This is a genomic window from Salegentibacter haimaensis (assembly GCF_054121495.1).
The window spans coordinates 1-47,926 of sequence record NZ_JBSYGH010000002.1 but is presented as its reverse complement, the minus strand read 5'-3'; the positions used below and the strand labels follow the sequence as shown (position 1 = coordinate 47,926).

43 protein-coding genes and 2 tRNA genes are annotated in these 47,926 nt (G+C 42.8%); 19 read left to right on the top strand and 26 right to left on the bottom strand.

Annotated features, from left to right (window positions below; genetic code table 11):
• Window positions 1–253: 253 nt before the first annotated feature.
• A complete protein-coding gene (locus ACW6QP_RS03520) occupies window positions 254–820 on the top strand; it encodes an RNA methyltransferase (RefSeq protein WP_457909463.1) in 567 nt (188 codons plus the stop codon).
• A 47-nt stretch (window positions 821–867) separates the two neighbouring features.
• Here the strand turns inward: ACW6QP_RS03520 and folK are convergent, their stop codons facing one another.
• On the bottom strand, window positions 868–2,019 hold the full coding sequence (gene folK / locus ACW6QP_RS03515; protein WP_457909462.1) for a 2-amino-4-hydroxy-6-hydroxymethyldihydropteridine diphosphokinase: 1,152 nt from the start codon (window positions 2,017–2,019) through the stop codon (window positions 868–870).
• A 107-nt stretch (window positions 2,020–2,126) separates the two neighbouring features.
• On the opposite strand from folK, the gene ACW6QP_RS03510 reads away from it, so the two are divergent.
• The 3 genes from ACW6QP_RS03510 to ACW6QP_RS03500 all read left to right on the top strand — a co-directional run bounded on the left by ACW6QP_RS03510 (window position 2,127) and on the right by ACW6QP_RS03500 (window position 5,969).
• Window positions 2,127–2,831 carry a queuosine precursor transporter gene (locus ACW6QP_RS03510; protein WP_457909461.1) on the top strand — a complete coding sequence of 235 codons (705 nt, stop codon included), beginning with the start codon at window positions 2,127–2,129 and terminating at the stop codon, window positions 2,829–2,831.
• A gap of 16 nt (window positions 2,832–2,847) precedes the next feature.
• A complete protein-coding gene (locus tag ACW6QP_RS03505) occupies window positions 2,848–5,526 on the top strand; it encodes an AsmA family protein (RefSeq protein ID WP_457909460.1) in 2,679 nt (892 codons plus the stop codon).
• Window positions 5,527–5,651: 125 nt separating this feature from the next.
• Window positions 5,652–5,969 (top strand): GIY-YIG nuclease family protein, encoded by a 318-nt coding sequence (locus tag ACW6QP_RS03500; RefSeq protein WP_457909459.1) that lies wholly within the window; start codon window positions 5,652–5,654, stop codon window positions 5,967–5,969.
• A gap of 240 nt (window positions 5,970–6,209) precedes the next feature.
• Here the strand turns inward: ACW6QP_RS03500 and ACW6QP_RS03495 are convergent, their stop codons facing one another.
• On the bottom strand, window positions 6,210–7,004 hold the full coding sequence (locus ACW6QP_RS03495; protein ID WP_457909458.1) for a DUF2797 domain-containing protein: 795 nt from the start codon (window positions 7,002–7,004) through the stop codon (window positions 6,210–6,212).
• A gap of 111 nt (window positions 7,005–7,115) precedes the next feature.
• On the opposite strand from ACW6QP_RS03495, the gene ACW6QP_RS03490 reads away from it, so the two are divergent.
• The gene (locus ACW6QP_RS03490) at window positions 7,116–8,651 is read left to right on the top strand and encodes a GH3 auxin-responsive promoter family protein (protein ID WP_457909457.1); all 1,536 of its coding nucleotides are present in this window, start codon (window positions 7,116–7,118) and stop codon (window positions 8,649–8,651) included.
• 21 nt (window positions 8,652–8,672) lie between these two features.
• Here ACW6QP_RS03490 and hemL read toward each other — a convergent pair whose 3' ends face one another.
• Genes hemL through ACW6QP_RS03470 form a run of 4 tightly spaced genes read right to left on the bottom strand, consistent with a single transcriptional unit; the run spans window position 8,673 to window position 12,097 of the window.
• The gene (hemL, locus tag ACW6QP_RS03485) at window positions 8,673–9,962 is read right to left on the bottom strand and encodes a glutamate-1-semialdehyde 2,1-aminomutase (protein WP_457909456.1); all 1,290 of its coding nucleotides are present in this window, start codon (window positions 9,960–9,962) and stop codon (window positions 8,673–8,675) included.
• Between the two features lie 13 nt (window positions 9,963–9,975).
• Window positions 9,976–10,791 (bottom strand): glucosaminidase domain-containing protein, encoded by an 816-nt coding sequence (locus ACW6QP_RS03480; protein WP_457909455.1) that lies wholly within the window; start codon window positions 10,789–10,791, stop codon window positions 9,976–9,978.
• 1 nt (window position 10,792) lies between these two features.
• The gene (locus ACW6QP_RS03475) at window positions 10,793–11,743 is read right to left on the bottom strand and encodes a 1-aminocyclopropane-1-carboxylate deaminase/D-cysteine desulfhydrase (protein ID WP_457909454.1); all 951 of its coding nucleotides are present in this window, start codon (window positions 11,741–11,743) and stop codon (window positions 10,793–10,795) included.
• A gap of 27 nt (window positions 11,744–11,770) precedes the next feature.
• Window positions 11,771–12,097 carry a hypothetical protein gene (locus ACW6QP_RS03470; protein ID WP_457909453.1) on the bottom strand — a complete coding sequence of 109 codons (327 nt, stop codon included), beginning with the start codon at window positions 12,095–12,097 and terminating at the stop codon, window positions 11,771–11,773.
• 32 nt (window positions 12,098–12,129) lie between these two features.
• Here ACW6QP_RS03470 and ACW6QP_RS03465 point away from each other — a divergent pair, with 32 nt between their 5' ends.
• From ACW6QP_RS03465 to ACW6QP_RS03450, 4 genes are all read left to right on the top strand, one after another.
• The gene (locus tag ACW6QP_RS03465) at window positions 12,130–12,300 is read left to right on the top strand and encodes a DUF5522 domain-containing protein (protein ID WP_457909452.1); all 171 of its coding nucleotides are present in this window, start codon (window positions 12,130–12,132) and stop codon (window positions 12,298–12,300) included.
• An 89-nt stretch (window positions 12,301–12,389) separates the two neighbouring features.
• Window positions 12,390–14,387, top strand: a complete 1,998-nt coding sequence (locus tag ACW6QP_RS03460) for a urocanate hydratase (protein WP_457909451.1) — start codon at window positions 12,390–12,392, stop codon at window positions 14,385–14,387.
• Window positions 14,388–14,399: 12 nt separating this feature from the next.
• On the top strand, window positions 14,400–14,942 hold the full coding sequence (locus tag ACW6QP_RS03455) for a DUF4136 domain-containing protein (RefSeq protein ID WP_457909450.1): 543 nt from the start codon (window positions 14,400–14,402) through the stop codon (window positions 14,940–14,942).
• A 129-nt stretch (window positions 14,943–15,071) separates the two neighbouring features.
• Window positions 15,072–16,826 (top strand): aromatic amino acid hydroxylase, encoded by a 1,755-nt coding sequence (locus ACW6QP_RS03450; protein ID WP_457909449.1) that lies wholly within the window; start codon window positions 15,072–15,074, stop codon window positions 16,824–16,826.
• Here the strand turns inward: ACW6QP_RS03450 and ACW6QP_RS03445 are convergent.
• The 3 genes from ACW6QP_RS03445 to alaS form a co-directional block, all read right to left on the bottom strand.
• Window positions 16,823–17,437 (bottom strand): DUF4230 domain-containing protein, encoded by a 615-nt coding sequence (locus tag ACW6QP_RS03445; RefSeq protein WP_457909448.1) that lies wholly within the window; start codon window positions 17,435–17,437, stop codon window positions 16,823–16,825. The genes ACW6QP_RS03450 and ACW6QP_RS03445 overlap by 4 nt on opposite strands.
• 272 nt (window positions 17,438–17,709) lie before the next feature.
• On the bottom strand, window positions 17,710–18,663 hold the full coding sequence (locus tag ACW6QP_RS03440) for a GSCFA domain-containing protein (protein WP_457909447.1): 954 nt from the start codon (window positions 18,661–18,663) through the stop codon (window positions 17,710–17,712).
• Between the two features lie 23 nt (window positions 18,664–18,686).
• Window positions 18,687–21,299 (bottom strand): alanine--tRNA ligase, encoded by a 2,613-nt coding sequence (gene alaS / locus ACW6QP_RS03435; protein ID WP_457909446.1) that lies wholly within the window; start codon window positions 21,297–21,299, stop codon window positions 18,687–18,689.
• A gap of 130 nt (window positions 21,300–21,429) precedes the next feature.
• On the opposite strand from alaS, the gene ACW6QP_RS03430 reads away from it, so the two are divergent.
• From ACW6QP_RS03430 to ACW6QP_RS03410, 5 genes are read left to right on the top strand one after another with little or no spacing between them, the layout of a single operon-like run.
• Complete coding sequence (locus ACW6QP_RS03430; RefSeq protein WP_457909445.1) at window positions 21,430–22,407, top strand: M23 family metallopeptidase; 978 nt, start codon at window positions 21,430–21,432, stop codon at window positions 22,405–22,407.
• Window positions 22,407–22,736 (top strand): MerR family transcriptional regulator, encoded by a 330-nt coding sequence (locus ACW6QP_RS03425; protein WP_457909444.1) that lies wholly within the window; start codon window positions 22,407–22,409, stop codon window positions 22,734–22,736. The genes ACW6QP_RS03430 and ACW6QP_RS03425 overlap by 1 nt, the downstream gene beginning before the upstream one ends.
• Before the next feature lies 1 nt (window position 22,737).
• Window positions 22,738–23,337, top strand: a complete 600-nt coding sequence (locus ACW6QP_RS03420) for a LemA family protein (protein ID WP_457909443.1) — start codon at window positions 22,738–22,740, stop codon at window positions 23,335–23,337.
• Window position 23,338: 1 nt separating this feature from the next.
• On the top strand, window positions 23,339–23,779 hold the full coding sequence (locus ACW6QP_RS03415; protein WP_457909442.1) for a TPM domain-containing protein: 441 nt from the start codon (window positions 23,339–23,341) through the stop codon (window positions 23,777–23,779).
• A gap of 1 nt (window position 23,780) precedes the next feature.
• Complete coding sequence (locus tag ACW6QP_RS03410; protein WP_457909441.1) at window positions 23,781–24,572, top strand: TPM domain-containing protein; 792 nt, start codon at window positions 23,781–23,783, stop codon at window positions 24,570–24,572.
• A gap of 121 nt (window positions 24,573–24,693) precedes the next feature.
• Here the strand turns inward: ACW6QP_RS03410 and ACW6QP_RS03405 are convergent, their stop codons facing one another.
• The 3 genes from ACW6QP_RS03405 to era form a co-directional block, all read right to left on the bottom strand.
• Window positions 24,694–27,459 carry an outer membrane beta-barrel protein gene (locus ACW6QP_RS03405; protein ID WP_457909440.1) on the bottom strand — a complete coding sequence of 922 codons (2,766 nt, stop codon included), beginning with the start codon at window positions 27,457–27,459 and terminating at the stop codon, window positions 24,694–24,696.
• Window positions 27,460–27,559: 100 nt separating this feature from the next.
• A complete protein-coding gene (gene der / locus ACW6QP_RS03400; protein WP_457909439.1) occupies window positions 27,560–28,867 on the bottom strand; it encodes a ribosome biogenesis GTPase Der in 1,308 nt (435 codons plus the stop codon).
• A gap of 131 nt (window positions 28,868–28,998) precedes the next feature.
• Window positions 28,999–29,880, bottom strand: a complete 882-nt coding sequence (gene era / locus ACW6QP_RS03395; RefSeq protein WP_457909438.1) for a GTPase Era — start codon at window positions 29,878–29,880, stop codon at window positions 28,999–29,001.
• 385 nt (window positions 29,881–30,265) lie between these two features.
• On the opposite strand from era, the gene ACW6QP_RS03390 reads away from it, so the two are divergent.
• Together ACW6QP_RS03390 and ACW6QP_RS03385 are read left to right on the top strand one after the other, a co-directional pair.
• Window positions 30,266–31,816, top strand: a complete 1,551-nt coding sequence (locus ACW6QP_RS03390) for a SulP family inorganic anion transporter (RefSeq protein WP_457909437.1) — start codon at window positions 30,266–30,268, stop codon at window positions 31,814–31,816.
• A gap of 44 nt (window positions 31,817–31,860) precedes the next feature.
• Window positions 31,861–33,285, top strand: a complete 1,425-nt coding sequence (locus ACW6QP_RS03385) for a TonB-dependent receptor (RefSeq protein ID WP_457909436.1) — start codon at window positions 31,861–31,863, stop codon at window positions 33,283–33,285.
• A gap of 78 nt (window positions 33,286–33,363) precedes the next feature.
• On the opposite strand, the gene ACW6QP_RS03380 is transcribed toward ACW6QP_RS03385, so the two are convergent.
• The 3 genes from ACW6QP_RS03380 to ACW6QP_RS03370 all read right to left on the bottom strand — a co-directional run bounded on the left by ACW6QP_RS03380 (window position 33,364) and on the right by ACW6QP_RS03370 (window position 37,451).
• Window positions 33,364–34,869 carry a carboxypeptidase-like regulatory domain-containing protein gene (locus ACW6QP_RS03380; RefSeq protein WP_457909435.1) on the bottom strand — a complete coding sequence of 502 codons (1,506 nt, stop codon included), beginning with the start codon at window positions 34,867–34,869 and terminating at the stop codon, window positions 33,364–33,366.
• 105 nt (window positions 34,870–34,974) lie between these two features.
• Window positions 34,975–36,921, bottom strand: coding sequence for a M1 family metallopeptidase (locus ACW6QP_RS03375; RefSeq protein WP_457909434.1), 1,947 nt, complete (start codon window positions 36,919–36,921; stop codon window positions 34,975–34,977).
• Window positions 36,922–36,986: 65 nt separating this feature from the next.
• Window positions 36,987–37,451, bottom strand: a complete 465-nt coding sequence (locus tag ACW6QP_RS03370) for an RNA methyltransferase (RefSeq protein ID WP_457909433.1) — start codon at window positions 37,449–37,451, stop codon at window positions 36,987–36,989.
• A gap of 200 nt (window positions 37,452–37,651) precedes the next feature.
• On the opposite strand from ACW6QP_RS03370, the gene ACW6QP_RS03365 reads away from it, so the two are divergent.
• Together ACW6QP_RS03365 and ACW6QP_RS03360 are read left to right on the top strand one after the other, a co-directional pair.
• Complete coding sequence (locus ACW6QP_RS03365; protein WP_457909432.1) at window positions 37,652–38,479, top strand: universal stress protein; 828 nt, start codon at window positions 37,652–37,654, stop codon at window positions 38,477–38,479.
• Window positions 38,480–38,565: 86 nt separating this feature from the next.
• Window positions 38,566–39,207, top strand: coding sequence for a c-type cytochrome (locus ACW6QP_RS03360; RefSeq protein WP_457909431.1), 642 nt, complete (start codon window positions 38,566–38,568; stop codon window positions 39,205–39,207).
• Window positions 39,208–39,396: 189 nt separating this feature from the next.
• On the opposite strand, the gene ACW6QP_RS03355 is transcribed toward ACW6QP_RS03360, so the two are convergent.
• The 11 genes from ACW6QP_RS03355 to ACW6QP_RS03305 form a co-directional block, all read right to left on the bottom strand.
• Window positions 39,397–39,606, bottom strand: coding sequence for a GIY-YIG nuclease family protein (locus tag ACW6QP_RS03355; protein WP_457909430.1), 210 nt, complete (start codon window positions 39,604–39,606; stop codon window positions 39,397–39,399).
• Between the two features lie 132 nt (window positions 39,607–39,738).
• The gene (locus tag ACW6QP_RS03350; RefSeq protein ID WP_457909429.1) at window positions 39,739–39,990 is read right to left on the bottom strand and encodes a GIY-YIG nuclease family protein; all 252 of its coding nucleotides are present in this window, start codon (window positions 39,988–39,990) and stop codon (window positions 39,739–39,741) included.
• Window positions 39,991–40,121: 131 nt separating this feature from the next.
• Window positions 40,122–40,373 (bottom strand): GIY-YIG nuclease family protein, encoded by a 252-nt coding sequence (locus ACW6QP_RS03345; protein WP_457909428.1) that lies wholly within the window; start codon window positions 40,371–40,373, stop codon window positions 40,122–40,124.
• Window positions 40,374–40,420: 47 nt separating this feature from the next.
• Window positions 40,421–40,495 (bottom strand) — tRNA-Val (locus ACW6QP_RS03340).
• 159 nt (window positions 40,496–40,654) lie between these two features.
• Window positions 40,655–40,729, bottom strand: a tRNA-Val gene (locus ACW6QP_RS03335).
• A 99-nt stretch (window positions 40,730–40,828) separates the two neighbouring features.
• Window positions 40,829–42,019 carry a bifunctional folylpolyglutamate synthase/dihydrofolate synthase gene (locus tag ACW6QP_RS03330; RefSeq protein WP_457909645.1) on the bottom strand — a complete coding sequence of 397 codons (1,191 nt, stop codon included), beginning with the start codon at window positions 42,017–42,019 and terminating at the stop codon, window positions 40,829–40,831.
• Between the two features lie 30 nt (window positions 42,020–42,049).
• Window positions 42,050–42,871, bottom strand: coding sequence for an energy transducer TonB (locus tag ACW6QP_RS03325; RefSeq protein ID WP_457909427.1), 822 nt, complete (start codon window positions 42,869–42,871; stop codon window positions 42,050–42,052).
• A gap of 1 nt (window position 42,872) precedes the next feature.
• Window positions 42,873–43,265 (bottom strand): ExbD/TolR family protein, encoded by a 393-nt coding sequence (locus ACW6QP_RS03320; RefSeq protein WP_457909426.1) that lies wholly within the window; start codon window positions 43,263–43,265, stop codon window positions 42,873–42,875.
• Window position 43,266: 1 nt separating this feature from the next.
• Window positions 43,267–43,968: a MotA/TolQ/ExbB proton channel family protein gene (locus tag ACW6QP_RS03315; protein ID WP_457909425.1), complete on the bottom strand. Its 702-nt coding sequence runs from the start codon at window positions 43,966–43,968 to the stop codon at window positions 43,267–43,269.
• 203 nt (window positions 43,969–44,171) lie between these two features.
• On the bottom strand, window positions 44,172–45,398 hold the full coding sequence (locus ACW6QP_RS03310) for a Glu/Leu/Phe/Val dehydrogenase dimerization domain-containing protein (protein ID WP_457909424.1): 1,227 nt from the start codon (window positions 45,396–45,398) through the stop codon (window positions 44,172–44,174).
• A 55-nt stretch (window positions 45,399–45,453) separates the two neighbouring features.
• Window positions 45,454–46,515, bottom strand: coding sequence for an anhydro-N-acetylmuramic acid kinase (locus ACW6QP_RS03305; RefSeq protein WP_457909423.1), 1,062 nt, complete (start codon window positions 46,513–46,515; stop codon window positions 45,454–45,456).
• A gap of 93 nt (window positions 46,516–46,608) precedes the next feature.
• Here ACW6QP_RS03305 and ACW6QP_RS03300 point away from each other — a divergent pair, with 93 nt between their 5' ends.
• On the top strand, window positions 46,609–47,751 hold the full coding sequence (locus ACW6QP_RS03300) for an acyl-CoA dehydrogenase (protein WP_457909422.1): 1,143 nt from the start codon (window positions 46,609–46,611) through the stop codon (window positions 47,749–47,751).
• The last annotated feature ends 175 nt before the right edge of the window (window positions 47,752–47,926 follow it).

The following is a 47,926-nucleotide window of genomic DNA, read 5'->3' as shown; positions in this document are numbered from 1 at the left end:
CTCCAGGACTACACAGCAGGCTGAAAGCCTGAGAGACCAAAACCTGGGGCAACGCCCCTGACACAAAAACCAACAAAAACAGGCTGAAAGCCTGAGACACCAAAACCAGGGGCAACAGCCCTGGCCATACTACCCCTCCCCAGGCTGCACAGGAGGCTGAAGGCCTGCAAGACCTTATAAGTAGGCTACGCCTTCTCCACCATAAGCCCTGATTTCCTTTATCTCCTTTACAAAAATCCTTAATTTTGCGGCTATGCAAAACCGAAAACTCAAAAACAGCGAACTGGACCGTAAATCGGTAGAAGAATTCAAAGAGGCCAAAAAAACACCTATTATCGTAATTCTTGACAATGTGCGCAGTCTCAATAATATTGGCTCGGTATTTCGCACCTCCGACGCTTTTTTGATCGAAAAGATATACCTCTGCGGTATCACTGCCCAACCCCCGCATAAAGACATTCAAAAAACTGCCCTGGGCGCTACCGAGACGGTAGCCTGGGAATATGCCGAAGATGTGCTGGAGGTGGTAGAAAAACTTCAGAAAGAAAAAACCAGGGTCTTTGCGATAGAGCAGGCCGAAGGAGCCGTGATGCTAAACGAGTTTCAAGCCCAGGCCCGGGAGAAAATCGCCGTGGTTTTTGGCAATGAAGTAAAAGGAGTGCAGCAAAAAATAGTTTCGGCCAGCGACGGGATTATAGAAATCCCGCAATTTGGCAGCAAACATTCTTTGAATATAGCGGTGAGCGTGGGTGTGGTTTTATGGGATTTATTCTCGAAAATCTCTACCAATACCCACGAACAATCTTATATGAGTCATTAGTAAGTTAACTTAAGAAAAAACCTACAAGGTATTTAAAACCTTGCAGTTTAGTTTCCTGAGGGGGCCAGGGGGCTTTTTCCGATCTCTTCCAGCAAATCCAGGTAATCCCTGCGATTTTTCACAAAATCCTTTTCTGAAATATCGATGATTTGCACCCTGAGCTTGTTTTGAGATTTGATGAAATTGAGATAACTCTTATTAATTTCTACAAGATATTCAGGTTTAATATCCTGTTCATAATCCCTGCCCCGGGTTTTGATATTTTCCAGAAGCCTTTCGGTGTTTTGATAAAGATACACGTATAAATCGGGTTTCACCAGCTCCTTATACATCAAATGAAACAGCTTGTGATACAAAGAATATTCATCTTCGTGCAGGGTGATTTTTGCGAAAATCAGCGATTTGAACACATCATAATCTGAGATCACAAAATCTGAAAACAGGTCGTATTGCGCCAGGTCATCGGCCAGCTGCTGGTAGCGGTCGGCCAGAAAAGACATTTCAAGAGGAAAGGCATATCGCTCCTGATTTTCATAAAATTTCGGTAAAAAGGGATTATCCTTGAAGCGTTCCAGGATGAGTTTTGCGTTAAAATCCTGCGAGATCATCGTGGAAAAACTGGTTTTCCCGGCACCGATATTCCCTTCAACCGCAATATAATTACAGCTGGTGAAGGCATAACTTCTCTTCGGAAGTTGGAGGTGGGCTGAAATTTGCTCAATTGGCGAATCATCCTCTAATTGCTTCAGCAACTCTTCAATTTTCACATTCAATACCGGGTGCACTTCTTTTGCAGCGATATCGGCCAGGGGCCGCAAAACAAAATTTCGTTTCTGCAGATGCGGATGCGGCAATTTTAATCTTTCATTCTGGATGACCTCCTCTTCCATTAGCAAAATATCCAGGTCGAGGCTTCGATTCTGATAAGTTCCCGGGGTAGATCGCAATCTCCCGGCTTCAGTTTCGATTTTCAGCAGTTTTTCCAGAACTGCTTCCGCAGAAAATCGCGTGGAAACAGCGACACAGGCATTCAAAAAAGCATTGCCCTCAAAACCCCAGGCCGGAGTTTCGTAGATGGGAGATACCTGCAAAATTTCACCAATTTCGAGGTAGATGCTTTCAACGGCGGCCTGCAGGGTTTTATAGCGGTCGCCAACATTGCTTCCCAGTGCTACGTATAAGATTTTTGGGGGTTTCAAACTGGATTACGAAAAATTAAAAAGGATTAAGCTGAAAATTTTCACAGCAAATTAAGCAAAACAAAATCACATACTCTTAATTTTGTTAGAAGACTTAATAACAAGATTTGGCTCCAAACCCCCTTCAAGACAGCCTGGCAGCACAGCGTATTTACCTGATCCTTGGCGGATTGTTCATCGCTTCGCTGGTGGTTTCGAATCTTATTTTTCAGAAGTTTTTTTCCTGGGATTTCTTCGGAATTTACACTTTTGAAATCTCTGTGGGAATTTTGCCATATCCGGTTACCTTTCTTATCACCGATATCATAAGCGAGGTTTACGGAAAACGCCGGGCCAATCGCGTGGTCACCACGGGGATTTTTGCTTCGTTCTTTTCATTATTGATCATATACAGCGCCAATGCGGTTCCCGCCACGAGCTGGTCTCCTATTGGAGATGCCTTGTTTACAGAGGTTTTCGGAGCCACTGCCATTGCAGTTTTCGCTTCGATGACGGCTTACCTGCTGGCGCAGTACGTAGATATACATTTGTTCCATTTTTGGAAGAAACTAACCCGGGGAAAGCATCTTTGGTTGCGAAACAACCTGTCTACCTTTAGCTCGCAGTTTGTAGACACATTTTCGGTCTTGTTTTTGCTTTGCAGTTTTGGCAAAATCGAATGGGAACTCTTTGGAGCTCTTTTGCTTAGCGGTTTTCTTTTTAAAGTGATCGTGGCCATATTGGATACCCCGCTTTTATATGCGTCGGTATTTTTAATCCGGAAGCGTTTCGGGCTTAAATGGGGAGAAGAATTCGGTGAGTTAAGGTTTTAGATTTAAATTCAGAATTATGAAAAAAGTTTTAAAAATAGTTGGGATTAGCCTTTTAGTGATTTTTGTTCTGCTCCTGGCAGCACCTTTCATCTTTGAGGCTCAAATCAAGGATTATGTGCGCAAAACCATCAATAACAATGTGAATGCACAGGTTGAATTCGCCGATATCAATCTAAGCTTATTGCGCTCTTTCCCACAGGCCACTGTGGTGATCGAAGATTTTAGCGTGATCAATAACGAACCTTTTGCCGGGGATACCCTGGCAATTGGAGAGGAGCTTCTGCTGGAAATGAGCATCAAAGAATTATTCAAAGGTGCCGGCGAGGCCAAGCGCCTGGATCAACTTAAACTTAACCGTGGGTATATTAATATCCTGGTAGATTCTCTGGGAAACAACAATTACGATATCGCCATTGAGGATACTACTTCTACGGCTTCTGAATCTCCCGGGTTTAGTTTTGACCTGAAGCACTATGAGATCAATAATAGCCGCATTAAATATTGGGATGCCGGGCAAAACCTCTTGCTCGATGTAGAAGACCTGAACCACGAGGGAACCGGGGATTTTTCACTTTCTGAAAGTGAGCTCGACACCTATTCTGAAGCTTTGGTCTCTCTTGATTATGACGGGGTGAATTACCTAAGACGCAACGGTGTAAGCCTTGATGCCGTGATACAAATGGACCTCGAAAACCTGCGATATACCTTTCTTGAAAATGAAGCCAGGATAAACCAGTTACCGCTCACTTTTGAAGGTTGGGTACAGGTGAATGAAGATAATAATGAGATTGACCTGAGCTTCCAGACCCCTTCCTCCGACTTTAAAAACTTCCTGGCGGTGATTCCCGAAACCTATGCGAAGAACATCGAAAATGTTGAGACTTCTGGAGATTTTATCGTAAATGGTCGTATTCAGGGAATCGTAGACGAGACCTATATTCCAAAAATGGATATTAAAATAAGTTCGAATAACGCGCGGTTTAAATATCCCGACCTGCCAAAAAGCGTGGAGGATATCAACCTGGATTTACAGGTGTTGAACGAATCGGGTATTATGGAAGACACTTATCTAACTTTCGATAATGTGAGCTTCCGCATAGACCAGGACAGGTTTACCACCAATGGTAGTGTGCGTAATTTGCTGGGAAATATGTTGGTAGATATGGCCTTGAAGGGAACTATTAATCTGGCCAAGCTGGAGCAGGCCTATCCGCTGGAGCTCGAACAGGAACTCAACGGGATTCTTACTGCCGATCTTACCACCCAATTCGACATGAATTCCATCGAAAAAGAACAATATCAAAACGTAAAAAGTCAGGGTACTGCAAGCATCCGGAATTTCAGGTATCAATCGCCAGAACTACCTAATGCGGTAGAAATTGCCAATGCCACGATGAATTTTAATCAGGGTAACGTAAGTGTGCCCGAGTTGAAGCTTACCAGTGGCAGCAGTGATATTACTGCTTCGGGTCAAATTCAGAATTTAATGGGCTTTCTGTTTACCGAGCAACAACTCAAAGGAAATTTCAGGGTGAATTCCAATCGTTTTGTGATTAATGATTTTGTAGTAGCTGAAACCGAAGAAGTAGAAACCACCGATCCTGAAACTTCGGGAACCAGGGTTCAAAAAGTACAAACCGGCAGGGAGGCAGTGAAAATTCCATCTTTTTTAGATACTGAATTGGCTTTTAACATCAACACCCTGGTTTACGATAACCTGGAACTTAAAAATGCAAAAGGAAATATCATTTTAAGGGATGAGACCGCAACTTTACAGAATATTTCTTCGGAAATTTTCGGCGGAAATATCGCTTTAAACGGAAATGTTTCTACCCGTACTGCCACGCCCACTTTTGAGATGGCCTTGGACCTAAACGCGCTGAATATTGCCGACTCCTTTAACAATCTTGAGATGTTGCAGGCGATGGCACCCATAGCACGTGCCCTGGAAGGAAAATTACAAACCAATCTGGAACTTCGCGGAAACCTTAACGATGACCTTACCCCGCAGCTTAACACCCTAATTGGAAACGCTCTGGCCCGGGTACTAACGGCCGATATCGACCCCGAAAAATTGCCGCTGCTGTCCAGGCTGGATCAGCAACTGGAATTTATCGACCTGGATAATATCGACCTGAGCAAGCTGCAAACCAGGCTAAGCTTTAATGATGGAAAGGTACAAATTGAGCCTTTCAATTTCGATGTGAAAGGTATTAATGTACGCGTAGCCGGCGGGCACGGATTTGATATGAGTATGGATTACAGCCTGAATCTTGATATCCCTGCACGTCTACTGGGCAACCAGATAGGTAATGCGCTTGGCCAGTTAAGTGGAGATGACATTAGAAGTATGAATGTTGTACTTCCGGTAGGATTGCGAGGCACGTTTCAAAATCCGCAAATCAACATCAATATGGAACAGGCTGTCAGCCAGCTAACGAATAAAATTGTGGAAAAACAAAAGGCTAATTTAAGACAGCGAGGGGAAGAAGCCATACGGGATGTTATAAACCGAAACACCGGACAAAATCGCCAACAACAGGATACCACAGCTACGCGCGACACCACTGCGACCCAAACCCCGCCGGTGAGTTCGCAACCTAAAAACCAGGAAGAGCAGGTGAAAGAAGCCGCAAGGAATATTTTGGGCGGAATTTTGAAGAAGAATCAAACCAAAAAGGATACGGCTCAGTAGGGAGGTCTGGTTCAGAGAGGTCTCGACTACGCTCGACCTGACAGTTTAGGTAAATTTTATAGTTATCGAGGGAATGTCACCCCGAGCGCAGTCGAGGGGTCGGTTATTTTCTGTAACTTTCTTCTATGAAACTCTATTTCGTTTATACCCTGGAATGTTCAGATGGGTTGTTGTATACTGGTATTACCAATGACCTTACACGCAGGTTAGAAGAACATAATTCCGATAAAAATTTTAATAGTTTCACATTTAAAAGAAGGCCAGTAACCTTAAAGTTTCATCAGGAGTTTAATGAGGTTAACCAGGCTATATATTTTGAAAAAAAGATTAAAAAATGGAGCGCACAGAAAAAGAAGGCTTTAATCAATGGAGATTTTGAAATACTACAAATTTTAGCAGAGTGTAGAAACGCAACTCATTCAAAATATAAGCCGGAAGATTAAGCTGGGATTTTGCTGTTGAATTCTGTTGCAAGTATCTGTTGACAAGAGGTCTCGACTGCGCTCGACCTGACAATAATGGCAAACTTTTACGGTTAAGAGGATTGTGAGCCCAAAAGCAGTTGCAGGGCAATGTTATTACCCCAGAGCGCAGTCGAGAGGAATGTCACACCGAGCGCAGTCGAAGGGTATGTCACCCCGAGCGCAGTCGAGGGGAATGTCACCCCGAGCGCAGTCGAGGGGTCATTTCACTTGTATCTCCACCACAAATCCCTCGTGGCCGCGCACGTTAAAAACAGTACCGTCTTCGAATAAGAGATACTGCCCTTTTATACCTTTTAATACTCCTTCATAAAAAGGAGCTTTACCCAGGTTTAGAGTTTTCACCTTTTTTGGAAATTCCAGCACCGGGAATTCGATTTCGGTTTCCTTGTTGCTGGCCAGGTAATATTCCCGGGCTTCTTCGGGGATATACTGTTTTAAATTTTCGCGAATTTCAGCTAAATCAAGATCCAGCACCTCATTGGTAAGCATTTTACGCCAATTGGTTTTATCTGAAACGTGATCTTTCAAAGCTACTTCAGTAATTCCGGCGAGATAGCGATTTGGCACCTCTACAATTTCAATGGCTTCGTGAGCCCCCTGGTCTATCCATCGCGTGGGGATTTGCGTACGGCGGGTTACCCCTACCTTCACATCGCTTGAATTGGCCAGATACACCACGTGCGGTTGTAACTGCACGCTTTTTTCGAATTCCAGATCGCGGTCTTCCTCATCGAGATGAGCCTTACTCAGCTCAGGGCTTATCACCCAATCCCCGGCCTGCGGAATACTGGTAAAACAATCATAACAATACCCCTGACGAAAAATCTTTTTTTCCAGGCCGCAATTAAGGCATTGAAACCTCAGGAAGTTAATGCTTAAAGTCTTGTTGAGCAACTGATTTAGATTGAGAAAATCGTTCTCAAAATTGAGGTAATACTGCACCTTATCGGTAATTTCAGTTCTCATTTTGGTAAGCACCCCTTCGTATCTCATATATTTTTCTGTATTTTTAACCAAACTGGAGTTGCAGGCTTCAGGCTTTCAGCTAAATTTAACCAACCAACCATCGCTGATGCATTGTTCAGCGTAAAGATAAAATAAATAATGCCAATTCCCTTAGTAAACTCCATCGCCTCCTGGTTTCTCAAGAAGCGCATTCATCAAATGGAGTTGTTTATTAAATACCCTCACGAAGTTCAAAATGAGCTGCTAAAGCATCTTATTTCCAAAGCTAAACATACCGAAATTGGCAAAAAATATGATTTTGGTAAAATAGGAACCTACGCCGAATTTGCCAGGCGCGTACCGGTGCAACAGTATGAAGACTATCAGGATTGTATTGAGCGCAGCCGCCAGGGCGAAACCAATATTTTCTGGCCCACACCCATAAAATGGTTTGCAAAATCCAGCGGAACTACCTCGGCCAAGAGCAAATTCATCCCGGTAAGTGAAGATTCTCTCGAGCTTTGTCATTATAATGCCGGTAAGGATTTGTTGTGCATGTACCTCAATAACAATCCGCAGTCGCAATTGTTTACCGGGAAAAGTCTTAGATTGGGAGGCAGCCAGGAGATCTATAAAAACAACGGCACTTCTTACGGGGATCTTTCGGCTATTCTTATAGACAATATGCCGTTTTGGGCCGAATTCAGTTCTACTCCCAGCAATGAAACCTCGCTTATGCACGACTGGGAAATTAAAATGCCGGCCATTGTAAGCGAAACCGTAAAGGAAAAAGTTACCAGCCTGGCCGGGGTCCCCAGCTGGATGTTGGTTTTGCTGAATAATATCCTCGAAAAAACAGGAAAAGAAAACATTTTTGAGGTTTGGCCCAGCCTGGAGGTTTACTTCCACGGCGGGGTGAGTTTTGAACCCTACGCGCTGCAGTACCAGAAGATTTTACCTAAAGAAGATTTCAGGTATTACGAGATTTACAATGCTTCTGAAGGTTTCTTCGCCTGCCAGGATCAAAACGATTCCAAGGAGTTATTGTTGATGCTGGACTACGGAATTTTCTATGAATTCATTCCAATGGATACCTACGGAAGTCCTTCAGAAAAAGTGATCCCGCTTTCTGAAGTGGAAACCGGCAAAAATTATGCAGTGGTCATCACCACCAATGCCGGACTTTGGCGCTATAAAATTGGCGATACGGTACGGTTCACCTCTACCAGTCCTTATCGCATTAAGGTTTCCGGAAGAACCAAACATCATATAAATGTTTTTGGCGAGGAGCTCATCATAGAAAATGCTGAAGAAGCTCTGAAAAATGCTTCGCTGGTCACCAATTGCGAAATTGTAGATTATACGGCCGCTCCCATTTTTATGGAAGGAAAGGAAAAAGGCGCTCACGAATGGATTATTGAATTTAAAAAACCACCCCGGGATTTTGAAAAATTCAGGCTTGAATTAGACAAAGCCTTGCAGCAGGTAAATAGCGATTATGAGGCCAAGCGCTATAATAATTTCACTCTGAATATGCCTCAAATTCATCAAGCCAGAGAAAAGCTTTTTTATGATTGGTTGAAGAAAAATGGAAAATTAGGCGGGCAGCATAAAGTACCCAGGCTCTGTAATAGCAGAGATTATGTGGAAGAATTGCTTAAAATGAACAAGTTAGAAGGCATTCCGGGGGATTGAATCCCAAGAATGCCTGAAATTTTACAGTTTTGCTGCAACTTTTTTTACCGCTGCAATAGTGGCATCTAAATCTTCATAACTCAGGGCCTCGCTAATGAACCAGGTTTCATAAGCGCTGGGCGCCAGGTAGATTCCTTCCTGCAGCATTCCGTGGAAGAATTTATTGAAAATTCCATTCCCCGCCGATTTTGAAGCAGAGTCAAAATCTACCACCGGATCTTTTCCAAAATGCACCGAAATCATCGAGCCTACACGATTAATAGTAAAATCGATTTTATTGGTATTCAGGGCCTGTTCTATTCCTTTGTGCAGGTATTCGGTTTTTTCATCTATGCTTTTAAAAATCCCGCGATTTGAATCCAGCTCGGTAAGCATCGCGAGCCCTGCAGCCATTGCCAGCGGGTTTCCGCTTAGAGTTCCGGCCTGGTAAACCGGGCCAACCGGTGCCAGGTAATCCATAATTTCATTTCTCGCGGCGAATGCTCCCACAGGCAGGCCACCTCCAATTACTTTTCCAAAGCAAACAATATCGGCTTTTACGCCAAGTCGCTCCTGCACGCCCCCGGCCGCAAGGCGAAATCCGCTCATCACCTCATCGAAAATCAACAAAATATCGTGAGCATCGCAAAGCTGTCTTAGGCCTTCCAAAAAACCTTCTTTAGGTGGAATACACCCCATATTACCGGGTACGGGTTCAATAATGATACAGGCAATCTCACCAGAGTTAGCTTCAATTAAAGACTTAACATTTTCCAGGTCGTTGTATCTGGCCAGCAAGGTATCTTTTGCGGTACCCTGGGTCACCCCGGGGCTGTTAGGAGTTCCAAAAGTCACTGCACCACTCCCCGCCTGAATGAGAAAGGAATCGCTATGCCCGTGATAACAACCGGCAAATTTTATAATTTTCTCCTTTGCAGTAAATCCACGAGCCAATCTAACGGCGCTCATACAGGCCTCGGTGCCTGAATTCACAAAACGAATTTTATCGATATTCGGCACCATTTTCACCGCCAGTTCGGCGATTTTGGTTTCGATTTCGGTGGGAGTACCAAAAGAAGTTCCTTTTCTGGCTTTTTCTACTACCGCCTCTACCACCGGTTTATGCGCGTGTCCCAGGATCATGGGACCCCAGGAATTGATATAGTCTATTAATTTATTTCCGTCTTCATCGTAGATATAGGCCCCTTCAGCTTTTTCAATAAAAATGGGCTCCCCGCCCACTGCTTTAAATGCCCTCACCGGAGAATTCACTCCCCCGGGAATCACTTTCTGTGCTGAAGCGAACAACTCGCTGCTTCTTTTATAAATCATATAATCTATTTACTTATTTAGATGAACCCAGGTACAGAATCTGGCCAATGGCCAGGTTAGTACCGTTCAAATTATTTTTTCGTTGAATTTCTTCCACGCTCATATTATACCGGCGTGAGATGGAATATAGAGTATCTCCCTGTTGAACCCGGTATTCTATATCGTTTTGGGAGTGGTTATTTTTAGCCAACACCGTTCCCGGCTGCCCTAAAACCTCGGCATCGTAGAGATAGAGTTGGTAGCGTTCAATTAAACTAATGAGCTTATCGGGGTATTTCCTGTCGGTAGCATAGCCCGCATTTCTAAGTCCGCGGGCCCAGGATTTGTAATCATCTGGTTTTAGGTCAAAAAGCGAGGCATATCGCTGCCGGTGGGCCAGGAATAGGGAATGATCTCTAAACGAATGGCTGGGATGCGCATATTTTCTGAAACATTCACCCCGGGCATCATCATCGTGGTAGACTTTTGCACCTTTCCAATCGTGACATTTTATTCCGAAGTGATTATTGGCGCGGCGGGTAAGGTCGCCATTGCCTGCACCCGATTCCAAAATACCCTGTGCCAGGGTTATACTGGCCGGAATTTTATACTCCCGCATCTCGTCCTGCGCCATTTTTGCGTAAGTAGCAATATACTCATCAACACTAATGCGATGTGAAGGCGCCGTAAAAGTTTGATCGGTGGAAGATGATGAACTTTCCCGGGTCTCTCCCTTAGGCTCGGCCCATTGGCGTTCCCGCTCCGGCCTCTGCTCTACCTCCTTTTTCCGGGTACCACAGGAAGCCACCAAAACACCCAAAATTGTAATTATAAGCAGACGTTTAATCATATCAGTTTCTAATTAAGGGCAAATTCTTTTTCTTCAAAACATTGTTCATCCCGGAAATGCCCTGAAGTCCACCCGTATGAATGGCCAGAATTTTTGAGCCGGGAGGAAAATAATCCTTCTTTATAAGGTCAAAAATACCAAAAACTAATTTGCCAGTATAGATGGGATCCAGCTGAATTTTAAAATTTTCCCTGAATTCGTTGATAAAAGCTATCAATTCCTCATTCACTTTCGCATAACCCCCAAAAGGATAATCTGTAATCAACTTCCAGTTTTTTTTATTACTGAATTTCTCAATTTCTGCGAAAAGAAAATCTCCTTTAAGAGCCGGAAAACCCAGGCATATTTGGTTTTCGGCTGAAGCGTTTATAATTCCGCCTATAGTACCCCCGGTTCCCACGGCACAGGCTATAAAATCAAAATCATTATCAACCGGGTTTAAGATTTCCTCGCAGCCCTTAACCGCCAGTGCATTGGTTCCACCTTCGGGAAGCAGGTAAAAATCGCCAAATTTCGACTTTAACTTTCCCAGGAATTCTTCAGAATTTTTCTCTCTATACTTCTCTCTATACTTCCCTCTACTTACGAAATGCAGCTGCATCCCGCAGGAATCGGCGAATTTTAAGCTTGAATTTTGCTGCAGCGTTTTTTGTAAGTCCCGGCCTAATTCTTCGCCCCTAATCACTCCAATCGTTTTAAATCCGGCAAGCCTGCCCGCAGCGGCAGTAGCGGTGATATGATTGGAATAGGCCCCTCCAAAAGTTAGCAGGCTGTTTTTTGCCAGTTTTTGGGCTTCAAGCAAATTGTATTTCAGTTTTCTGAATTTATTCCCCGAAACTTCAGCGTGTAAGCGGTCTTCCCGTTTTAGGAAAAGGGAGATTCCCCCGGGGAATTCGGCTATAAACTGATTTTCAGAAACTACAGCTTCAGCAAAAAAATTCTTTAGATTCATTCTGCAAATATCCAAAAAAGAAAGGGCTTACATAAACTGCAAAAAGGCCCAGAATTTGCGATCTTCAAGATAATCTTCTTTCATCTCCTGGGAATAGGCTTCCCGCTCAAAACTCAGGTTTTTATAGGCCAGCATCCGGTCTTTGTAATAGTAAAGTTTAATAAGGTATTCGGTGATATACCAGATATAAAAAGGCAGGATAAAGAGCTCAATCTGCTGCCGCAGGTGTATGCGCTCGTGATTGATAAAGGTTTTATCGGCTTTCAGGCTCTTATCTTTCAGGATCACAAAGGGCCAAAGGCTCATTCCTTTAAAATCCTTTCCCAGCAAATATTTGTTAACGATGAGAATCACGAATTGAAGATAAGAAATTGTACTTTTACGCTATGAGTTTTGTTAAAAAAAGAATCCCTCTTGAAGAAGGAGACTATTATTTAACCCCCGAAGGCTACCGTTGTTTTACTGAACAATATCATCTTAAACGAGGTTATTGTTGCGAAAGCGGCTGCCGGCACTGCCCCTATGGCTATGATCCCAAAACCAATAGCCAAAAATAAACTATCTCCCGCTTTTTAAGCTTAAGGAATTCGCAGGCTTTTCTATCTTTGTTTAGCAACTATCTATCAAACTACACAAAATAGACGCAATGGATTTCAAATCTCAAATATTACAGGGAATTCCCGATAAATTACCTGCTCCCAAAGCATACGATCCAAATGTAAATCACGCTCCAAAAAGAAAGGCGATCCTTAACGAGGAAGAAACCCAACTGGCCCTGGAAAATGCCCTGCGTTATTTTAAACCCGAACATCACGCTGAGCTTTTACCGGAATTTAGAGAAGAATTGGAGAAATACGGCAGAATTTATATGTATCGCTTTAAGCCCGGTTATGAGATTTTCGCCCGTAATATTGAAGATTATCCCGGGAAAAGCACCCAGGCAAAGGCCATTATGCTAATGATTCAGAATAACCTGGATCCCAGGGTCGCACAGCATCCTGACGAATTGATCACTTACGGTGGCAACGGGGCGGTATTCCAAAACTGGGCCCAATACCTGCTTACAATGCGCTACCTGGCCGAAATGGACGACGAGCAAAGCCTGGTGATGTATAGCGGGCATCCTATGGGCCTTTTCCCTTCACATAAAAATGCGCCCCGGGTTATAGTGACCAACGGGATGATGATTCCAAATTATTCCAAACCCGACGACTGGGAAAAATTTAATGCCCTTGGCGTAACCCAATACGGGCAAATGACAGCGGGAAGTTATATGTACATTGGTCCGCAGGGCATAGTACACGGCACTACCATTACTGTTTTAAATGCCGGAAGAAAAATCTCTAAAAACAATGAAGGTCTTGCCGGAAAACTATTTGTCACCTCGGGACTCGGCGGAATGAGCGGGGCCCAACCCAAAGCCGGGAATATTGCCGGCTGCATCACGGTTTGTGCCGAGGTGAACCCTAAAGCTATCAACACACGCCATAGCCAGGGCTGGGTAGACGAAGTTGTCGAAAATCTGGATGAACTTTGTACCAGAGTTACAAAGGCTAAAAATAATAAGGAGGTAGTTTCTATTGCCTACTCCGGAAATATCGTGGAGGTGTGGGAGAAATTTGCTGAAGAAAATATCTACGTAGATCTTGGCAGCGATCAAACCTCGCTTCACAATCCCTGGGCAGGCGGTTATTATCCCGTAGGTTTAGGATTTGATGAAGCCAACGAGATGATGGCCAATGACCCTGAAACTTTTAAACAGAGAGTTCAGGAGAGCTTGCGAAGACAAACCGCTGCGATAAATAAACATACCGCAGGAGGCACCTATTTCTTTGACTACGGAAACGCTTTCTTGCTGGAAGCCGGCCGCGCCGGGGCCGATATTTTTGCCGAAAATGGACGTGATTATAAATACCCCAGCTACGTGCAGGATATTATGGGGCCCATGTGCTTTGATTATGGCTTTGGACCCTTCAGATGGGTATGTGCTTCGGGGAAAGCTGAAGATCTGGAAATCACCGATGCCATAGCCACAGAAGTGCTTCAGAAGCTTAAGGAGGATTCGCCGGAAGAGATTCAGCAGCAAATGGCCGATAATATTCAATGGATTCAGGGCGCACAGGAAAACAAGCTCGTGGTGGGCTCGCAGGCCAGGATACTCTATGCCGATGCCCAGGGACGTATTGCCATCGCCAAAGCATTCAACGATGCTATTGGTGAAGGAAGGATAGGGCCCGTGGTTTTAGGCAGGGATCATCACGATGTCTCGGGAACCGATTCTCCTTACAGAGAAACCTCCAATATCTATGATGGTTCACGCTTTACGGCCGATATGGCGATTCAAAACGTAATTGGCGACAGTTTTAGAGGCGCTACCTGGGTTAGTATTCACAATGGCGGTGGCGTAGGTTGGGGAGAAGTAATAAACGGAGGATTTGGTATGGTTCTTGAAGGTAATAGGGAGTCTGAAGAGCGCTTAAAATCTATGCTTTTCTGGGATGTAAATAACGGAATTGCCCGTCGAAGTTGGGCCAGAAACAAAGAAGCTGTTTTTGCTGCCAAACGCGCGATGCAGCAGGAACCCCGTTTACAGCTTACACTTCCCAATCTTGTAGATAAAGCCCTGTTTGGGAAAATAACCTAAAACTAAGATCTTATGAAATTTCTAAAAATTACTCCGCTATTATTGCTGCTTGGCCTTCTTTTTACCTCCTGTAGCAGCGTAAGAGTAGCTTCCGATTATGACAGGGAAGCCAATTTTAACTCTTATCAAAGTTTCGCCTTTTTCAAACCCGGGATAGACAAGGCTGAAATTTCAGACCTTGATAAAAAAAGAATTCTAAGAGCCATAGAAACCGAGATGCAGGCCAAAGGTTTTACCAAGTCTGATAATCCCGATCTTTTGGTAAGCATTTTTACCAAGACCAACGAAAACATCAATATCTACCAGAACAATATGATGGGCTGGGGATACGGCTGGGGATGGCATCCCTGGTACTGGGGTTCGGGCTTTAATACCGTAAACCGTACCAGCGAAGGCACTTTATATATAGATTTGATCGATGCCGAAAAAAAGGAACTGGTTTGGCAGGGAATGGGAACCGCAGCTTTGGCCAGAGAAGTGAATAAAAAACAGGAACGTATCAACGAAATAGTGCGCAAGATCCTGGAAAAATATCCTCCCGGAATTGGGAAGTAGAAAAAGAAAAATTCAGTGAAAAGCTCCTTTTTTTAGGAGCTTTTTTATTTTACATCTCTAAATTTTAGGATTTTCATAATTCGGGGCTAAATGCGTATCTTTAGATTCCATTTTCTATAATACCAGATTATGTTAGAACAAATAGAATCGAATGAGATCCTGGACCGGTTACCGGCCCATCTTCAGCAATATATAAAACCGCAGAATTACGATGACTACACCCCTATTAATCAGGCGGTGTGGCGCTATGTGATGCGAAAAAATGTGGAATACCTTAGCAAGGTAGCTCACGAATCTTATCTCGAGGGTTTAAAGCAAACCGGAATTTCTATAGACAGCATTCCCAATATGTACGGGATGAACCGTATTTTAAAAGAAATTGGTTGGGCGGCTGTAGCCGTAGATGGTTTCATTCCCCCGGCGGCATTTATGGAATTCCAGGCTTATAATGTTTTGGTGATAGCCAGCGATATTAGGCAGCTCGAACATATCGAATATACTCCAGCCCCCGATATTATTCACGAAGGTGCCGGCCACGCCCCTATTATCGCCAATCCTGAATATGCCGAATACCTACGCCGTTTTGGGGAAATTGGGTGTAAAGCCATTTCCAGCGCCAGAGATTATGAAATTTATGAAGCCATAAGGCATTTGTCAATTATAAAAGAAGCCGAAGATACCCCCCAAGAAGAAATAGAGGCCGCCGAAAAAAAGGTAGATGAGCTTCAAAAGCAGGAAGCCGAGTTAAGCGAGATGGCCCAAATACGAAATTTACATTGGTGGACGGTGGAGTATGGCCTTATAGGCACTCCTGAAAATCCAAAAATATATGGAGCGGGACTGCTATCCTCCATCGGTGAAAGCGCCTGGTGTATGACAGATAAGGTTAAAAAATTAGCCTATAATCTGGAAGCCTGTAAACAGGATTTCGACATCACCAAGCCTCAACCTCAACTTTACGTAACTCCAGATTTTGCTCATCTAAGCCTGGTACTCGAAGAATTTGCCAATAAAATGGCATTAAGAAAAGGCGGATTAGAAGGATTGAATAAACTTATAGATTCAAAAAACCTTGGCAGCATAGAATTGAGTACAGGCTTACAGGTATCTGGTGATTTTAGCCGGGTTATAGCCCACGAAGGCAATGTGATTTACTTTCAGACGAATGGAAAAACAGCCCTGTCTTATCGTGAAAAAGAACTGGTAGGTCACGGTACACATAATCATCCCGATGGTTTTGGATCCCCGGTGGGTAAGTTGAAAGGTATCAACCTGGCAATTGAAGATATGAGCCCCCGTGACCTGAAGGCTTATAATATTTATGAAGGCGAAAATGTAGAACTGGAATTTGAAGGTGGTATCAAAGTTTCAGGAGAGATTATTACCGGCACCCGAAATCTTCAGGGAAAGATCATCTTAATTAGTTTTAAAAACTGTACGGTGACCTATGGGGAACAAAGCCTGTTTAAACCTGAATGGGGGAAATATGATATGGCGGTAGGTAAAGCAGTAGTTTCTGCATTTGCCGGCCCGGCCGATGTTCTTTCCTTCAACCTGATAACCCACAAACCGGGCAGCAGCACAATTAAAAGCAAAAAAACACCAGAGCGTGAAGAACTGGAATCTCTTTATGCATCGGTTAGAAATATAAGGGAAGGCAAAGATGCCAAATTTTCGCTGCAGGCCGCCTTTGATCTTGTAAAACAGCATCATAAAAAAGACTGGTTGCTTTCGGTTGAAATCTATGAGCTCGCTGCCGGAAAAGACGAAAAACTGGCGACCGAAGTTCTGGAATATCTTGAGGAGGTAAAGACCAGGCGACCCGATATTTCTCATCTCATAGATGGCGGGATAAGCCTTATAGATTCAAATTTGGTCGCTTAGAGTTTAAGTTCTTCCAGGCCACGGGCATCATTAAACTGCCGGTCACCATATTCGAGCGTCCAACCCATTGAGCTGGTAAGGATATAAATTTTTTGGAGCTCGCTTATTAGGCGGTTTTCTGCATTCGATTTTAGTGTGGAAGCCTCCACTTTTTCCAGGATAGAAGCTTCGATACGCTGGCGTATTTTATTATGATCTTCAGCCTTAAACTGGTTGAGATAATCCTGGGTTACATCGTAATATTTGATCTCGGGATTTATGCTGATTTCCTCTTCGGGGATATAAGTGATGCGTACAATTTTATTTTCCTCATCGATCTCGGTTTCTAATTTACTAAGATCATAGGCCACCGTGGCAGTTGCATTGACCACGATAAGAGCCTTTTTGCGGGCAGAGAATATATCGAGGTAGAATTTACGGGAGTCGTTATAGGAATACACCTGCGAGAAAGTACCTTCGGTCACCACCAATTTACCTACATTTTTAATTTGCTCTCTGATTAATTCGGTATCGGCATCGAGACGGTCCCGGTTTTCGTTTCTGTTTTCACAATATCTAAATCCTAAGAACAGGATTAAAACCAGGATGGCACCCATTAAAAAATTACGCATAGCTTTATTTTTCAACTAAAATAGGAAATAGGATGGGTTTTTGAAGAAATTCAGGGGCTTATAAAAACTTATGGACGGCCCCACCCGTCCATAAGCTGTTATTCTAAAATCTACCCCAACAAATTTTAGATTGGTCCTCTTTTCATTTCACCGAAAGTTCTTTTAAAACGACCTTCTATGAAAATTAAAGATTCATAGCTAAAATTACAAAATATCAATATTCAAAAATTAATTTCAGATTAAATTTATAAGGAACAACTGTTAAGCTTTACCTAAAATTGAAGATGCGGATATCTTTCCTGTAGTTTAGAGATTTTCTGCTGAAGTTTTTGGAGGAATTTTTTATGAGCTTCAGAGTCTTCATCAAATGGTCTATGAGCCAGGCCTTTTCTTACCGAATCTACTTCAGGCAAAATAGTTCTACAGGCTTCAGAAAAATAGCTCTCGCTAAATCTTTCCCAGATATAATCGATAGCCTGGGCTGAAGGATGAATCATATCTTCCGCATAAAACCTGTAATCCCGCAATTCATCCATCATAATTTCATAGGCGGGAAAGTAGGAGATTTTATCACCGGGCGTTGAATTCAGGAAGTCGTGAAGGGCGCTAATAAGCTTAGCCTTGCTTTGCTGATTTTCTACAAATCCGTCTTTGAGGTGTCTTACCGGGGAAACCGTAAAGAGTATTTGCAATTCAGGATTAATGGAAAGCAAAGCCTGTTGGATTCTTTCTAACTGAGCCTGAATTTCGGCAGTTGACAATAATGATTTTTTAAATTCCCGCTGCGGCACTTTATGACAGTTAGCCACCAGCACATCTTTTTCGAGATGGCGATACGTCCAGGCCGTTCCCAAAGTAATTGCAACAAAATTTGCAGATTGTAAAAATTCCCGGGAATTTCTCAGAGCAAGATTTAGTTTTTGAAGCAACAGATCTTTATCTGCTGAGCTAAGCGAGGAATGTGCCTCAAAACAATGCCATCGCTCGCTATGAAAAAAAATATCCTTTTCAGTATAGGAATGATTTTCAGTAAGTTTTTCCAGAAAATTGGCAATGGCCTGTGGGTGAAAAAGAATTCCGAAGGGATTCAACATATGTTGAAAACCAAAATAAGCCAGCTTTTTCCCGATATTCTCTACAAAGCAGGAGCCCAGCAAAAAGATGCGGGAATGCATCTCTATTGCGGGCTCTCTTTTTTGAATTGGAATACGGGTTCTGAATTCCATCGATTTATAATTTTGCTGAAAACCTATTTCAGGTAATTCTGGGCTTCTTTCAGGGCCTGGTCTATACCACCGGGATTTTTACCTCCGGCTGTGGCAAAGAATGCCTGGCCACCGCCACCTCCCTGAATATGTTTTCCAAGCTCTTTTACAATTTTGCCGGCGTGCAGTTCTTTCTGCTCTGCCAGTTCTTTAGAAATATAGCAGCTTAACAGAGCTTTCCCGTTTTGATCGGCCGCCAGCAATAAGAATAAATTATCGAATTCGCTTCCCAGCTGGAAGGCCAAATCTTTTATTCCGCCGGCATCCAGGTCTACTTTTTTCGCCAGGAAATTAATGCCCTGAATTTCTTCGATTTCAGCCTTAAGCTCGGTTTTCAGATTTTTAGCCTTGTCTTTTAACAGGCTTTCAAGCTGCTTCTTAAGATCGGCATTTTCATCCTGCAGGTTCTGAACTGCCTTCACTACATCTTTCGGGTTTTTTAAGACCGATTTCACCTGCTCCAGATTATGGCTTTGACCAGCAAAATACTCTTTCACCGCATCGCCGGTAATCGCCTCAATTCTGCGTATTCCACTGGCCACTGCAGCTTCAGCTGTAATCTTAAAAAACCAGATCGCAGAGGTATTCTTAACGTGGGTCCCTCCACAAAGTTCCATCGAGTCGCCAAATTTTATCGCCCTTACCGAATCGCCATATTTTTCACCAAAGAGCGCTATAGCTCCCTGAGAAACCGCTTCCTCGTAAGTAAGTCCCGTTTTTTCATCAAGCGAAATGCCTTCTGCTATTCGTTCGTTTACAAATTCTTCAACTTTTTTAAGTTCCTCGCTGGTCACTTTTCCAAAGTGAGAAAAATCGAAACGTAAATAATTGTCTTTTACAAGAGAACCTTTTTGTTCCACGTGAGTTCCCAAAACACTTCGCAAGGCCTGGTGCAATAAATGCGTAGCCGAATGATTGGCCTCGGTTTGCGCTCTTTTTTGAGAATTTACTACGGCCAGTAATCCTTTTTGGGGATTTTCGGGCAGGTTTTTTAGGAAGTGAACAATCAGGTTATTTTCTTTTTTGGTGTCCAGCACCATATATTTTTTCCCGGAAGCATCTTCCAGATATCCCGTATCTCCCACCTGGCCACCGCCTTCGGGATAGAAAGGGGTTTTATCAAGCACCACCTGGTACAGGGCACCCTGTTTTTTGGTTTCCACCTTTCTATAACGGGCGATCTTTACATCTTCCTGCAAATTATGATAACCGGTAAAGGCATCTTCCTGCACCTCTCCCAGTTCCTGCCAGTCACCGGCAGTAATTTGAGTAGCGGCCCGCGATCTGTCTTTTTGCTTTTTTAATTCGGCTTCAAATTCGGTCTTATCGAGCTCATAGCCCCTTTCCCGTAAAATAAGGGCCGTTAAATCTATGGGGAATCCAAAGGTATCGTACAGCTCAAAGGCTTTCTTTCCTGAAATCTTTTTATCCCGGCTTTCCTGCATTAAATTTTCCAGGAGCTGCAGTCCCTGGTCCAGGGTTCTAAGGAAAGATTGTTCTTCTTCTCTAATTACATTAGTGCAAAGATCCTTTTGCGACCTAAGCTCGGGAAAGGCCTCTCCCATTTGTGCACTAAGGCTTTCAACCAATTTGTAAATAAATGGCTCCTTGGCATTAAGAAAGGTAAATCCGTAGCGGATGGCTCTTCTCAAGATTCTGCGAATCACATAACCTGCTCCTGTATTGGAGGGCAATTGTCCATCGGCTATAGAAAAACTTACCGCCCGCAGGTGGTCGGCAATTACGCGAATGGCGACGTCTATTTTTTCATCTTTTCCGTAGGTATTCCCGGTTACCTCTTCAATTTTGGCAATAAGCGGGGTAAAAACATCGGTATCGTAATTGGATTGTTTTTGCTGAAGCACCATACACAGGCGTTCGAAGCCCATCCCGGTATCTATATGTTTGGCGGGCAATTCTTCAAGCGAGCCATCGGCTTTGCGGTTGTACTGCATAAAAACCAGGTTCCAGATCTCCACTACCTGCGGGTGATCGGCATTTACCAGTTCGCGGCCGGGTTGTTTGGCTTTATCGGCTTCAGAGCGAATATCGATATGAATTTCGCTACAGGGCCCGCAAGGTCCCTGGTCGCCCATTTCCCAGAAGTTATCTTTTTTATTTCCGTAGATAATACGGTCTTCAGGAACTATTTTTTTCCAGAGCTCAAGAGCTTCGGTATCCAGGCCGAGCCCATCATCTTCACTGCCTTCAAAAACCGAAACATAAAGATTTTCAGGATTGATTTTAAAAACCCCGGTCAATAATTCCCAGGCCCAGGAGATGGCTTCTTCTTTGAAATAATCGCCAAAACTCCAGTTTCCCAGCATCTCGAACATGGTGTGGTGGTAGGTATCCATTCCCACCTCTTCCAAATCGTTGTGTTTCCCACTTACCCGAAGGCATTTTTGAGTATCGGTTACCCGGCTATGTCTTGGCACGGTGTTTCCCAAAAAATACTCTTTAAACTGGTTCATCCCGGCATTGGTAAACATTAGAGTAGGATCGTCTTTGATCACCATTGGTGCCGAGGGGACGATTTCGTGAGATTTGGATTTAAAAAATTCTAAGAATTGTTGGCGTATTTCCTGCGATTTCATCAAAACCTTGAGATCTAAAATTTATTAAATTGCGAAAGCTTTAAAACAATTTTTATATTTGTTCGTTTAGCCTTTAAATTCAGCACAATATTTGCTGAGTTGGATGGCAAAAATAGCATAAATTTGACTCATGTCGAAGGTTAAATATTATTACGACAGCGAAAGCCTTTCTTATAAAAAGATAGAGCGCCGTAAAGGTCGTCGCCTGGGGATTGCGTTGTTGAGTGTGGTGGGAGCTTTTCTTGCCGGCTTCCTGCTTTTGGTTATTTATCTCAACATTCCGCAGATTGAAACTCCAAAGGAAAAAGCTCTCAAACGGGAGCTTGAAAATATGCAATTGCAATATGGCCTACTAAACCGAAAGATGGATCACATCCAGGAGGTTTTAGCCAACGTCGAAGACCGCGACAACAATATCTACAGAATGTATTTTGAGGCGAACCCCATTCCTGAGGAGCAGCGCCGTGCCGGTTTTGGTGGTATAAACCGCTATAGAGACCTGGAAGGTTTTGATAACTCAAAACTCATCGTGGAAACTTCCCGAAGAATGGATATACTCACCAAGCAAATTGTGGTACAATCAAAGTCTTTAGATGAAATCGCAGAACTGGCCAGGGAAAAAGAAAATTTACTGGCTTCGGTTCCGGCTATTCAACCGGTTAAAAATGAAGACCTTAGTCGAATCGCCTCAGGTTACGGCTGGCGAACCGATCCTTTTACCAAGGTTAGGAAATTTCATTACGGGATGGATTTTACAGCCCCTCGGGGCACTCCGGTTTACGCCACCGGTGATGGCCGGGTTACCCGTGCCGATAACCGTTCTACGGGCTACGGAAATCATATTCGAATTGACCACGGCTTTGGCTATACCAGTCTTTACGCTCATTTATATAAGTATAATGTTCGGGTAGGCCAAAGAGTGCAGCGCGGTGATGTGATAGGTTTTGTGGGCAGCACCGGCCGTTCCCAGGCGCCGCACCTGCACTATGAGATTTTTAAAGAAGAAGACAGGATAAACCCTATCAATTTCTACTACGGAAATCTATCGCCTGAAGAATTTGATGAAGTCTTAAAACAGGCCCAACAGGAAAACCAATCTCTGGATTAATGCATATTAATTTACCCGAAAAACGATATTACAGCATTGGTGAAGTGGCCGCTGCATTTAAGGTGAACACCTCGCTTATCAGGTTTTGGGAGAAGGAATTCGATGCGATAAAACCAAAGAAAAATGCCAAGGGGAATCGAATGTTCACTCCCGAAGACATCAAAAATCTGGAGCTGATTTATCACCTGGTTAAAGAACGGGGATTCACCCTTGAAGGTGCCAAAATTCATTTAAAAGAAGAGAAAAAGAAAACCCTGAATAATTTTGAAATTATTCGTAAGTTGGAAAATATTAAAGCAACCCTTACCAACCTAAAAAATCAATTATAATATGAAGAAGTGGCTAATTCCCGCTATTATTATCGCAATTGTACTTTTTGTGATTTACAGCCTTACTGCAGGTTTTAACAATACCGCGGTAGCAAAAGAAGAGAATGCAAAAATGGCCTGGGCCAATGTAGAAAGCTCCTACCAACGAAGAAATGACCTTATTGGAAACCTGGTGCAAACCGTACAGGGCGCAGCCGATTTTGAAAGAGGAACCCTAACCGATGTGATCGAAGCCCGTTCCCGTGCCACTTCGGTAAATGTAGATGCCGAAAATTTAAGCGCAGCTCAAATTCAGCAGTTTCAACAGGCGCAGGCCGGGGTGAGTTCAGCTCTTTCGCGGCTTTTGGTTACCGTAGAGCGCTATCCCGATATTAAGGCCAACCAAAACTTCCTCCAACTGCAATCTCAGCTGGAAGGTACCGAGAACAGGATCAATGTCGCCAGAGATCGTTATAATGAAGCGGTAGCCGATTACAACACTTACATAAGAGTGTTCCCGAATAATATGTTTGCAGGCCTGTTTGGCTTTGATAGAATGGAGCGCTTCCAGGCCGATGCCGGTGCAGAAACCGCTCCCGATGTAGAATTTGATTTCAATTAAGATGAGTAAAACCGAAGAATTTCTTAGCAAGAAAGATGAAGAGGAAATTGTAGCCGCAATTCGTGAAGCCGAAAGCAATACTTCGGGGGAAATTAGGGTGCATATTGAAAAAACCGCCGGAGATCAGGACATTTTTGAACATGCGATGGAAATTTTTCATCAGTTAAAAATGGATAATACCAAGGAAGAAAACGGGGTTTTGATCTATGTAGCGGTTGAAGATCACAATTTCGTAATCTATGGCGATAGAGGAATCAATGATGTGGTTCCACCAGATTTCTGGGAAAGCACTAAAGATGCCATTGTAGCCCAATTCAAAAAGGGCAATTTTAAACAGGGACTGGTAGATGGAATTCTAAAAGCCGGGGAACAGCTAAAAAAACATTTTCCCTGGTCTCCCGATCTCCCTAACCAGCTCACCGACGAAATCTCGAGAGGATAGTATGCCTTTACTTTTTAGACCAAAACTTATTTTATTACTCCTGCTGGCGGGTTTTTCGCTGCAGGTAAATGCTCAAAGGGATATTCCGCCAAGACCCTCGAAGCAAACCAGTGTCTATGATGAAGCCGGGATGCTTAATGCAGCTGAAAAGCAGCAACTCGAACAAAAGCTCATCAATTACGCCGATACTACCTCTACACAAATTGTAGTGGTGACAATTAAATCTCTTCAGGGAGAATACGAAGGCACCTATGCGGCTCATTGGGCCGATGAATGGGGCATTGGCCAGGCTAAGGAAGACAATGGCCTGCTAATCCTGGTAGCCGAACAGGATCGCAAGATCTGGATGACCACCGGCTATGGCCTGGAAGAGTATCTCACCGATGCCCGCAGCAAGCAGATTATCGAACAAATTATTCTGCCTGAATTTAGAAACGGGAATATCTATGCCGGGTTGGACAAAGGCACCAATGCGGTTTTTGAGGTTTTAGCCGGCACCTTTAAAGGCACACCTCAACGACGCAGTAATTCTGAAGGCACTCCCCTGCCTATGCTCATTATTTTTATCATTTTTATCGTGATAATTGCTTCCCTGAGCAATCGGGGCGGAGGTAGAAACGGAGGTCGCAGAAGTACCGGCGGCACTCTTTTAGACGCCATTATTTTAAGTTCTCTGGGCCGGGGTAGCTTTGGAGGGGGCAGCTCTGGAGGAGGATTTGGAGGCGGCGGCGGATTTGGAGGCGGCTTCGGTGGCGGTGGCTTTGGCGGCGGCGGCGCGGGAGGAAGCTGGTAGTTTTAGTTCGCAGTATTTTAGAAGGCAGTTTGCAGCATCCCGCTATTGTAAATTATAGAATACCTGAAAAATAAAAAACCCTCCGGTAAGGGAGGGAATTTTGGCATATTCAGGCATCTAATTAAAATCTTCCCCGGTTGTTTTGATTGGGATCTTTCCCACCGAATTTGCTAAACTTATAGGTAAAGCTCAGCATAAAATATTGTTGTAATACCAGTTCCTGGGTATCCTGTATAAAGTCGTCTCCGGTAAATCTTCGGGTTGCCACGTTTTGATCAAGTAAATCGAATACTTTCACTTTTAGAATTCCGTCGTCTCCCAGGAGTTTGTAACCTAAACTTGCATTCCACAGGTAAAAGGAATTCTGAAAACCGGGGGCCGCATTACCTATATAGTTATAGGAAATATCACTTCCGAAGACAAAATCTTCAGGCCAAAAAGAGGTGATGGCCAATGAAGCCCTGTGATTGATAAAATTCTCTTCCCGGTTGTTATTAATGCTATAAGTCGCGTCAACAATTTCCATAGAATAAAATGGCTCTATGGTTAAAATTTCACCCAGACTATACTCAACGCCCAGGTTTGGGGTTAAACTGAAAGTTCTTGAAGAAAATTCCTGGCCATTGGTAAATCCAATATTTCTTCGGAAGTTTCCATTAAAACCACCTCTCATTTTAACTGAATTTCCATTCTCGAATTTAAAGGTTTTATCCCCGCTAAGTCCCCCGTAAAAATCATAGGCTCCATCAAGGTTGGTGTAGGTGGTTTCCCGCACCAGGTCTTCGCCTACATTAGAAATGGTCACCACCTGGTCGTCTACCAAACTTCCTCCCATATAAGCGTAGAATCCGCTGCGGGTTTTAAAGTCGTAATTATTGAAATTAAAGTAAAAACGATGCCTTAAAGACGGCCGTAATTCGGGGTTACCGGTTACTATATTCAAAGGATTAATCGTATTGGTCACCGGCTGAAGCTGCGTTAAGGATGGGGTATCCCAGCTATTGTTATAGTTGAAAAACAAGGTCTTTCCCTGTCCCATACTGTACCTGAAGAATACTCTGTTGAAAAAGTTATTGTAGGTATTATCGATACTGGTTTGCGTAAATAAATCTTCGTTTTTTAATCGAATACTCTGAAATCCTCCTGAAACCGTAGCTCTTAATTTTTCACCATTATAGGCTAAACCGGCGCTGGGATTATGATTAAAACTCTCACTTTGAAAATCGTTGCTCAATTCGTCGATGAGGTTTTCATATTCCCCATTCCCGGTGGCATCATACACCAAACGCTCGTTTCGTCCATCCTCCTTTGAAAAATTATAACTGAGATCCAGCATTAATTTATCGGTAAGCGGAATTCGGCTCGAGAGATCCAAACTATAATTATCGCTGCGATTGTCTTCAGAAATTAACTGATCCTGAATTTGGGTTTCCACAGGATTCCCCTGCCCGTCAAAAATTTCCCTTTCAGAATAGAAATTATTATCCTGGTCCCGGCGATTGTTCTGGTTTCTAAAACCTAAACTATAATAGCCTCCATTGCTTCCAAATTTTCGGGTTACATAAAGATTATTCGAAAAATTCATCGAATTCACCTGCGAAAAATTATCGGTAAGGGCGGTGTTTATGGGCGTCCCATCGGCCTCTACAGATTCGGTAAAAGATTGATTGGAAGACCTCCCATTATTAGCCACTAAATTTGGACGCACCGAAATTCGGGTAAGGGTATCGGGATGAATTTCAAAAGCCAGGTTAAACCTATGATTATCATTAACCCGGGTTCCTTCAGAAGTTGAATTATTGAAGAAATGCCTGTCTGGCAAAATATTTTCCCGTTCGGTGATGCTGGCCGTTTGGTTATCGGCACGGTTGTAAAAATAATTGGTAGAAATTTCGGTTTTATCGGGCCATTCGTGTACGAAACTAAACCCGGCATTATCGCTTCGGGTAATCCCGTTGGTATTGCCAAAGTCGTTTCCGTTAATGCTAAAAGCGCCATTTCGATTTCGGGTAATAGAATAGGCATTTCTACCCATCGCGTCATAAACCTCATCGAAACTAAATCCAGAGGAATTAATGTTATTGGAACTGGCGAGAACGCTTACCCGGGTTTCATTTTTAAAATAATTGGCAATTCCGCTTAATTCGTAGCGATCATCGGTGCCTGCCCCGGCGGTAAGCCTGGAAAAATACCCCCGGTTTTTGTCTTCGTCTATAGTGATATTTATGGTTCGGTTTTCTGAATCGCCTTCTTTGCCGGTAAATTCTTCAGATCGGGTTTTGCTGTCTACCACCTGTATCTTGTTGATCAATTCCTTCGGAAGGTTTTTGGTGGCGATTTGCGGGTCATCTCCAAAGAACTCCTTGCCGTTTACCTTGATCTGGGAAACCGGAGTACCATTTACAGTGATGCTCCCATCGGTAGCGACTTCCACTCCCGGAAGCTGTTTTAGCAATTCTTCAAGATTGGCATCTTCACGGGTTTTAAAAGACGCAGCATTAAATTCAAGCGTATCCTTTTTGATGGTTACCGGTGCGCGGTTCCCGGTAAGAGTGATTTCGCCCAAACTGTTATCGGCTATTTTCAGCTGGATATTGCCCAGATTATTATTTTCTGAAGATAATGTTTGACTATAGGTATTAAACCCGGCATAGGAAATCATAAGGTTTACCTCGGGAGCTTCAGTCTTTGCTGAAAGGGTGAAATTTCCGCTTTTATCAGAAATGGTATAGGTCACCAAACTGCTATCGGCTGGTTTTTCGAGATATACGGTCGCCGATTCGAGCGGAGCCCCGTCGGGGTCGGTAACTTTTCCGGAGATTTCAAAATTTTGCGCAAAAACACTGGTGCTTAGAAAAAGCAGGAACAGAGAGAAGAGAATTCTCATTTAGATTTGGAGTTAAGATTAAAAATATAAGGCAGCATTCTGCCTTTCCAACTATATTAGTAGTTAGACTCCAAATTTGTTACAAGGTTTAAGGCTTAATTTATTTTTTTCTGAAATAAACGTCGATGGGCACCCCGGTAAAATCGAATTGTGACCTTAATTGATTTTCAACATAGCGCCTGTAAGGCTCCCGCACGTATTGCGGTAAGTTACAGAAAAATGCAAATTGAGGTTGGGGAGTTGGCAATTGCATACAGAATTTAATCTTTACATACTTGCCCTTATAAGCCGGCGGCGGATTATTCTCAATAATTGGAAGCATCACATCATTTAGCTCCCTGGTTTTTATTTTACGGCTTCGGTTTTCAAAAACCTTTACCGCGGTTTCGATCGCTTTAAAAATACGCTGTTTGGTAAGTACCGACATAAAGATAATCGGCACATCGGTAAAAGGCTCGATTTCCCTTCTTATAGCGGCTTCATATTCTTTCATGGTGTTGGTTTCCTTATTTTCAACCAAATCCCATTTATTTACAAGGATTACGATTCCTTTCTTATTTCTTTCGGCCAACCAGAAAATGTTTTGCACCTGGCCATCGAAGCCACGGGTGGCGTCTAAAACCACCAAGCAAACATCACAGTTTTCGATAGCACGCACCGAGCGCATCACCGAATAAAACTCCAGGTTTTCCTTTACCTTCGATTTTCTACGAATCCCGGCGGTATCTACCAGGTTAAATTCAAAACCAAAGCGATTGTATTTGGTGTCCATCGAATCCCTGGTGGTCCCGGCGATATCGGTTACTATATACCGCTCCTCGCCAATAAGTGCATTGATAAAGGAAGACTTCCCGGCATTGGGACGTCCCACCACCGCAAATCTTGGTAGTTCTGAATCGTCTTCATCTTCTACCTCGGGCAGGGCTTCTACCAGGGCATCGAGCAGGTCTCCTGTTCCGCTACCATTGGTACTGGCTATTGGAAAATACTCTCCAAGGCCCAGGGAGTAGAATTCAACCGCATTTTCCAGGCGTTTGTTGTTATCAACTTTATTTACGGCAAGAAGAATTGGCTTATCGACTTTACGAAGTAATTTAGCTACATCTTCATCCATTGGCGTTACGCCATTTTCAACATCTACCATAAAAATGATAGCATCGGCCTCGTCTATGGCCAATTCTACCTGGCGGTCGATTTCATTTTCAAAAATATCGTCGCTGCCTTTTACATAACCCCCGGTATCGATAAGAGAGAATTTTTTTCCGTTCCAGTCGGTTTTGCCATAATGTCGATCACGGGTTACCCCGCTCACCGAATCTACAATGGCCTCGCGGCGTTGGATAAGGCGATTAAAAAAGGTAGATTTTCCTACATTGGGTCTTCCTACAATAGCAACAATATTGCCCATAACTTACTTCTTTTCAGGTTGCAAAATTAGTGTAAAAAATCGGGTTTAACGAGAAAGCTTCAGGCGCAATTTTATTGCTGAAATTTCGCTGGCCGACTTCAGATATGATGAAGAAAACTTCCGAAGAAAAATTAATCGTTATAACCGAAGCGTTTTAGCTGACGCTGGTCGCTTCTCCAGTTTTTGTTCACCTTTACATAAAGTTCCAGGTGCACCTGTTTTCCGAAGAACTTTTCGAGATCTTTTCGGGCCTCCACTCCAACTCTTTTCAGGGCCGAGCCTTTATGACCTATAATAATGCCTTTTTGAGTGTCGCGCTCTACCATAATTACGCTGCGCATACGAATAATCTCATCTTCCTCGAAAAACTCCTGGGTATCGATCTCTACGGAATATGGGATCTCCTTTTTATAATGCAGCAGGATTTTCTCACGAATAATCTCGTTCACAAAAAAGCGTTCAGGCTTATCGGTAAGTGTATCTTTAGGATAAAAAGCAGGAGATTCGGGCAGAAGTTCGACGATGCGACCAAATACTTCGGCCACATTAAAACCTTCGGTAGCCGAAATTGGGAAGATCTCGGCGTTAGGAACCTTGTCTTTCCAAAGTTCCATATAGGTTTCCAATTCCTGCTGATTGGATTTATCGATTTTGTTTACCAACAACAACACGGGAATACTGGCATTGGTGATTTTTGCAAAAAAGGCTTCGTCTTTCAATTCCTTTTCGCCCACCTCGACCATATATACCAGCACATCTGCATCTTCAAAAGCCGATTTCACAAAATCCATCATCGCCTCCTGTAGCTGGTAAGCCGGTTTTATAATTCCCGGGGTATCGCTTAAAATCACCTGGAAATCTTCCCCATTCACAATCCCCAGAATACGGTGACGTGTGGTTTGAGCCTTTGAGGTGATAATCGATAGTTTTTCGCCTACAAAAGCATTCATTAGTGTAGATTTCCCCACATTGGGATTCCCTATAATATTTACAAAACCTGCCTTATGTGCCATATTTCAATTCTTTTCTGGCTACAAAAGTACGAAGAAGAAAAATAGGCTTCAGCGGGTTTTTTAAATTATAGACAAGATGGATTAGCCAACGAAAAGCTTTTTGCAAAATTCTGATATTCAAACAATTAAGCTTCTTATTATAAGGAATAAAAAACTTAAAGGGGTTCTGACTGTCAATTCCTTAAAAATGGAAAACTAATTGAGTTAAGGCTTTGACTTAAAAAAGAATATTCTAAATTTGCCCGCTCTTATGAAGCACGGAAGAAAGTACATATCGGCACCCCTTACTCCGCCCTAGGCAGTCATTGCCTCCTCCTGCTCAAATATTCTTTCCACGCTTTTACAGCGTACTATTCATTTTACATTTTTTTAAAAACCTTTTCAGATGAAAAAGATTTTCAACCTATTTGATTTTTCACAAAAAGTTAATTACAAAACCGAAGTCCTGGCAGGATTAACCGTGGCCCTGGCTTTAATTCCTGAAGCCGTTGCCTTTGCCTTAATCGCAGGTTTATCTCCCCTAACCGGTTTGTACGCCGCCTTTGTGATGGGACTGGTTACCGCAATACTGGGAGGTCGCCCTGGGATGATCTCGGGAGCTACCGGGGCCGTTGCCGTGGTAATTGTTTCCCTTGCCGCCTCACACGGTCCCGAATATGTCTTTGCCACCGTGGTACTGGCCGGAATTATCCAGGTACTGGCAGGAGTCTTACGCCTGGGTAAACTTATAAGACTGGTACCGCATTCGGTGATTTTCGGTTTTGTAAATGGTTTGGCTATCATCATATTTATGTCGCAATTAGACCAGTTTAAGGTACTCAATGCAGCCGGAGAACTGGAATGGATGACTGGAAATCCGATGTACATTTTTCTTGGGCTGGTTATAATAGCTATCGCCATAATTTGGGGTCTCCCCAAATTAACCCGTGCAGTTCCATCCTCGCTTGTGGCAATCCTGGCCGTATTTGGAATAGTCGCTGCATTTGGTCTGGATACCAAAACCGTAGGAGATATTGCCTCGATAAATGGTGGCTTTCCTCCTTTTCATATCCCTATGGTGCCGGTAAATCTTGACACTTTTATGCTGATTCTCCCCTATGCCGGGATTATGGCCGGGGTGGGTTTAATCGAGAGTTTATTAACTCTTAATATTGTAGACGAGATCACCGAAACCCGCGGTAGCGGGAATAAGGAATGTGTAGCCCAGGGAACTGCAAACGTGCTTTCTGGTTTCTTCTCTGGAATGGGAGGTTGCGCAATGCTTGGCCAAAGCCTTATCAACGTATCATCAGGTGCCCGCGCAAGACTTTCGGGGATTGTGGCAGCGGTAATGCTGCTGGTATTTATTATGTTCGGCGCCGATTTGATTGAACAGCTCCCAATGGCAGCCCTTACGGGGGTAATGATCATGGTGGCAGTTGGAACTTTTGAGTGGGCCAGTTTGAGAACTTTTCGTAGAATGCCAAAATCTGATATCCTGGTAATGGTTCTGGTTACTCTAGTAACGGTATTTCTTCATAACCTGGCCCTGGCAGTGCTTATAGGAGTAATCATTTCGGCACTGGTTTTCGCCTGGGATAATGCCAAAAGAATTCGTGCCAGGAAAAGAATAGATGAAGAAGGCGTAAAACATTATGAAATTTATGGCCCTTTGTTTTTTGGTTCGGTACAGGCTTTTAATGATAAATTCGAAGTTTTGAACGACCCCAAAGAAGTGGTAATCGATTTTTCTGAAAGCCGTATCGTAGATATGTCGGGAATTGAAGCGGTGAACAAACTTACCGAGCGCTATCACAAACAAGGAAAGACCCTGCACTTAAGACATTTAAGCAACGACTGTAGAGCCTTGTTAGCTAAGGCCGATGCCATTATTGAAGTGAATATCCTGGAAGATCCAACTTACAAAGTTGTGACCGATAGGCTAAAAACTTCCTAAAAATATAAGTAAATTTATGGGTGAATTTAAAACCACACCTACGAATGAGTATTATAGAAGGAGATAAGCAGTTTGAAGAGGTAACCTCAATACAAAATAAAACCCTGCGAATAAATCTCAACGAGAATATTTATGGAACATTTGCTGAAATTGGCGCCGGGCAGGAAACCGTGCGCCATTTTTTTCGTTCAGGCGGGGCTTCTGGAACCGTAGCGAAAACCTTAAGCGCCTACGATAAAGATTTTAGCGACGCTATTTACGGCATTCAAAATGACGGAAGATATGTGACTTTAGACAGGCTAAAAGCGATGTTGCGCTACGAGACCAAACTCATCGAAGAACGCATCTCCCGTCAAAAGCACCCCAACAAACTTTTCTTTAGTTATTCCAATACCGTTGCCACCATAGATTGGGCTAAAAAATATAAAGGTCACGGGTGGCTGGGCATACGTTTCCAAACCAAACCCAAAGAAGAATACAGTGAAATTTTACTGCACGTGCAGTTTCACGAAAACAATGCAGCGCAACAGCAAATTAGCCTGGGCATCTTAGGAGTAAATTTAATTTACGGGGCTTTTTACCATTTTGACAATCCCAAAAACTTGCTCAAACATTTATTTGATCATCTCTCAACCGATAAGATAGAAATTGACTCAATCAACTTTACCGGCCCTGCTTTTAAAGAAGTAGACAACCGGCTTATGAGTCTGGAACTGGTAAAAAACGGAATTACCGAGGCCGTGATGTTTGGCCCTGACGGAAATAATATTCTACCTGCCAATATTTTATACAAGAAAAATATTCTCACTCTGCGCGGAAGCTTTAGACCCGTTACCAAAGTGAATATGAGCATGTACGAGAAGTCTCTTAAACTTTTCGAAAATGAACGCAAGGTGGAAAAAGACAATATCACGGTGATTTTCGAAATTACGCTCAACAATTTAAAGTCGGAAGGAGAAATAGATGAAAAAGATTTTCTTGACCGTGCCGATTTGCTCTGTTCGCTGGGTCAAACGGTGATGATTTCCAACTTCCAGGAGTATTATAAGGTGGTAGAGTATTTTTCGCAACACACCAAAGAGCGTATGGGGCTTACAATGGGAGTTAATACCCTGGTAGATATTTTTGACGAGAAATACTATCGCCATTTAAGCGGGGGCATACTCGAGGCCTTCGGAAAATTATTCTTCAAAAACCTGAAAATTTATCTATATCCGTTGAAGGATGAAAAAACCGGCGAGGTGATTACCAGTGATAACTTAAAGGTGCATCCCCGAATGAAGGAGTTGTACAAATACTTTAAAGACAATGGCCGGGTAGTAGATATTACAGATTACGAACCGGAAACCCTGGATATTCACTCCAGAACCGTTCATCAAATGATTAAAAACGGAGAAAGTGGCTGGGAAGAAATGATCCCGGAAACCACTGCAAAAATGATCAAGGAAAAAGATCTCTTCAGAAAATAATTATCTAAAAGGCCCTGGTAAGCTGATAAGTCCAGGGCCTTTTTTTAGTGATAAATTTGCCAAAAAAACAGGTCAAATTTAATTTAGCAGCAAATCGCCTTCTGCGGCTGAAAACGATTTTATCGCCGCATTGGGCTCTATGATATTATAGCCTTCCCAAAACCCGGGGTTGTACCTTATAAAGGTTTTAAAATCAAAATCTCCTGAAGGTTTAAAATTGCTAAACCCCGCTTTATCTAAAGGCTGTTGCTCAAAAATCACCAATTGAAATTTCCTGCGCTGTCCTGAATTTACAATCACATCAAGATCAAGCTCATTTTGTTTGCGGCGACCTTTTACATTTTTATTCTTTTCTATGATTTTCAAAGGTCGATCCACACCATAACTCTCGCCTTTTTCAAGTTCAAGGAATTTCGGCAGGTAACCGGTTTGGGTTTTAGCAAAAATCATCTTTCCGCGAAAAACATCATTTCTTTTGCTAATACCAAAGAGTTTAAAGCTCTTTAAAGCCTTTACATTTTCATAATCCAACCGATGAACTCCAAAATCTTCGATATCTACATAGATTTTTCCGCGAAAATCTGCGCCGCGTTTAGGCTTAAAATCGATCACATATACGATTGCGTCACCAAAACTGCTCACTCCCTCAAGATTTAATTCATATTTCCTGGTTTTCTCAAAAAGATCCAGGCCTATATCTTTTTTCCAGAACATATTTTTAAACAAATCCTGGATACGGGAATTCGAGCTACCCAGCAGTCTTTTTTGCTTTTCAAGCTGTTCTTTTGCCAATTCTTCAGGAGTTTTTTCACGGGTTTCTTCAGCAAGATCGTTGGTGAACTCCTCGGCGTCTACTTTTACCCCTACAAGACCCGATTTGATTTTTAAAAATGAATCGCTTTTTAAATTCTGCTGAAGAATTCCCTGCAATTTTTCGCTGAGTTCAGAAATATCTTCCAGCGCCTGCGGGTTGTATAAACTAGCTCCCCGAAGAGGCTGAATTTTTTGAGTTTCATAACTCCCATATAAATCGCCTAGAACTTCCTTATAAGAATCGGTCATATTGGGAACGCTATTTACAATACGGTTCATCAGATTTTGATCCAATTCTGGGATGCTGCTCTCTTTCACCTTTAACTGAAATTGCCGCATACTGGTAATTCGCGACTCCCTAAAGAAGTAGCGTTGCCGGGAATAGTCGTTTCGATAATTTGAGGCAATCCCGGCCCTTACTTTTTCTATGATTTCAGAAGCATTTAAAAGTTTATTGGACAGGAAAACATCAGACAGCTCGACCTCCTTTTGGTTGAGTAGAATGCTTTCTGGTAGATTTTCTTTCAGAATAAAATCAAGGCTTTCATACCCCAAACTGGATATTTTAAGGGTATCCCCTGCTTTTAATTCAGCCGAAAAATTAAAATACCCTTCTTCACTTGTCACCACGCCCCGATTGGGAGCATATTGCACAGTGGCATAGCTCAATGGCTCGCCGGTTTTAGCGTCTAGCAGCCTGGAGGCAAAATTTTGAGAAAACAGCACCTGGCTTAAAAGAAGAAACAGGATACCTAAAATGAGCTTTTGCATATAGCTTTTATTAGAAGACTAAATTTCGGGAATATTGTTACGTGAAGGCATAAAAAAAGCCTGATTTTACTCAGGCTCTTTTTAATATTTTGATAAAATTTCGGCTTAGTTTCTATAGAAACTATTTGGCCAGGCATCGTTAGAGAAATTCACATCGGGAAGCAATTTGTCGGGATCAAGCTCTACGCTTTGAATCTCCTTATCGCTTCGGTGTAAATAATTCCAGGTATCGCCTCGCTGCCAGATCTCAACGGGAAGTGTAAGCACTTCAGAAGAATCATCGGCATAGGTGATTTCCATTTTTACGGGCATAGGAATTTCACCGCGATTCGCTAAAGAGATCACATAATTCCCCTGGTATTCCTGTACTCCAGAGATCGCCAGGTCTATATTCCCGGTACCATAGAACCATCCTTTAAAGAACCAGTTAAGGTTTTCGCCGGCAACATTTTCCATATGATTAAAGAAATCGGCCGGTTGAGGATGCTTGTAGGCCCAGCTCTGGATATAGGATTTAAAGGCATTATCGAACCTTTCTTCGCCAAGGATGTATTCGCGAAGTAATAAAAGTCCGATAGCAGGTTTATAATAAGCCGTCATCCCAAGATTTCTAAGATTGGTAACATCGGGATAGGTATCGATACCTTCTCGCTGCTCGCTGGTAAACCAGCCAGTCATATTACGGGTTTGGTTTAATCTGGAAGGATATTCACCGTCATTGAATTCTAAGGTACTGTAATGATTGATAAACGTATTAAATCCTTCATCCATCCAGGCATATCTTCTTTCGTTGCTACCCACAATCATTGGAAACCAGTTGTGTCCAAATTCGTGATCGGTTACACCCCATAGAGAGGCTCCGGTGCTCTGCCATCCGCAGAAGTTAAGTCCGGGATACTCCATACCTCCTATATCAGCAGCGACGTTAACCGCACCTCCATAGGGATATTCGAACCATCTTTCAGAATAATGTTCTACTGAAGCTTTAGAATATTCGGTACTTCTTCCCCAGGCTTCCTGCCCGTCGCTTTCTTTAGGATAAGCCGATTGTGCCAAAGCTTTTTTCCCGCTGGGAAGGTTAATTCGGGCAGCATCCCAAATAAAAGCTTTTGAAGAACCAAAGGCCACATCACGGGCATTTTCAATTTTATAGTGCCAGGTTAAGGTACCTTCCTGCTTAGCGCGAAGTGACATATCATTAACTTCTTCTGGACGAATAAGGTATACAGTTGAATCGCTCTCGTGAGCTCTCTGCCATCTTTCTCTCACTGTGGAAGAAAGTACCTGTCTCGGGTTTTGAAGTGTTCCTGAAGCCACCACAATATGGCTGGCAGGAGCAGTAATTTTATAATCATAGTCGCCGTAGTTGAGATAGAATTCACCGGCACCCAGATAAGGTTCAATATTCCAGCCCTCTACGTCATCAAATACGGCAGCTCTGGGGAACCATTGAGCCATTGCGTAAATGGTACCGTCTTCTACATCGAGTCTTCCCATTCTATCCATTCCTTCTACAGGAATTTTGTATTCAAAATTCATAGAAACTGTAGCTTTCCCGCCATTGGCCGGAATAGGCTCATCGAAAAACACCTGCATACGGGTGTCGTTGATGAGATATTTATTAGAGTTACTTCTTCTAACTTTAGCTTCCAGATTAGAAATACTGTAACCTCCATCTATGTCGCCATTATATCGATTCCCCTGGATAGGAGTGGTTAAAGTTCCTCTGGAATCTTCGGTAAAACGATTTTGCTCCAAATGCATCCAGATAAAATCCAAAGCCTCGGGGCTGTTGTTGGTATAGGTAAGGGTAATTCTCCCGCTAAGTTTATGCTCCTCTTCATTTAGAGTAGCTTCAATTTGATAGTCGGTTTCGTTTTGCCAATAATCGGGGCCTGGTTTTCCTGAAGCCGAGCGGTATCGATTCCCGCTGCGATCCATAAATTCATCAAAATCGCCCTGGTTGTTTTCCACGGGCTGTTGTGCATTTACGGAAAAACTGCACAGGCCAGCCACCGCAAAAGACAACAAAAGTCTAGAAAAGCTCTTCATTAGATAAGGTTTAATTTAAATTCCCGCTAATTTAATGAAAGCCCGCTAATAAACAAGAACGCAGTCTATGTGGAGAATTCGGTTTTGAGGCCGCGATCGTACATGACTATACTGCCGGCTACCGATACATTTAAACTCAATTTAGAGCGAAATTTAACCAAATGATGCGCTTTTTCAATGGCCTGATGAGAAAGCCCGTGATCTTCGGCTCCCAGTAGATAAACACAGCGCCGGGGATGTTTGAAACTTTCCAGAGGCTGGGCGTTTTCGGTTAATTCTACCCCAACCAACATTGCGCCTTTTGGAAGATGCCTGTAGAAATCTTCAAAATCTTTATAATGAAAATAAGGCATTGCTCCCACAGCTTTATGGGTATCACAGGCCTGTTTTTCGTAGCGATTACCTATCGTAAAAATAAAACTGGCTCCCATATTCTGGGCAGACCTCCATAAAACTCCAAGGTTTTCAGGGGTTTTCCCGTTTTGGATCCCAATTCCGAAGAAGCCTTGCTTTAAATTATCTGTTTCCATCGCGACAAATTTAGAAGTTTCAATTTCTGAAAGCAAAGTTTCAGGGGTTTTACCGCATTTTTGTCAAGATTGATATTGGTCATACATTTTTACTGAAATGCGGATTAAATTTAATTGTTAATCAAAAATTTTGCGGAGCATCTTAGTGCTGGCATTAATTCAGATTAATATTTAGGCAATTCATCTAAATCAGGTCGAAAATGAAACGCATACTTATACCCACCGATTTTTCAGAAACCGCTACTCACGCTGCACATTATGGGGTTGAAATTGCAAAATTACTTAAGACTGAAGTTTGCTTCCTGCATCTCATTTCCATCCCATTAGACTGGGAAAAACTTCCGCCCGAAAAGGAAAAGCTTTATCCGGAAATTCGGGAACGAATCTCTGATGCCAAAGATGCTTTGCACCAGCTGGAGCGCCGCGCAGAAAAAGATGGTATTGAAGCAAATTCTATGTTGGTTTATAATACCGAGGTCGAGGATCTGCCCAGGTATATTAAAGAGAGTTTATATGAAATGGTGATTATGGGCACCCACGGTGAAAAGGGCCTTGAAAAAATTCTGGGCACCAATACGCAAAAGGTATTGCGGCATTCAAAAGTTCCTGTTCTCGCCATCAAAAAACATGATAAACCAATTAGCTCGCTAAAACGTATGCTCATCGCTACCGATTTCCAGGAGAAATCAAAAATGGGCTTTAATAAACTAATTGAATTAGCCCGAAAACTGAAACTGGAAATTGATCTGGTTTACGTGAACGTACCTTTCAATTTTCAGGAAAGCCTGCAAATTAAGAGACTCATCAATAATTTTACTGAAACCTATACCGACTTTGAAATCAGAAAGCATATCATCAATGCCAACAATGAGGATAGGGGTATAGGAATGAGTATTGGCGATATAGATCCCGGCATTGTTGGGGTGGTTACCCATAGTCGCTCGGCATTCCTGAATCTCTTTAGTTCCGGTATCACCGAGAGTGTAATAAATAATTTTGATATTCCGGTTTTAAGCGTGCATAGCTGAATTGAATTGGGGGAAAATCCCGATACCGCAGATTTTGATTTTTAATTAATTTGGAGATTTATTCCAACCAATTAAAAATCAGAAATATGAGAAGAATATTCTATTATTTTCGCCTACCCTTATTTTTTGTATGTTTTAGCCTTTTATTTTCCTGTAAGGATAAGGAGACAAGTTATGATGATGTTCCTGAAAAAAACGCCACTAAGGATTCCCTTACTAAAGAAGAGCGTATAAAGCGGGGAGAATATTTGATAACCATGATGGGGTGCCACGATTGTCACAGTCCCAAGAAAATGGGAGAACGCGGCCCAGAATTAATTGGTGAAAGGTTGCTATCGGGTCACCAGGAAGGCAGCCAGCTCCCGCCTATGAGTAAAGATGCTCTGGATAAAGGATGGATGCTCATCACGCCCGATCTTACTGCCGCCGCAGGCCCCTGGGGAGTATCTTATGCAGCCAATCTCACCTCTCACGAAACAGGCATAGGCACCTGGAAATTTGAAAATTTCAAGCGGGCTCTTACCGAAGGAAAATTAAAGGGCCAACCTAATGGCAGGGACTTACTTCCCCCAATGCCCTGGGAAATTTTTAAAAATGCAAAAGAAGAAGACTTGAGAGATATGTTCGAATATCTCAAAAGCACCAACCCGGTAGACAATGCAGTACCAGCTCCCATCCCACCCAATCAATTAGACAGCCTGGCTCGCACCCAAACCGCAGCGCGATAAATCTAAAATTCTGACATAAAAAAATCCCTGAAGCAAGTAAGCTTTGGGATTTGGGGAAGGTTGTGGGCGTCCCAAAGTATCCCGATAATTATCGGGACGGGAAACCCCTGACTCTCCCGATGTAAAATCGGGATGCTCTGACTACTATCAGCCGGCAGCAATCAATTTTTCAATCATCACGCGGCTTTTTCATTTTTTGATCTGTAATTCCCGCCGCAAAGCAAGGTCCCTTGCATTAAAATTTTCAGAATATACTATTCCCCAATCCCTGGCCTTTGAAGTAAAACCTTTTGTGCTCTGGAGATGTTTCACAAAACGAGTCTCAACGTTATGACTGGAACCTATATAATACCTATCCAGAGTCCTGGAATAAAGAATATAAACGTAGAATTCTGACATAAAAAAATCCCTGAAGCAGGTAAACTTTGGGGTTTGGGAAAGGTTGTAGGCGTCCCGAAGTATCCCGATAATTATCGGGACGGGAAACCCCTGACTCTCCCGATGTAAAATCGGGATGCTCTAAACCAACTATCAGCCGGCAGCAATCAATTTTTCAATCATCACGCGGCTTTTCCACTTTTTAATCTGTAACTCTCGACGAACAGCCAGCGTTCTTGAAGTAAAATTTTCAGAATATACTATTGCCCAATCCTTAGCCTTTGAAGTAAAACCTTTTTTGCTCTGGAGATGTTTCACAAAACGAATCTCAACATTATGACTGGAACCTATATAATATCTATCCAGGCTCTTAGAATAAAGAATATAAATGTAGAATTCTGACATAAAAAAATCCCTAAAGCCGGTAAGCTTTGAGATTTGGGGAAGGTTGTGGGCGTCCCGAAGTATCCCGATAATTATCGGGACGGGAAACCCCTGACTCTCCCGATGTAAAATCGGGATGCTCTGAACTACTATCAGCCGGCAGCAATCAATTTTTCAATCATCACGCGGCTTTTCCATTTTTTTATCTGTAATTCCCGCCGTAATGCAAGGTCCCTTGAATCAAAATTTTCAGAATATACTATCTCCCAATCCTTAGCCTTTGAAGTAAAACCTTTTTTGCTCTGGAGACGTTTCACAAAACGAGTCTCAACGTTATGACTGGAACCTATATAATACCTATCCAGGCTCTTAGAATAAAGAATATAAACGTAGAATTCTGACATAAAAAAATCCCTGAAGCAGGTAAGCCTTGGGGATTTGGGGAAGGTTGTGGGCGCGAAGGGATTCGAACCCCTGACCCCTTGGGTGTAAACCAAGTGCTCTGAACCAACTGAGCTACGCGCCCTTAAATTTCAATATATTTCTGAACAAGTGCTCTGAACCTCCCGATAGCTATCGGGATGAGCTACGCGCCCGAAATTTCAATAAGGTGAACATTTACAGGAACAATCCTGAAATTTCATTAAAAAAGGCCTCCTTCATTTCGGAAGCCTTTCAATGCTTGTGGGCGCGAAGGGATTCGAACCCCTGACCCCTTGGGTGTAAACCAAGTGCTCTGAACCAACTGAGCTACGCGCCCGAAATTTCAATAAATCTAAGACCAGGCTGCACCTGTTCTTGAATGCGGATGCAAATATATACTAGTTTTTTGAATTGCGCCAAGAAAAAAATAAAAAAATCATAGAATTTCAGCCACTGTAAAATTGCTGCCTCCCACAAAAACCAGGTCTTCATCTAAGGCGACCTCCAGAGCCGCCTCATAAGCTTCTGAAACCGAATGGTATGCCCTGCCTTCCAGCCCAAACTCACCGGCCCTGGAAGACAAAATTTTCACATCCATACCCCGGGGTACATCGGGTTTGGCGAAATAATATTTGGCTTTTTTGGGAAAAATCGGCAGGATTTTATCCAGGTCTTTGTCGCTGGCTACTCCTAAAATTATATGCAAATGCCTGTATTTCTCTTTTTTCAACTGTCCAAATACAGCTTTAAGCCCTGCAGCATTATGCGCAGTATCACAAATCACTTTTGGCTTTTCCTGCAATATATCCCAACGGCCCTGGAAACCTGTGTGCAGTTTTACGCTGTTAAGTCCGTTAACCACACAGTTTTCAGGAATTTCAAAACCTTTTTTCCTTAGTTCGCGAATCGCAGCGCTTAGGGTTTGTAAATTCTTTTGCTGGTAATTGCCTTTAAGATCGGTGGCATAAGTTACCGGCGGCTGCTCTTCGGCGAAAAGAATTTCAGCATTTTTCTCTGCAGCGACTTTCTTAAAAACCGGGGTGGTTTCCCGGTGCTTTTCCCCAATTACCACGGGAGTTTCATTTTTTATAATTCCGGCTTTTTCGCCCGCAATCTCTTTAAGGGTTTTCCCCAGGAAGGCCGTGTGATCCATCCCAATATTCGTGATCACAGAAACCAGCGGATTGATGATATTTGTAGAATCGAGCCTGCCGCCCATCCCTACTTCAATAACGGCAATATCGACAGCTTGTTCAGCGAAATAAGTGAAGGCCATACCCACACTCATTTCAAAAAAAGACAACTTATTTTCTTTTAAAAAACTCTTGTTGGATTCAATGAACCCGATCACATTTTTCTTCGGAATAAATCTACCGTTAATCTTGATGCGTTCCCTGAAATCCTTTAAATGAGGGGAAGTATACAAGCCTACCTTGTAACCGGCTTCCTGCAGCACCGAGCTAAGCATATGGCTCACCGAGCCTTTTCCGTTAGTGCCCCCAACGTGAATAGATTTAAATTTATTCTCTGGATGGCCCAGGTGTTCGGCCAGTTTTAGAGTACGGGAAAGATCTTTTTTAAAAGCTGAAGCTCCTACGCGCTGATACATAGGCAACTGCTGAAACATCCACTCAACAGTCTTTTTATACTTCTCCACCTATTCTGAAAGTTTAAAATTATAAATAATAGTTCCCACCTGTCTTGAAGGAGCTTTTTCATCGCTATTGAAACGGGTAGCCATAGCAGCTCTACGGGCAGGATCGGTGAGACAGGAAGCTGCATTTGTAGTTCCTTTTACCCCGGGAGTAGCATTGATCACCCTTCCGCTTCGGTCTACTTCAATTCGCACTACCACAATTCCAGATTCATTACAATCCTGTACAAATTTTTCCTTATTCAAAGCCCGACGGCCTCCCAGGCGATAATTTCCATCACCATCGAGCCCGGCCCCATTTCCATAATAAGAACTGGCATTGGGATCACCATTGGGATCACCTTTATCTCCGGCAGCATTATCATCGCCTTCCCCTCCAGATTCAGAACCTGTACGTTCAGGACCATTGAAAATACTATTTAGAGCATCGGTCGTAGACTTTTCAGGGGTGGGTTTGGGTTTTTCAACCGGAGGTTCCTCCTTTGGTTTTTCAGGAGTTTCCTTTTTTATGGGCTGCGGTTTCTTCTTTTCTTCAATAACCGGAGCTTCTTCGGTATTTTGGGTCACCACTTCTTCTTCTACTACCGGGTCGGGTTGTGAAACGGGTTCGGGTGCCGATTGCTGCGGTGCAGATTGTACGGGTTCGGTAGGCTGGTTGTCACCAGAGCCCACTTCAGAAGTACCAAAATTAATAGCGATTCCGTTTTCAGGAGGCGGATCGAGATATTTAAATCCGAAGAAAAGCAATAAAAGAATCAATAACACGTGCAATACCACCGTGATGGTAAAAGATTTTTTTTCGTGTTTGGTTTCTAACATTGCCATATTATTCGGGTTTTACTGCCAATACAATTTTATAATTGTTGCGGTTGGCAATATCCATAACATTCACAGCTTTTTCGATTGGCACTCCTTCTTCAGCCCTTAAAATTATAGTAGGGTTTTCCTGATTGGCCAACCTGGCTTTTAAGCTGCTTTCAAGTGCGCTATTGCTAACGCGTTCTTCATTGATATAAAATTGCAGGTCTTTCGTAATACTCACTGCAATATTTTGTTGGGTCGTGGTTTTTCCCTTAGCCTTCGGAAGTATTAAATCCAGGGCTTCGGGAGTTATAACCGGCGAGGTTAGCATAAAAAAGATCAATAACAGAAAAACTATATCTGTCATCGAACTCATACTAAACTCGGGACTAACTTTATTTCTACCTCTTAAATTCATATTAAGCGGGTTCGTTTAGCAGGTCAAGGAAATCAACTGCGGTCGCTTCCATTTGATGCACTACCTTATCGGTTTTCACTACCAGGTGGTTGTAACCTATATAAGCGATAATACCAACTATAAGCCCGGCAACTGTAGTGGTCATCGCGGTATAAATACCTTCTGCAAGAGCTCCCATTTGAGCTTGCCCACTGCTGGTGGCCAATTCATGGAAAGCAAGTACCATACCAATCACAGTACCCAGGAAGCCTATCATAGGCGCGGCACCGGCGATGGTTGCAAGTATGCTCACGTTTTTCTCAAGCTTATACACTTCCAGTCTTCCGGCGTTTTCTATGGCAGTATTAATGTCTTCAAGTGGGCTACCAATTCTGGAAATTCCTTTTTCGGTAAGACGGGCAACCGGAGAATCGCTTTGCGCACATCGCATTTTTGCCGATTCGATATTCCCATTCATTACACTGTCTTTAATTTGCAGCATAAAATTCTTATCGACCTGGCTGGCCGATTTAATGGCAAACAAACGCTCAAAATAAATATATACGGCCGCAAAGAGTAGAATGAACAGAATGAGAATAATAATCTGGCCTCCCAGGCCACCGCTCATCATAAGATCAAATAAAGAAAGGGTTTTTTCTTCTACTACAGGTTCTGCCTCCTGGGCGGCTTCGGCAACGCCTTCCTGCTGAAAAAAGTATAGCATAGGTATTATTTAGGGTTTGTTATTTAACGTGACAATTGCATTTTAATTGTAAACCAAATTTAGTAAAATAATCAGCAGCACAAGGGGCTTAATATAAATCTGCCGGGTTTTTAATTTTATCTGCTCCTTCAAGGACTTTTCACCGATTTTCTTCAAAAAAAAAGCCCCGCCAAAAGCGGGGCCTATAAATATTTGGATTATTATTATACCAGCTGTTTCAGCGCCACTTCAAATGCTGTTTTGCTTATTTGAACCTTATTGCTATTATGATCAAAGGTTTTTTGGATGGCGTTTTTAATCGTCATAGAGGTATCGTTAAAAATAGCTTCATCGGTCATTTGAACTCTTCTTTCCATAAAATATGCGAACACCCGGGCCATTCCGCAGTTGGCGATAAAATCGGGAATTACGCTAACCTTATTATCGGTATACTCCATCACCGGCCCGAAGAAAATTTCTTTATCGGCGAAAGGCACATTGGCTCCTGAAGAGATCACCTCGAGTTTTCGCTCAATAAGTTTATTGATTTGATCTTTAGTGATCAACCTTGAAGCTGCACAGGGCGCAAAAATTTCGGCATCGAGCTCCCAGATTTTTTCATTGATCTCATCAAATGAAATCATATCGGGATGCTTTAGGGTATTCCCTTCTTTAGTAAGAAATAATTCACGTACTTCTTCAAAACTGAAACCGGCTTCATTGATTAGCCCACCGTCGCGATCTATAATTCCTATGATTTTAACGCCCATTTGAGCCAGGTAGAATGCAGCCGCAGAACCAACATTTCCGAAGCCCTGAACTATAGCCTTTTTTTCTGAAATTTCACCTCCATAAATATCATAATAATGCCGCACGGCCTCGGCCACGCCGTAGCCTGTAATCATATCGGCCACGGTATACTTACGACTAACATCGGGGGAAAATTTTGAATTTTCCAGCACCTTGATAACGCCTTGTCTAAGCTGGCCAATGCGATTTATCTTATCGGCTTCGGTTGGCTTAAAGTGCCCATTAAAAACCCCTTCCTGGGGGTGCCATACGCCACAATCTTCAGTGATTGGAATTACTTCGTGAATCTCATCTACATTTAAATCGCCGCCGGTGCCGTAATAACTTTTCAGCAAAGGAGATACCGCTTTATACCAACGTTCAAGCACGCCCTTCTTACGCGGGTCGGCAGGGTCGAAATTAATCCCCGATTTTGCTCCGCCAATGGCAGGTCCCGAAACAGTAAATTTCACCTCCATTGTTTTTGCAAGAGACAAGACTTCATTCATATCCAGCCCCTTTCGCATTCGGGTTCCCCCGCCTGCTGCACCACCTCGCAGGGAATTTATTACCGTCCAGCCCTCGGCATCGGTCTCGGGGTCTTTCCAGTTAAATACAATTTCGGGTGCTTTTTCTTCGTATAATTTTAATAATTCTTTCATTTAGGCTTCAAATTTTCGCAAATATATAAAGTTATATAGGGTTAGATGTAAATTTTTAAATTTCGTGGATCACTCCTGAAGAGTGATCTTTAGAAGCCCCGGTTACAGAACTTAAAACATTTATCTCGCCTCTTAATTTTAATACTCCCAAAAGGCCGAAGATCAAGGCCTCCTTGAAATCGATAATTTCATTTGAAGGAATGGTAAAATGACAGGCTGAAGCTTCTTTAATTTGCTTCATCAAAAAGGTATTGAATGCGCCCCCACCGGTCACTAAAATGCGGGATTCAGGATCATTGTCAAGAGCCGCAGCTATCTGGCTGGCTATATGTTTCGAATAGGTGTGTAAAACAGCAGGGAGATCGGGATATTTTTCCAAAATCGGGAAAACTTCGGCCTGCACCCATTCTATCCCCAGAGATTTAGGGGCCTGTTTTTTATAAAAATCGAGGCTTTGTAATTCTTCAAAGAGCTTTTTATCAAATTCACCGCTTGCCGCGAGCTTTCCTCCTTCATCGAATTCTTTCCCCAGCTTTTTTGAGTAAATATTTAACACTGTATTTACCGCACAAATATCATAAGCCAGGCGCTGGTTTTTTCTTTCTGTAGAGATATTGGCAAAACCTCCCAAATTAAGGCAGTATTTATATTCTGAAAACAAAAGGCGATCTCCAATAGGTACTAATGGCGCACCCTGCCCACCAAGTTCCACGTCCTGCACCCTGAAATCGCATACCACTCTTTGCCTGGTCAAATATGCCAGTTCTGGCAAATTACCTATTTGAAGGGTATACTTGTTTTGTGGTTCGTGTTTTATGGTGTGGCCGTGGCTGCAAACCGCATCGACCTCGGTTATATGATGACTTTCAATAAATTTAGAAATCACCTGGGCCAAATAGGCTGTATATTTTTGATCTAAATCTTCGAGTCTTTCCTTAGAAAAATGAACTGCATCGGCCAGGGTTTCCTGCCAATTTAAAGGATAGGGAATGGTTTGAGCAGTTATGATATTATATTTCCAGGTATTTTTGAATTCGAAACTAATATAAGCCAGGTCTATTCCATCTAATGAAGTTCCCGACATTACACCAATTACTTTATAGCTCGCTTTTTTCATATTCGTAAAATTAATCAATCAGAATTGATAAATAGATATCAAAAAGTTATCTTTGGTCTCCAAAATTATCTTTTTTTAAAACATATTCAAATTATGGATTTCCAACTCACCGAAGAACATATAATGATTCGCGATGCAGCCCGCGATTTTGCCAAATCTGAACTCTTACCCGGAGTAATTGAAAGAGATGAAAAACAGGAGTTCCCTGCAGAACAGGTTAAAAAGATGGGAGAGTTAGGGTTTTTAGGAATGATGGCTTCACCCGAGTACGGGGGCGGTGGTATGGATACCATTTCTTATGTACTGGCTATGGAAGAAATTTCTAAAATAGATGCTTCCGCTTCAGTAGTTATGTCGGTAAACAACTCATTGGTTTGCTGGGGACTGGATACTTATGGTTCTCACGAGCAGAAGGAGAAATATCTCACAAAGCTTACCACTGGCGAAAAGCTGGGCGCTTTTTGTCTTTCTGAACCCGAAGCAGGCAGTGATGCCACTTCACAGCGTACCACAGCGATTGAAGATGGCGACCATTATATCCTTACCGGAACCAAAAACTGGATTACCAATGGGAGTTCTGCCGATTATTTCCTGGTAATTGCTCAAACCCATCGCGAAAAAAAGCATAAAGGAATTAATGCTTTTATAGTAGAAAAAGGCTGGGAAGGTTTTGAGATCGGACCAAAAGAACAAAAAATGGGAATTCGCGGGAGCGACACTCACTCTCTTAACTTCAACGACGTGAGAGTTCCCAAGGAAAACAGGATTGGAGAAGATGGCTTCGGATTTAAATTCGCGATGAAAACCCTTTCGGGTGGAAGAATCGGGATTGCCGCCCAGGCTTTAGGAATCGCCTCGGGCGCCTATGAACTGGCAAAAAAATACTCAAAAGAGCGTAAGGCTTTTGGAACCGAAATTTGCAATCATCAGGCTATCGCCTTTAAACTGGCCGATATGCATACTTCAATAGAAGCTGCCAGGCACCTGGTAATGAAAGCAGCCTGGGATAAAGATCAGAAAAAGGAATACGACCTTAGCGGTGCTATGGCAAAACTTTATGCCTCACAAACCGCGATGGATGTAGCTACCGAAGCTGTGCAAATTCACGGCGGGAACGGTTACGTAAAAGAATACCACGTAGAGCGGTTAATGAGGGATGCTAAAATCACCCAGATCTATGAAGGGACTTCAGAAATTCAAAAAATTGTGATCTCAAGAAGCATACTTAGAGACTAATAATAGCTCAACTTAGATTATGTTAAGAGGCCGTCTAAAAAGCTATTTTTTTAGACGGTTTTTTTTATTCGTGCTTTAGGCAGTTTTTACATTGTTAATGTTTTCGTTATTCGTTATGGGTTAAAAGTTAATAGGATGTTCCTACTCACTGTACTAGAGTGAACTTTTTGAGGTT

Coding starts and splice junctions, on each gene's coding strand:
- era (WP_457909438.1), bottom strand. CDS start 29,880: ATGGCACATAAGGCAGGTTTTGTAAATATTATAGGGAATCCCAATGTG.
- ACW6QP_RS03305 (WP_457909423.1), bottom strand. CDS start 46,515: ATGAAAAAAGCGAGCTATAAAGTAATTGGTGTAATGTCGGGAACTTCA.
- ACW6QP_RS03365 (WP_457909432.1), top strand. CDS start 37,652: ATGAAACGCATACTTATACCCACCGATTTTTCAGAAACCGCTACTCAC.
- ACW6QP_RS03465 (WP_457909452.1), top strand. CDS start 12,130: ATGAGTTTTGTTAAAAAAAGAATCCCTCTTGAAGAAGGAGACTATTAT.
- ACW6QP_RS03410 (WP_457909441.1), top strand. CDS start 23,781: ATGCCTTTACTTTTTAGACCAAAACTTATTTTATTACTCCTGCTGGCG.
- ACW6QP_RS03500 (WP_457909459.1), top strand. CDS start 5,652: ATGAAACTCTATTTCGTTTATACCCTGGAATGTTCAGATGGGTTGTTG.
- der (WP_457909439.1), bottom strand. CDS start 28,867: ATGGGCAATATTGTTGCTATTGTAGGAAGACCCAATGTAGGAAAATCT.
- ACW6QP_RS03420 (WP_457909443.1), top strand. CDS start 22,738: ATGAAGAAGTGGCTAATTCCCGCTATTATTATCGCAATTGTACTTTTT.
- ACW6QP_RS03315 (WP_457909425.1), bottom strand. CDS start 43,968: ATGCTATACTTTTTTCAGCAGGAAGGCGTTGCCGAAGCCGCCCAGGAG.
- ACW6QP_RS03350 (WP_457909429.1), bottom strand. CDS start 39,990: ATGTCAGAATTCTACATTTATATTCTTTATTCTAAGAGCCTGGATAGA.
- ACW6QP_RS03345 (WP_457909428.1), bottom strand. CDS start 40,373: ATGTCAGAATTCTACGTTTATATTCTTTATTCTAAGAGCCTGGATAGG.
- ACW6QP_RS03405 (WP_457909440.1), bottom strand. CDS start 27,459: ATGAGAATTCTCTTCTCTCTGTTCCTGCTTTTTCTAAGCACCAGTGTT.
- ACW6QP_RS03480 (WP_457909455.1), bottom strand. CDS start 10,791: ATGATTAAACGTCTGCTTATAATTACAATTTTGGGTGTTTTGGTGGCT.
- ACW6QP_RS03385 (WP_457909436.1), top strand. CDS start 31,861: ATGAGTATTATAGAAGGAGATAAGCAGTTTGAAGAGGTAACCTCAATA.
- ACW6QP_RS03430 (WP_457909445.1), top strand. CDS start 21,430: ATGTCGAAGGTTAAATATTATTACGACAGCGAAAGCCTTTCTTATAAA.
- ACW6QP_RS03330 (WP_457909645.1), bottom strand. CDS start 42,019: ATGTTTCAGCAGTTGCCTATGTATCAGCGCGTAGGAGCTTCAGCTTTT.
- ACW6QP_RS03505 (WP_457909460.1), top strand. CDS start 2,848: ATGAAAAAAGTTTTAAAAATAGTTGGGATTAGCCTTTTAGTGATTTTT.
- ACW6QP_RS03460 (WP_457909451.1), top strand. CDS start 12,390: ATGGATTTCAAATCTCAAATATTACAGGGAATTCCCGATAAATTACCT.
- ACW6QP_RS03300 (WP_457909422.1), top strand. CDS start 46,609: ATGGATTTCCAACTCACCGAAGAACATATAATGATTCGCGATGCAGCC.
- ACW6QP_RS03425 (WP_457909444.1), top strand. CDS start 22,407: ATGCATATTAATTTACCCGAAAAACGATATTACAGCATTGGTGAAGTG.
- ACW6QP_RS03390 (WP_457909437.1), top strand. CDS start 30,266: ATGAAAAAGATTTTCAACCTATTTGATTTTTCACAAAAAGTTAATTAC.
- hemL (WP_457909456.1), bottom strand. CDS start 9,962: ATGATTTATAAAAGAAGCAGCGAGTTGTTCGCTTCAGCACAGAAAGTG.
- ACW6QP_RS03490 (WP_457909457.1), top strand. CDS start 7,116: ATGCCAATTCCCTTAGTAAACTCCATCGCCTCCTGGTTTCTCAAGAAG.
- ACW6QP_RS03360 (WP_457909431.1), top strand. CDS start 38,566: ATGAGAAGAATATTCTATTATTTTCGCCTACCCTTATTTTTTGTATGT.
- ACW6QP_RS03415 (WP_457909442.1), top strand. CDS start 23,339: ATGAGTAAAACCGAAGAATTTCTTAGCAAGAAAGATGAAGAGGAAATT.
- ACW6QP_RS03440 (WP_457909447.1), bottom strand. CDS start 18,663: ATGGAATTCAGAACCCGTATTCCAATTCAAAAAAGAGAGCCCGCAATA.
- ACW6QP_RS03475 (WP_457909454.1), bottom strand. CDS start 11,743: ATGAATCTAAAGAATTTTTTTGCTGAAGCTGTAGTTTCTGAAAATCAG.
- ACW6QP_RS03520 (WP_457909463.1), top strand. CDS start 254: ATGCAAAACCGAAAACTCAAAAACAGCGAACTGGACCGTAAATCGGTA.
- ACW6QP_RS03355 (WP_457909430.1), bottom strand. CDS start 39,606: ATGTCAGAATTCTACGTTTATATTCTTTATTCCAGGACTCTGGATAGG.
- ACW6QP_RS03495 (WP_457909458.1), bottom strand. CDS start 7,004: ATGAGATACGAAGGGGTGCTTACCAAAATGAGAACTGAAATTACCGAT.
- ACW6QP_RS03375 (WP_457909434.1), bottom strand. CDS start 36,921: ATGAAGAGCTTTTCTAGACTTTTGTTGTCTTTTGCGGTGGCTGGCCTG.
- ACW6QP_RS03370 (WP_457909433.1), bottom strand. CDS start 37,451: ATGGAAACAGATAATTTAAAGCAAGGCTTCTTCGGAATTGGGATCCAA.
- alaS (WP_457909446.1), bottom strand. CDS start 21,299: ATGAAATCGCAGGAAATACGCCAACAATTCTTAGAATTTTTTAAATCC.
- ACW6QP_RS03445 (WP_457909448.1), bottom strand. CDS start 17,437: ATGCGTAATTTTTTAATGGGTGCCATCCTGGTTTTAATCCTGTTCTTA.
- ACW6QP_RS03380 (WP_457909435.1), bottom strand. CDS start 34,869: ATGCAAAAGCTCATTTTAGGTATCCTGTTTCTTCTTTTAAGCCAGGTG.
- ACW6QP_RS03325 (WP_457909427.1), bottom strand. CDS start 42,871: ATGGCAATGTTAGAAACCAAACACGAAAAAAAATCTTTTACCATCACG.
- ACW6QP_RS03310 (WP_457909424.1), bottom strand. CDS start 45,398: ATGAAAGAATTATTAAAATTATACGAAGAAAAAGCACCCGAAATTGTA.
- ACW6QP_RS03455 (WP_457909450.1), top strand. CDS start 14,400: ATGAAATTTCTAAAAATTACTCCGCTATTATTGCTGCTTGGCCTTCTT.
- ACW6QP_RS03320 (WP_457909426.1), bottom strand. CDS start 43,265: ATGAATTTAAGAGGTAGAAATAAAGTTAGTCCCGAGTTTAGTATGAGT.
- ACW6QP_RS03450 (WP_457909449.1), top strand. CDS start 15,072: ATGTTAGAACAAATAGAATCGAATGAGATCCTGGACCGGTTACCGGCC.